Genomic DNA, 57671 nt, shown 5'->3' with positions numbered 1-57671 from the left:
AACAAAAGAGAGAAGGAAATCGGTTAGCCGGACTCCTTCTCTTTTTTTTTATATTCCTTACTTATTGTTCTTTCTCTGGGCTTTCAACGCAACCTTCTCAAACCCATTCCCTCTTTCTTCTGCAAACTCAACATCCGCTTTTGGAAGGGATTTATCATGCTTTGGTTTTTTCTTTGCCATATGATCACCTCCTTCATCATTTTCATGCTTTTCGTGTTTCTTCATTCTCTTTGGGACCTTTTACGCATTTCCTCACCATTTCCGAATTATTCTACAAGAACTTTTTTTGAGTTCTACCCCGTTTAGAGCAAATGATGAATTGTTATAAAGGACCTTTTTGCTGCCGATTTTGTCCCGTTATGGGCTCATAGAATTCTTTTCTGGCTTTATTTTTTGTTCTTTTCTTTCAGCTATTCTTTATTTTTGAAGAAAATGATTTAACGTTTATAAGGATTATGACTGGGTATGTTTTAGATAATAATAATCCTATCCGAACAAGAGTGTTTGGAAGAGAGGAGCCTGATTGTGAAAAAGAAGCTTTTCTATGGAATCCCATTGTCGCTTGCGATTTTCATTGGTGGTTGTTCTGCAGAGACGGACCAGGAAAATGAACCGCCTGTCGAGGATACGGAAAATGATGTGGAAGATGAAGATTTCAAACTAGATGATGATAAATCAGATAGTGATGGGAAATAAAACATCATGACTATTCAATGGTAAAAAAACCTTAGTACCAAAACGGTTCTAAGGTTCTTACTTCGTTATTCTTCAGTAGACTCCTCGATGATACGCTGTTCTTCTTCGGTTAATTCCTCGTCATTCTCGGTGGTACCTTCCCTTGGTTCATCAGGTAATTCGTGTGTTCCATCTGGTTCAGGAGGAGCTTGTTCATCCTGTTCCATCACCGGTTCCTCTTCCGGCGGTGGATCTTCATCGGCTCCGCAACCGGCAAGCAAAAGACCTGTCCCCAATGTGAATGAAAGAATTAAGTTTCTGTTCTTCATGTTGCCACTCCTTCCTTTTGAACTCTTATTTGCTTATAGCCTAACTGAAAACTGGTAAACATTATCCCAATGGATATAGAATGTAAAATATTGGAACTTAATCTGCGACAAAAAAATATAAAACTGCTAGCCACTAGACCTTCAGTTTTTCATTCATGTTTGTCACCCCGAGCTAAAAGGTGCTCAATTTGTTAAAATAAATAAAAGAATTCAATTCTATTATCATTGCAAATTGTATCTGTTATGCAATATAATTTAATTAAATAATCTGTTATATAACAATAACTAGGAGTGAGGGAGAAGGATGACTAAAACAGATGCGATTGCGCGGAGAATTCTAGGATGGAAGCTGAACAGATGGGACCGCTGGTTCGATTATGAAAAAGGCGTCTTCATCAATGACTCCGAATTCCAGCCGGAAAGGAATCTTTTACATGCGATGCTGGTTGTCGAGAGACTGGAGAAATTAGGTTACAGCTTCTCTTCTAACGGAGTCTCCGAGGCTTCTTTTAATCAATTTAAAGGTACTGGTGAAAATTTACCTGAAGCAATCACAAATGCTGCTTATGCTATCATTGAGAATGATTCAGTAGTGACAAGTACATCATTGTGGCGCAAACTTTCTTAGAACAAACAGCGCAACCGCCCTGCTCGAGCACTATTTCACAACAAAATATTCCCGAAACAACAAATAGAGCTGCCATCCAGACAAAGGATGACAGCTCTTTAAATTTATTCCACCTTTTCGTCCTTCCCTGCCAGCCAAAATGATGCAGCAATCGATGCAACAATGACAATGAAAGGGGCGTAAAACATCGTGAATTCAGCCATTTTCAAACCTCCTATGCGTGGTCGTTCCTTTTCCCCTGGACATAGTCTTTATTAAATAAAAACAGTCTTAGCAGCAAGTACAGTGATGGAAGCAGAAGTCCCAGTCCAGCGATGAACGCGATGATGAGAGCAATTGCCATCGCATCATTTGTAAAGCTGTCGTATATGCTGAGGAACGGATACAACAGATACGGGTAATGAGAAGCTCCATAGGCAAAAAATGCGATAAGGAACTGGCCAGTCAATAGCCCGAACGCCACACCGTATGCCTTGCGATTACCAATCAGGTACACTGTTCCCACAAACAGGATGAGAGATATGGCAAACAGCCACCATAAATCAACTAATCTGCTGTAATGCTCAGGGTTATGGCCCCTCAGTTCAACGATGATGCCTGTTGCGGTAACAATCGTCGGCACACTCCAAATCAAAGCATATTTCCTTAGGAGTTCCGTTGCCGGTTCATCCTGTGCCTTGTTCGCATACCAGGTCAAAAAAACGGCGGATATATATAGAACAGCGGTCAGACTCAGGACAACTATGCTCCATGTCAAAGGACTGGTAAAAAGAGTCCAGTAGTCCAATTCAATTCCTGATGGAGTCTCTTCCACAAACCCTCCTTCTGAAATCGTGAGCACGATTGATAATGAGGCAGGAATGAATAAGCCGGTAAGTCCGTACAAGTACGTATACCTCTTGTGCTTCAATCCGCCGTAAGTGGTGAACGCATAATAAGCGCCGCGGATTGCTAGCAACACCACTCCGATGCTGGCCGGAACGAGCAGGATAGTTCCGTAATAATATGCTGTTTTAGGAAAGAAACCGACAATTCCCACGAAGAAAAATACAAGGAATACATTCGTGACTTCCCATACAGGAGATAAATAACGCTGGATAATCCCTGTCAGGATATGCTGCTTTCCTCTGAAAAGACTATATGCATTGAAAAAACCTGCCCCGAAATCGATGGAGGCGACGATGACATATCCAAAGAGAAAAATCCAGAGGACCGATATCCCGATTAGTTCAAGTGTCATCGAAACTCACCTTCCTTCTCCAGTTCCCTGTCTGCCAGTTCCTGCTCAACTGTGTTTTTCCGGAACATCCTTGTTAATACAACAGTACTTCCGATTGCCAGTATCATGTATAAACCGGCAAACAAGATCAGCATCAAATCGACCTGCCCGCTCGTCGTTGCTGCATCCTCAACCTTCATGATTCCTCGAAGGATCCAAGGCTGCCTCCCGACTTCAGCGAACCACCAGCCAAGCTCAATCGCCACCATCGATAGCGGACCGCCGAAAACGATCAGCCAGCGATACCATCTTGACCGGATAAAATTCCATTTCAGCCACACACCCACAACATAGACGAGCGAAAGGGCCATCATCCACATCCCAATCGTTACCATTCCATCAAATAAATAATGGATATACAGTGGAGGGATTTCATCTTCAGGGAATTCATTAAGTCCAATGACCTCTGCATTCGGATCGCTGTGAGCCAAAATACTTAACGCATAAGGAATTTCTAGCGCATATTTTACTTCGCCGTCATCAAGAACACCATACAACATCAACGGCGCACCCTCATCAGTCTCGAAGTGCCACTCTGCAGCCGCTAGTTTCTCCGGCTGGTATTCAGCTAGGTATTTTCCGGAAAAATCTCCGATGACCGCAGCAGCAATCGAAAAGATAAGACCGATTTTCATAGTTAAAAATAACGCTTTTTTATGGTATATATGATTCGAACCTTTTAAAAGCCTGAAGGCGCCAATCGAAGCGAGTACAAATGCCGAAGTCATATAAGCTGTCGCCAGCACATGGGCGACCTTTGTCGGCATCGCTGGATTGAACATCGCCAGAACCGGATTGATATTGACCAGTTGTCCGTTCACTAGATCAAATCCTTGCGGTGCATTCATGAACGCGTTCACGATTGTGATGAACACAGCTGAAAAAGAGGCTCCAACCGCAACCGGAATCAATAGCAGCAAATGTTTCTTCTGATTTTCAAAACGGTCCCAAGTATAGAGATAAATCCCAAGGAAAATTGCTTCAAAGAAAAACGCGAATGTTTCCATGAACAGCGGAAGAGCGATGACATTGCCTGCCAATTCCATAAAATTAGGCCAAAGCAATGACAACTGCAATCCAATTGCCGTCCCGGTCACAACTCCGACCGCAACGGTGATGACAAAGCCGCGTGTCCATCTCCTTGCGAGCAGGATATAATGTTCATCCTGTTTCTTGATTCCAAGCCACTGAGCAATCATAATCATTAACGGAATTCCTACTCCAATAGTTGCATAAATAATATGGAAGGATAATGTAAGCTCCGTTAAGACCCGGCTGAAAAAAACTGATTCTTCATTCCCCATTCTTCAATACCCCTTTTCTATCCAGCAAAAATTCTTCCGATAAAAGACAGGCCCATTATAGCAGCCACTAAAAAAGCAAGCCACATAAGCATTTTTTCTTGTTTTTTATACATAAAGTCACCTCGACAGTTTGTTCACTAAATCACATTTTTGTGCAGGCACGCGGACAATTCTTTTATACAATATAAATGTGAGAGAAATATGATATGTAACCCATGTTCGCTTCTTTCATTCCATTCCCATTCTCAGGGCGGTTAAAACGAAAAAAAGGAATAAGAAAATTGGACTGGTCAGGATGACGATAAATTTTAAGGAGCCAATAAAGGTAAATAATTTCTTGTCCTCTGTCAGGCCATCTGCTTCGATTCCCTGTATCAATTCAATAACACCCACAAAAAAAGGAATGAACTCATTCATTCCCAATAAGAAAAGCGCAAGCGCCTTGGTTAGCCCCGACAAGCGCTGGAGGGCCGACCTGTGAAGTCGTTCTTTGACTTCACCTGAGCGAACCGAAGCTGAAATGTATAGCCGACTGTCCAGAAACGGAGAAACTGGAGACTCCGACAAAGAAGCGCTTTTTGCTTCTGCCGGCGGAGTTGAAGTTTCGGAGTTTCTAGGAGGCGAAACGGGACAAGCGACTCGAGGGGCTAGGCGCTGGGGCTGGACAAAGAAAAGCGCAAGCGCCTTGGTCAGCCCCGACAAGCGCTGGAGGGCCGACCTGTGAAGTCGTTCTTTGACTTCACCTGAGCGGACCGAAGCGACTCGAGGGGCTAGGCGCTGGAGCTGGACATTTCTCGAAGTGAAATTTATGCTCTCTTATCTCTTAAAATAACCTCCGGCCTCCCGACTGGATAATATTCAACTGGCCCGCACGCTTTGAGGGCCGTTTCATCTAAGCAGTTCCTGCCGTCAAAGATGATCCGCTGGTTCATGACATTCAATACAGCTCCCAATTCTAGCTGACTGAACTCTTCCCATTCTGTGACAATAAACAGGGCATCTGCTCCTTTTGCGGCTTCTACTGCTGAGTCCACATAGGCAATGACATCGCCAATGACCTTCCTTGCGTTGCAGGCTGCAACTGGGTCGTATGCTGCAACCTTAGCGCCAGCTGCAGTTAAAGAACGTGCAATTTTTACCGATGGTGCTTCCCTGATGTCATCTGTTTCCGGCTTGAATGACAGGCCGAGCATGGCTATTTTCTTATCCTTTAATGCACTGAATCTTTTTAGTGCTTTTCCTACAAGCAGCTCTTGCTGATGGTCATTGATGGCGATCGTCTCTTCTAATAATGAAAAAGGAACCCCTAGCTCCCTGGAGGTGTGCAGCAGTGCTTTTACATCCTTTGGAAAACAGGACCCGCCATACCCTATTCCGGCATTTAAAAAGGCTGCTCCGATTCGCTTGTCAAAGCCCATTCCCTTCGCTACATCCCTGACATCAGCTCCGGCGGCTTCGCATAGATTGGCGATTGCATTGATAAAACTGATTTTCGTCGCTAAAAATGCATTGGAGGCGTATTTAATCATTTCCGCGCTTTTGACATCCGTCAACAGAAACGGAACGTTCAGCGGACGATACATCTCCTGGATTTTTTCAGATGCACTCTCATCGTCAGAGCCTATGATAATCCTGTCTGCTTTCAAGGTATCCTCGATGGCTGTTCCCTGTCGGAGAAATTCCGGATTGGAGACCATTTTGATCTCAACATTATTTTTCAGCTGCTCTAATAATAATTGTTTCACATATTGATTCGTACCCACCGGCACCGTGCTTTTCACCACAACCACACAATCACGGACGATATGCTCAGCAAGATCTTTTGCGGCCTGCTCAAGATAGCTCAAGTCCGCCTGGCCGTGGTCGCTCTGAGGTGTTCCGACAGCAATGATAATGATGTCCGCTTGGCTTAATCCTTGCTGATGAGACGTAGTGAAAGCCAGTCTTCCCGCGGAGGAGTTTTTAATAAGGAGCTCTTCAAGTCCTGGTTCATAAATCGGAGACTTTCCTTGTTTGAGGGTATCTATCTTTCTTTCATCAACGTCAATACAAACTGCTTCGTGGCCGATTCTGCCAGGCAGACTCCGGTGGATAATCCTACATAACCTGTTCCAAGTACAGCGACCTTCATATCAGTCACACTCTCTCTTCAAGACCGTCATCTCATACACATTTTTTACATACTCAATGACGTCTTCCCTGGTATCTTCCCTTTGTAATGCGAAATCCACCGTTGCCTTGATGAAACCGATTTTATCCCCGATATCATATCTCTTGCCCTCGAAGTTATATGCCAGTACTGCCTGCCGTCTATTAAGCTCATTGATGGCATCGGTCAGCTGCAGCTCTCCACTGTGGCCCCGCTGGAAGATTAGCCAGTACATCAAATATTTCCGGCCTTAGTACATAACGTCCCATAATTGCATAATTTGAAGGAGCCTCTTCTTTCGGCGGCTTTTCTATCAGCGCATCGATATAGAATAAATTCGGCTCCAGATTCGCACCCCTTTGGCTTGATGATCCCATATTTGCTGACATCACAATCATCAACTTTTTGAATGGCTACGACTGAGCTATTGCAGTATTCAAATACATTGATGATCTGTTTCATGCATGGGACTTCGGACATCACAATGTCATCGCCAAGCAAAACGGCGAACGGTTCATTGCCGATGAAGCTTCGGGCACAAAGGATGGCGTGTCCCAGGCCCAGCGCTTCCTTTTGCCTGACAAAATAGATATTAGCCAGGCTTGATATATTTTGGACCTCTTCTAAAAGATCAAGCTTATGCTTTTTTAATAAAGCATCTTCCAGTTCATAGGATTTATCAAAATGATCCTCTATCGATCTTTTTCCCCTGCCGATGATGATGATGATTTCCTCTATTCCTGAGGCTACCGCTTCTTCAACAATATATTGGATTGTCGGCTTATCAACAATCGGCAGCATTTCCTTAGGCTGTGCTTTTGTTGCCGGTAAAAATCTTGTCCCCAGCCCGGCTGCCGGGATAATCGCTTTCCGGATTTTCATATGCTGCCTCCCTTTCCATAGTCTTTTATATTCCAAGGGTCAAGATTTCGACACGTTAACGGCCTATCAAATCGAAAACTTCAATGAATAAAATTTACCGATTTCCCACTATCAGTGAAGAGGCCTGTAAACATTTTTTATAAATCGCGGCAGCAGCTTCGGAAGAACCTTCTTTCTTCGCTTCAACAGCATAGTCACCATCGCTTTTTTCTCTTCATCCGTAACCATCCAGTCATCAGGGATAGTTGAGACAATTTCCTCTATTAAAAAAATCGGGATTGTTTGAATCGACTCCAGGTGTTCGAAGAATGCATCTTCATTTTCAACAAATACTGCCATCAACTTTTGAGCTGCGCTCTTCCTTAATCCGATAGGCAGTTTTTCAAGGCCGGATATCTCCCAATTATATGACCCAAGAATCTCCGCGTGGTCGATGATCCATAAATAATAGCTATCCTTTGTATCTTCCTGTAAAAGAATATTCTTGCGTGTGCGATCCCTGTTGCCAAGCCAATAATCAAGGAGGATAATTCCTGCCAGCATTTCTGCATTCACAATCCCGGCAACATTCTTTACCTGGTGACCGTCAAGGCAGTCGGGCACATAAAGAGATGCAAATTGAAACTGCGTAAGAGTAAATTGATTGGAATCAGGAATCATTGCAGCAAAATTCTCGGGAATTTCGACCAGCCTGGCAAACGGAACCGGCAAACCGAGGTATCTTGCCAGGCAATAGGCCACCCATTCATTCGGCAACGACTTTTCAAACCCGGTCTGTAAAAATTTGACCACATAATCTCTGCCATCATCAAAAGCGATGAGATGGGCATTCGATTTCCCTGCTAATTTCCTTCGGTATGATACAGGTTTAATCACGACTGATTCCCTCCGTTCCCGCGTTCATGAACAATCTCATACAATAAATCAATATACTGGTCCGCTACGACTTCGATTGCAAAATGCTGCCGGACATGCTGGATGGCTGTCTTTGACATCTGCTTCTGCCTATCAGGGAAATCAATGATGGAGTATAGCTTATTAACAGCATCCTCGACATTTTGTCCGTAATAGAGCATTCCGGTCTTCTCCTGGAGGACCAGCTCCGTGACCGGCATCATGTTCGACGCTACTACCGGTACACCACATGCCATCGATTCAATAAAGGTGTTGCCGAAGGATTCAGACTTTGTCGTTGCCAGCGTGCAGCCTCCTGATTTACGGATTTTCGCGTAGACATGCGGCATTTGCTGATAAGGAATGACAGGGTGCCATTTGACAATGTCTGTCAGGTCTTCCTCGTGCCATTTCGCTGCGAATTCTTCCCTCTGGACGCTTTGAGCACCGCCAATCACCCAAATTTCGATATCATCTCTTTCAGCATTAATTCTTTTGGCTATTTCCAGGAGCATCAGCCAATTTTTCCGTTTATCCAATCGGCCAATCCAACCGATGATTTTCTTGCCCTCCGGCAACACCGGCGCTTGATGATAATCAATTTCCCTTTCCCTTAAAAGGCGGAAGAAAGATGTATCCACTCCGTTATAAATCACCTGGACTCGCTCAATTTCCGTTAATATGGAAACGACTTGCTTTTGATAATTGGAAGGGACAATGATGGTTTCAGGTACAATTTCCCTGAAGTTTTTTAAATGAGGATGTAGCTTGATAATTTCAGGGGTACGTGCTTCTATAATCACTGGACCAGTGTATTTCGCTTTTCGAATCCATTTATACGCATCCTTCGTATCGACTACGATAATGGCATCATAGTTACTGGATTGAATGATCCCAACAATTTCGTGTTCATCTTTCGTAAGGTAAACAGGAGCAATATCCTCCATGATATGAAGCCCGCCATGATCAGTCGTATACAAAAATTCAGTATCGATTCCATGCTTTTTAAAATAGAGCGCACGATTCCTCCACCCGGCGTTCACTCCACCAACGGTCAGCAGGCGCCAGATTACTAATACTTTCATTTTGAAATCTCCTCTCTATAGATTGGGCATCCACCAGTTGTGCATTACTTTTTCTTCTTACTTTTCTTGTTTCTCTTCTTTTTCTTATTCAGGCTCTTTATGATTTTGTCCCATGACGGATTTCCTTCAAGGCTGCTCGTTTTTTCAGCATTTTTATTAAAAAAAGAAGATAAATCTACATTTTGCATTTTCTTGGATTTCCCTTTAAGCTTTCTGGCTTTTTTAGAATCCAATCCCATTTCTCGTCCCTCCCAGTATTCATCGATTTTATCCATGACCGCATCAGGGTCTTCACCGCGGGCAAGCATCGTTTTCACCCATTCCTCCTTGAACACCTTCTGCATTATGTTTTCTAGCTGGCTCAAATGAATTTTTTTATCAGTAGTGGTTAACAGCTGGTCACTCACCTCGCGTAACTTTTCCTTATCCGTCTCTTCTTCAAGCAATAAATAATAGATTTCGCGGGAGATGTTCTCCATCTCGATATAGTACTTCCATTCTTTGTAAAGTTCCGGCTTCAGGGATTGGACATGATCTAAAAAGATTTTCTTATTCTTTTCACCAAGAGACGTCATCAGCTTCCTTGGGTAAGGATATACCCTGTCACGCCAAACGGCCCTGGCAACGTCAATCACCTTCAGACTGCCATCAGGCTGAAGATAAATTTGCCTTTTATGGTGGTCAATCCGGTCATAGCCAATCTCCTTAAAAGTGACCAGCATATTGATCAATTTCAGCGACAGCTCCTCACTCAAAGGCTGAGACTGCAAGTACTCCCGCACATCCACCCCCTTGATGATTTCCATAGCGATATATAAATCACCCTTCGCATACAGGCGCGGAAAAAGATCCGATTGCTGTCCAAGAGAAAGAGCGTAATATTCCCGCTCACAGTCCTCTTTATTTCCGAACACCTTTACACATATATTTTCCGTTACTTTAAAAACAGCCCCCTGTCAGCCTTTTCCGATCATCTCCAAAGGGGAATCATTCACAACGTCAACATCCTCATTCTCAAGATTCGCAACCTTGATTTCCTTCATGTATTTTTTTAAATACTTCGTATCCACAATGCTCCTCCTTGCTATCCTCAAGTTCCACTTCTTAATTAATAAATTCGAGGTTGGTCAAAAACGTAAGGGCATGAATCTATTAACAGGAAAATGTGTGCAAGTAGATATATGTGGAGTGATGTGTGACGGACGAAAATTGACTGTTTGTCTCGTTTCTGTCCGTCATTCCCTTGATGACGGACACTTTTTCATCCCTTTTGCTTCTTTTCTGTCCGTCATATCTTTGATGACAGACAGTATTTACATTTGGCTCTTATTCATTATCCGCCGCTAACAAATGGCTAGCGCTTTTTTTCTTTCTCCTGTAAAGGTAAAATAAGTGTGAAAGGAAGTGGACAGATGGCAAACTCAGTTGCAGGAACTAGTCAGTCACATTTGACTCAATATATCCCGCCTAAAGGCATGTACGAAGAATTTGAGGATGAAGCTCATTATCTCGAAAAAGTGAAAGAATGGGGTTTGAGCACGAAGAAGGAATTCTGGTATAAAGACAGATACCAGCATTGTCTTGTTTCGATAAAGGGGTATGAAATCTTTGGCGAAACAGCTGAATTCAACACTCTTGTAATTGAATTTCCAGATGGGAACTTAACTTGTATCCACCCTGCGTACCTGAAGGAGATGCAGTCTTCCAGCTTCGGTAAGGAAATCATTGCTCAAGCTTCCGGTGATGAAGTTGTGGAGGTAAAGAAAGAGATGCCTAAAGCAGCGGCTCCAGCTGAAGCTAAAGCAGAAAAACCTGCAAAAAAAGAAAAAGTGAAAAAGGAAAAGGCTCCAAAATTAGTGTTGCCAGAGGTAAAGGTTCATTTTACCGCGACGGTGAAGCAATTTGCGTTAAGCTGGAATCATTTCAATGAGGATAATGACGAAGTAGTTGTGTTCGAGAATATCCGAATAGAACAGGACGAACCAATTGAGGTTGGCCTGGCATGGGGCTCACACAGCAAAACGCTGAAAAAGCATGAACTGGAGCCTGGACAGCAGCTTGAATTCGACGGCAAAATTGTCAAAAAAAGTCTTCCAAAAGGTAAGGACGTGGAAGATGAATCAATGCTTCTCGATGTATCAGTTGCTTATAAAATCAATAACCCTTCAAAAATCGTAAAAAAATAAGAACGGACTGGCCTCAAATGCCAGTCCATTCTTTATTGTAAGAATTGTATCAACCCTGGTCCAAGCAAGATATGAGCAAGCGTGAATTGCTAAATTTTCATAATAAGAATAGATCATAAAACGTCGCTTTCCTAGATGAAACCCAGAATTTATAATAAATTTGCATTTCTTTTAAAAAACCGTCATGCTAAAAAGGGTAAAGAACAACAAAGTAATAGAGTGAGCAGGTGAAAAAAATGATTGAAATAAAAACTTCTGAAATAAGCGATGGGGAATTCAATAGAGGAGTATTTGCCACACGTGATATTGAAAAAGGCGAACTTATCCATGAGGCGCCCGTCCTTTCTTATCCGAACGACCAGCATGTCCACATCGAAAAAACAGCTTTAGCCGATTATGCGTTTGAATACGGAATTAACCATTCTGCACTTCTCCTCGGGTATGGGATGTTATTCAACCACTCATATGAGCCTAATACAACCTATGAAATCAATTTTGATAATCACACATTTGATTTCTATGCCTACCGTGATATAAGCGCTGGCGAGGAACTTTTCATTAACTATAATGGTGAAGAGGATAATAACGATCCACTCTGGTTTAACGAAGAAAACTAACTACGATGAGTAAGGATATGCTGTTCCGATAAGGTAGAGAACATGTAAAAAATACTTTAATAGGATACTAAAACACAGTATGCTTTGCTTCATGACTACCAGTATAATAAAGCAAAACAGAACGCTTGAACATATCCAAGCGTTCTGTTTTTTTTGTCTTATTAATTTTTGAGCAGCACCAATCGTTTAATATAACGACGGAGGACTATCTGCCATCGTATTTACAAGAATTAAATATAATAAAATATTAGCACCAGGTAGTAAAATGAATATTAGTCTTACCGCGAAAGAAGATATACCAAAATATTCAGCTATTCCTCCACAAACACCTGCTATGGACTTGTCCTTAGACGATTTTCTCCATACACTCTTCATTTTTAATCTCCCTTTGGTCAAAACAATCCGTTTGTGGATTTTTTTCTTATTGTAAATTATGCTTCGTTTGTCTAGTAATTAATTCAACAAAAGAGGTCGTCAATCCTTCCTGGGTCAACGCCCACTACTAGTATATCTTTTTTATCATTCCTATTGGTAATAGGTCTTTAAACAAGACAAGTAAATAAATTCATAGTAAATTATTAGTATTCGCAGAGGGGAACTTATTGATATGAATATTTTAATTTTAGGTGCGACTGGACGAGTTGGAAGTCAAATAGTGGCTTATGCCATTCGTGACAGACATCATGTTACTGCATTCGTCCGCACTCCTGAGAAGATTCAAATAAATAATGAAAACTTAACAAGTATACACGGGAATGTTTTAAATAAGGATGATATAGTGCGTTCAATGGATGGGATAGATGTAGTTATTAGTGCACTAAATACAGATGGCACATCCACTCTATCAGAAGGTATGCCACTTATTATCGAAGCAATGGAAAACGAAGGTATAAAACGAATAATAACTGTAGGAACTGCAGGTATTCTGCAAAGTAGAATCACGCCCATTTCTCTGCGTTATCAATCAAGTGAATCAAAGCAGCGATCAACTCGTGCTGCGAAAGAACATCATAAAGTTTACGATATGCTTAAACAATCGAGCCTCGAATGGACGATTGTTTGTCCTACTTACTTGCCGGATGGAGAAAGGGTAGGCAAATATCGAATAGAACGAAATTTTTTGCCGGAGGGTGGAACTAAGATATCCGTACCGGATACAGCAGAATTTACTTTTAAACAGCTAAAATCAAGTGATTATATAAATTCGCGTGTAGGTATCGCCTATTAATAATTCCTATCCCACTTAAAAACTAAAGTGGGGTTTTGGAATATCTGAACTGACGTTTGAGTTGAAAAAACTCCGTGAAGTAGTAACGTAAACTTCCTTGCCCCGGTTGTACACTTAATAGGCGGTTAATCCGATCACCACACCCTTGTAGTTTAAGAAGAAGTCTTTAATGTTGGAAATCTAAATCATTTAATGTCTGATTTTCTCAGCCAACTCTAAAATAATTCCCTCTGGACCACGAACGTAGCATAACTTGTAACTTTCTTCATATTGCTGTATCTCGCTGAAGATTTCGACGCCGCTCTTTTTCAATTTCGCAATAATAGCTTCGATATTTTCAACAGCGAAGCAAATATGTCGGATACCCAGCGTATTTGCCAAAGGTTGCTGAATACCTTTTTCATCTGGTGGCGTTTCAAATTTGACTAGCTCTATCCATGCTTGACCATCTGGCATCCCCATACCTACACATGCCGTTTTAACATCTTTAAGCCCAACTATTCGGTCCAACTGTTCTCCATTCATTTCCCATTCCGCTTGCACTTCAAGTCCTAAATCAAGAAAAAACGCTTTAGCCTCTGAAAGATCATTTACGTTTATACTCACATGATCTATTCTATTAATCCTCATATCTCGTACCTCCTATATTCCTCTAGTTGTTTTGAAGAAATCCATTCATAACTCCCCTCGAAATGTTCTAACACCTTATCATTCAACAAAGGTTAAGTTGATCCTATAATCTTACTTAAACTCACCTGCTTTGTTAGTCGTAATAAGAATATATCTATAATAAGAGCGTTAATCCTCCTGGATCAACGCATCCGGTTGAAAACAACTAACATTGACAAATCATTAAATGATTACCGTCTAAATCTCTAAAATTAAACCAATGATTATTTTCAATTTTCGTTGTAATTTCGACATTTTTTCTTTTCATGTGTTGAAAAGCTTGTTGTATATTATTTGTGTTTAAATGAAAAGGTGGAGCTTTATAGATATTTTCCTCTGAAAATATTTTGCTGTCTAATACGATACCTGTTCCGTCCATAGGTATTATGTATAGATGACCAAATAAAATCTCACCGTCTGATGGTAATTCTAATATGTCACAATACCAGTCGCGTGCTCTTTCAATGTCACTAACAGGAATAAATGTAGTTCCGATTTGATTTAATATTGGTGTTGACTTCATAATTCCCCTCCTATTTACAGATATTTTGCTAATTCCCTTGTTGAATTAAACTGCGCCGTTCGTACACAAAGAGAATACGATTCTATGGATGAAAACGCATTGTTTATAAGCATTTTTAATATATATTAATCATTTTTTATTGAATAATAGGAGGTTTGAGTAACCAAGAGAAAGCCGTTTTTTTATTTGGATGCGCTGACATCACAATCCAACTCAACAATCACTGTCGTCCCTTGCCCTTTTTCACTGACAATCTTCATTGTGCCATTATGCTCCTGAATGATTTTATTGCTGACGGTGAGTCCTAGTCCGATTCCTTTATCTTTTGTTGTATAAAAAGGGGTTCCAAGGTATCGAAGACGGTTTGATTCGATTCCAGCACCTTCATCAGAAATGCTCGCCGTTACCTTGCCCGGAGCATGCATCTGAAGTTCAATAAGTATTTTGCCGCCATCATTCATGGATTCAATTGCATTTTTCAAGAAGTTTAAAAACACCTGCTTAAGCTGATGCGGGTTGCAGGAAAGCATAATATTTTCTTCTGCATAATCAGTGATGATTTGGACATTGTTCATCAAGGCTTGTGGATGGATGATATTGATTGTACTGTCCAGAATCGACTTCAGGTCTACTTTTACATACTGGACGGCCTGCGGCTTTGCCAGTGACATGAACTCATTGACAATCGAATCGATCCTGTCAAGTTCATTCATCATGATGGCGAGGTAATCCGCTTGTTTCTCCTTATCCAGACAGGTCTGCAATAATTTTGAAAAACCTTTCAATGAAGTCAGTGGATTGCGGATTTCATGAGCCACTCCCGCTGCAAGCTGGCCGGTGACAGAAAGCCTGTCCAGATTCCGGATGGTGGTATCCTGCTTGACTCGGTCCGTAATATTCCTGCCGACACTGACAAAGGACTCTATCTCTTTTTTTTCATTGTATATCGGTGAAAAGTTATACTCTGTATAAACCGAATTTTGATCACAAGGCGTGAATTTCTTCCGTAAAATCTGCGGCTCACCAGTCTCGATAATTTCCTCGAGCTTTTTATCCAGAATGGTATTTTCCTCAGGCGACAGATATTCACTCAAGCTTTTGCCCACAATTTGTTCCGGCTTCAGACTGATTACTTTTTCATGTGACGGTGAAGCATAAACGATTACTTTGTCCTTATTAATAACCTTGATCATGTCAGTCGTATTTTCAGTGATTAATTCATACAATTCCCGGGTTCTATTTAACTCACGTTCCATGCTCACAATTTTTGTGATGTCACGATATATCGCAATGATGGCGATGATTTTCCCATGCTTATTCCGGAACGGTGAATAAGAGACTGCAATATCCAGCATGGAACCATCTTTATGGAATCGCTTCGTTATCATATTGGTATACGCTTTTCCATTTTGGACTTCAGAAATGATTCCCGGTACGAAATCGGGATTAGAAAACTCATAAAAAGTTCTCCCGATCAAGTCTTCTTCTGTATAGCCGAAAATTTCGGTGTACTTATGGTTGATTCTTAAAAAACGATTCTCCATATCGACAATAGCAAATCCGTCAGCCGTGCAATCCAAAAATAAACTCAGCAGTTCATCAGGATTATAGGTCGTTTCATCATCTGTCCCAAAAATAGGAAAACTATTTCGCATAGAGATCTCTCCAAACTTTTTTAACCTTATGTCTCTATTTTACAGAAGATTTCGATATTAAAAAAGAAGTATTTGGCTATCTTCCTATTAAAAGTAAAAACCGCTATCTTTTTGAAAGATAGCGGCAGGAATTATGCTTATTCTTGAGTCAGATGGCTGATTACTTTTTCCACCGCAGCTTCAGCCTGGTCAATACAGCCCGGTATGCCAACACCTTCAAACGATCCCCCGGCAAGGAAAACACCAGGGAGTTCTTGATTGAGTTGTTTTTTGACAGAGGCAATCTTTTCAAGATGCCCCACCGTATATTGCGGCATCGCTTTTCTCCATCTCGTTACAATATGGAAGATTGGTTTTTCAGTAATATTCATTGTCTTGTTCAAATCTTTTAAAACCAGTTGGACGATTTCTTCATCCGACAGTTCGACGGCTTCCTGGTCATCCGGTTTGCCGACATAGCAACGGAGCAAAGCCATATGATCAGGAGATGTTCCGGGCCATTTCTTGTGTGTCCACGTACATGCGGTAATCCGGAAATCGCTGTTTCTCGATACAAGGAAGCCTGTTCCTTCAATATCTTTTTCAATAGCCGATTTTGGAAATGCCATCGCGACATTTGCTACAGAATTGGATGGCATATCTTTGAATTGTTCCATGAATGCATACTCAGAAAGCATGCGTTGCGCATGGAAATGGTCAGTCGTGATGACGACGCTGTCCGCTGTTTCGACCTCTCCAGTTTCAAAGTGGACTTGATAGGTACTTCCTGTTTTCACTACCTTTTTTACAGCTGTGCCTTTCACGACTGTTCCTTCTTCTAGTCTGCTTTCAACCTGGTAGACCAACTCCTCAAGCCCTGTCGACAATGAGATGAACATTCCTTTTTTGGAACCAGGCTTTTTAGCAGCTTTCGGCGGCTTTGGCATCGATTTATTCAATCCAACCACAAGGCTTCGATACTTCTGTTCGATTTCATAAAAGTTCGGGAACAAGGTCATCAAACTGAGTTCATCAATATCGCCTGCGTAAATACCTGACAGTAGTGGATCAATCAGGTTGTCGACCACCTCATCGCCAAGCCGGTAGCGGAAAAAAGCCCCTAGCGACTGATCTGCTTTCGGCTCCCCTTTTGGTAAAATGAAATCCCCCGCAGCACGCAATTTCCCAAGTGGTGAAAATAATCCTGATAATGCAAATGGCGTCACCTTTGTGGGAATGCCCATGAAAGAGCCCTCAGGCATTGTATGAAGCTTGCCTCTCGCGTAAATATAGGATTTCCCTGCAGTATTAGTTATAATTTTATCTTTAAGGTCGACTTCTTCTATCAATCTCATCGCACTCTTTTTTCTCGCAATGATAGAATCCGGTCCTCTTTCAATGACGAACCCGTCCCGTTTCTCAGTACTGATGACACCGCCAAGACGTTGGCTTGCCTCAAATAACTTCACCCTGATGGGAAGCTGATTCTCCCTTGCTTTCTTTTGGAGATAATATGCTGTCGATAGTCCTGTAATACCGCCGCCAACAACAATGACCTTCATTTCGTCCATTCCGCTCACCTATTCTTTAGTAATGTATTGATTATCCTATAAATTAATTAACTAGGTATGTGCAGTATTTAACATATTTAAAGTATAGCACTCGAAATTCATAGGAAGATGGGTGTTTTTTTACTAAAATGTGAACGAGGGATTTGGAAAAAATAACAGGTGATCTCCTGTTTGCGAAATTTGCATAAACAGGTGCGAATTGGAGGGGGTTCTGCCGAAAACAAGTATGTTTTCTTCGCTGGAACTAGATGTCTAATATTGAAATGGACCCTTAGGGAATGCCGAGCTAGTGCATAAGGGTACGATTTGCCCTTTACCGTACCCTTATAGCAGACGATTGCCTCACATAAGGGTACGTTTTTCTCTTTATCGTACCCTTATAGCAGACGATTGCCTCACATAAGGGTACGTTTTTCCACTTTATCGTACCCTTATAGCAGATGAATGCCTCACATAAGGGTACGATTTGCCCTTTATCGTACCCTTATGGCAGATGAATGCCTCACATAAGGTGACGATTTTCTCTTTATCGTACCCTTATAGCAGATGAATGCCTCACATAAGGGTACGATTTGCCCTTTATCGTACCCTTATGGCAGATGAATGCCTCACATAAGGGTACGATTTGCCCTTTATCGTACCCTTATGGCAGATGAATGCCTCACATAAGGTGACGATTTTCTCTTTATCGTACCCTTATGGCAGATGAATGCCTCACATAAGGGTACGATTTGCCCTTTATCGTACCCTTATAGCAGATGAAAATCTTGCATAAGGATACGATTCCACCCTCATCAATAGTGTAACCCTCGCATAAGGGTGTGTTTAGCTAAGGAATCATATATTCATATCTCTTTTTCGATAAAAAACAAAGGTTACGATTGTGAACCCGATCAGCAGCAGAAAGGAAAATGCAAGATACAGTGGCTCGAATCCGCCTTCCAGCAAAACAAGCTTTGCGTCATAATATTTGAATGGAGTCAGGAACTTCAATCCATCCAGCTTTTCATTCATATCAATAGCTATCGATAAAATGAAAAGGATAAGCAAGATTCCTGTTGACAGGGATGTGGCTTTTTTCGCGTTTTTGTAGCTAGCAGCAATTGCGCTTCCGATAACCAGGAAGATCAGCTGTAGAATGAACATCCCGATCATCAGCAAGGTAATATCTCCGGTCATATTCTCACCTTCCGCATATTTCTGCACCATACCCACAGAGGAAGTAAAGGTCACAATATTGAAAATCAGAATGTTGACCAATGCTGCTATTAGTTTGGATGTTATCATTCTTGTTCTTGAAACTGGTTTGACCAGCAAGAACTCGACCGTCTTGTCACGCTCTTCCTTGGCAATGATGTTCGAGCCGAGCATCGCTGCATGGATAGCTCCCATCACAGCAAGGTATAAAAATAACACTCCGTAATAACCAATCGGTGTTGACAGATCGAGTGAACCCGTTCCCATGATAGCCTGCATCGATTTAGGCATATCAGCCATCAGCGCATTCATCGATTGACCCGTCCCTTCAAGACTTGCGTATTTGCCCATGCCCGCGGCGACCATGAAAATGACACCGATACTCCAGATGATGAGCGACTTGCGATTTGCTTTCATTTCCCTTTTAAAAAGATTCATGACTTTCCCTCCTCCCTAAACGGAATGGACATCCTTTTTTGCGTAAAAATAATAGCTGGCCGAAACCGTTGCGATGATAAACACTATCCCGGCTATGATAAATGAAGTTTCGTAGCTTGAATGTTGTGTGATGTATGTTGAGTCAAAGTAATTGAACGGCGTCAAATAACGTAAAGCTTCATCATCCGTCGTCGAACTGATCATCCCGAGCATAAAGAATCCAAAAACAGTACCGAGCGATACTGATATCACCGACTTAATTCTTGGGGCAATCACAGAAACGATGATTCCTAATGCCATAAACATTAGCTGGATGAAGAACAGGGAAACAGCAATCAAGAACAAGGCTTCCTTGTTAAAATCGTCCCCTTCAACAATAGCTGCCATCACGAAAGTCGCTCCGATAAAAATGATGTTGGTAATAATCAGGGAAACCAGCGCTGCCAACAGCTTGGAAGTCACTATCTGCGTCCTTGTCACTGGCTTAGTAAGCAGGAAGTCGGCTGTCTTTTCCCGCGTTTCCTTTGAAAGGATCGAGGTTCCAAGATTCATAGCCTGGATGGCGCCCGCTAGCTTCAGATAGAGAAATGCGTATGAGAAAAATCCAATCAATGTCGCGATGCTGTCCACGGACAAGCCAATCGCTTTCCTCAATTCAACCGGGAAGCCTTCAAGCAATTTCTTGAACTCTTCCGCATCCTTTGAAAAGGAAGGAAACATTGCTAAAAACAAGACAACCATCGCCACCAGCGACAAGGTCCATATAATAGTAGACTTCCGGTATGCCTTCAGTTCATGAAGGAATATATTCATTTTCTATTCCTCCTTTTCATAATAATGCATGAAAATCTCTTCCAAGTCGGGCTCCTCGACCCAGAGGTTCGAAATCTCGATTTCGGCGATTTTTTTCATGACAGAGTTGATGTTACCCCTGAAGAGGAAGCTGACCGTTCCACCGTCCAGCTCAAGCTGGTTCACACCGTCAATATTGAAAATGTTTTTATCGATTACGGAATTGGATTCGATTTTGAATTTCTTATATGTGTTTTCTTTTAGCGTGCTGATTTTCTCGACGGTGACAATCCGGCCGTCCTTGATGATCGCAACCCTGTCGCACAGCCTCTGAACCTCGCTGAGAATATGGGAAGAAAACAGAATGGTCGCACCTTTTTTGTTTTCTTTTTCTAGAAGGTCAAAGAACTTTTGCTGCATGAGCGGGTCCAGCCCGCTAGTCGGTTCATCTAAAATGATTAGCTTCGGTTCGTGGAGCAGCCCCTGGACGATGCCAACCTTCTTTTTGTTGCCTAGCGACAGGTCATCGATTTTCTTCGTAAGATCGAGCTCCATGACGTCAGCAAGCTCTTTAATCCGCTTGGTACAGTCCTTTTTGTAAAAGCTTGCGGAATACTTAAGCAGGTCCATGACCTTCATATTGTCATAATAGAACACTTCGGAAGGCAGGTAGCCGATATCTTTTTTGATTTCCGGAGAAGCAGTGATAATATCTTTTCCAAAAATCGTCGCGCTGCCGCTCGTAGGGTAAATCAATGATAGTAAAGTCCGGATCGTCGTCGATTTCCCTGCTCCATTCGGACCAATGAACCCGAAAATTTCCCCTTCCTTCACATTGAAACTAACATCCTCAATTCCCCTGGCCTTGCCGTACATTTTCGTCAGATTCTTTAGCTCAATCACGTTCATGCCAGACCCTCCCAGATTCGTTTTTTTCTATTTAATAACGGTTGAAGCCGGTTTAATATCAGTTGGTTCTCTTTTAATACCAGTTGAAGCTGTTTTAATACCAGTTGGTTTTCTTTTAATACCAGTTGAAGCTGTTTTAATGCCGGTTGGTTCTCTTTTAATACCAGTTGAAGCTGATTTAATACCAGTTGGTTTTCTTTTAATACCAGTTGAAGCTGTTTTAATGCCGGTTGGTTCTCTTTTAATACCAGTTGAAGCTGTTTTAATACCAACCGGTTGAGCCATTTTTCAAAACAGATATGGTTCAATTTCCAACTTTCTAACTGGTGGAGCACTTTTATCTACGGTTGGACTCTTTTTATAAACGGTTAATGAAATTTTATCTACGGTTGGACTCTTTTGATCGACGGTTGTGACCATTTCCGTCTATGTTGCTGCCTGTTAGAAATTCGGATTACTCACTTTTATAAAATGACTTCTTCATCATATCGATATACACTTCGACTTCTTTAAAAGCTTCATTAAAATTAAGAAACTCTTTGTTCAGTTTTTTCGCTTTTTCGAGTTCCTGGTTGCTGAAGCCTTCGAGAGTCCACATGATGATGTTGATTGTTCTTGGAATATCCGTACCTTCACGGAACTTTGCAAGGTCGATATTTTCGAATAATCTGCCAAAGCTGTTGTTCATCAGTTCTGTGCTGGTGCTGTTCAATGCCTCTTTCACTTCTTCTGAAGTTTCCATTGAAGCTGACATCATAAAGTTGAATACTTCGGGATGTCTTGCCATCAGCTTATTTTTGAGGATCATCATGTTCTTCAGCCGCTCAAAAATATCACGTTCGCTGAAGTCTAATTCATTAAATAGTTCTTCCAATAACACATCAACAAAGTGGTTATAGAGAAACAAATAGAGTTCTTTTTTATTCGAGAAATAGTGGAATAGCAGCCCTTTTGAGATTCCTGCTGATTTGACGATTTCATTTGTGGATGCATTTTCGTATCCTTTCAGGGCAAACTCCTTTAGAGCTGCGTTCAGGATTCGTTCTTGCTTTTCAGGATTCAAACTTAAAAATTTTGAAGACATCATGACCTCCTTAAAAAACCGCATTGACCAACCTGGTCAATATCATTATATTCCCTATTGACCACTTTGGTCAACAACAATCTTAGTTCTCTTTTCGACATGATTTTCCTCAAAGAACAAAAAGCGCAAGCGCCTCGTTCAGCCCCAACAAGCGCTGGAGGGCCTGCCAGTGAAGTCGTTCTTTGACTTCATTGTCAGGACAGTAGCGTCTCGAGGGGCTAGGCGCTGGAGCTGGATTAAGAAAACTACATGTAGTTATACACACTTAATTAATTTTATAATTCCTGGTTAACAAACAAAAAAGGCTGCCCAATTGAAGGCAGCCTTCATCTTAATTCTTTTTTCGGATCACGGCACGAACAGGACTTCCATCCGCCTGTTCCAGCGGCAGAGGCAATGCAGCGAGCTCGTAATCTCCTGGTTCGATATTTTCAAGTACCAGTCCTTCAAGGATATGAATGTCCCGGTTGTTCAACTCATGATGGGCACTTAGTTCCTTGCTGTCCAATGGATCAACCGATGGTAAATCTAGCCCAAGCAAATGTACTCCTTGCTCAGCAAGATAAGCAGCCAATTCAGGCTCGATATGCGGAATTGATTCTGGGAACACCGTCTTATCCTGCCATGCGTCCGTACGGATCAACAGGCGCTTGACTCCGCGCAAATCCTCAGCTTCCACTTCCTTAATTCCGATACTTTCCGGCTTCTGTAAATGAATCACCTTTGCAGGACCGATATACAGGTTAAAGTCCAGATCGATTACTTTTTTTCCATCACTATCGAAATGAAAAGGCGCATCGATATGTGTGCCGGTATGCGTGCTCATCGTTACCTGTCCGACATTCACAGAGCCGCTTTCTTCCATCCCCCAGCTCACTTCATAATGAAATGGCGTATCGCCCGGCCAAACAGGAATTTTATCATGTAAAACCTGCGAAATATCAATCCAGTTTCCCATACTGTTACCTACTTTCTTATTATAGCTTCGTCCTCAGGCTCCATAGCTCTGGGAAAAATCGGTGGTCGACGACCTTTTTCAAATAGGATACACCGGCAGATCCGCCTGTTCCAGTTTTGTGGCCGATGATCCGTTCAACCGTGCTCATATGGTTGAAACGCCAAAGCTGCTGCTGGCTGCCGATATCGACAAGCTTCTCCGCAAGCTCATATAAATCCCAATATTGATCGACGTTTCGGTACACCGTGAGCCATGCTTCCTCGACACTGGCATGTGGTTCGTACGGAGCAGACCAATCACGATTTAAGGCTTCAACATCTATCGGCAGTCCGCGCATCGCCATCGCACTGATCGCCGCATCATAAATCGATCGTCCATGCAGCGCATCCTCCATTTGTTTATACAGTTGGGCATCATGTTTGTACACAGACAATACATGTTCGCTCTTTTAGCCAAGAGCAAATTCAATCAAACGGTTCTGATAGGATTGGAATCCTGACGAATGGCCAAGCTTGTCACGGAACTGCATATATTCAGCCGGAGTCAGCGTCGAAAGTACACTCCATGATTGGATCAGCTGCTGCTGGATCCTTGACACCCTTGAGAGCATCTTGAAGCTCGGCTCCAAATCATTTTTTCGTATGCAGTCAATCGCCGCGCTCACTTCATGTAAAATCAGCTTCATCCACAGCTCGCTAGCCTGGTGGATAATGATGAACAGCATTTCATCATGATGATCAGACAGGCGCTGCTGGCTCGATAAAATTTTATCCAGCTGCAGGTAACTGCCATAAGAAAGCTCTTTTGAAAAATCAGTGTGAATTTGATGTGTTTTTTGCTCTTCCTTCATTTCCGGACTCCTCCCCTACGCCACAACTCCGCGCTCATTGCTATATTTCTCGTATAATTTATTATCCATGATATCTTTTAAGATCTGGACAGCATTCCAGACGTCATTGTAAGAAGTGTAAAGGGCCACAGGGGCAAGGCGGACAATGTTCGGAGCGCGGAAATCAGGGATGATTCCTTTTTCCTTCAACGCCTTGCAAATCCTTGCAGCTTCCTTGTGCTCCAGACTGACATGGTCGCCTCGTTTGAAATCTTCTGTTGGGCTGCCGATAATGAAGCCTGCATCACCAAGCTCCTGCTGTATCAGATCCATGAGATAACGGTTGATCTTTAATGATTTTTCACGGATATTCTGAATTCCAGCCTCTGCGAACATTTCCAATGAGCCGAGTAAAGGCGCAAGGCTCAGAACATGTGGTGTACCAATTTGGTAAGCGCCGGCAGTCTCTGCAGGTGTCATGACATGCTTCATATCAAACTGTTTATCTTTTCTTGAACCGAACCAGCCGGCAAGACCAGGCTTCGTGCCTAAATGCTTCGAGTTCACATAAAGACCTGCTACCGCCCCCGGCCCGCCATTCAGGTGCTTATAATTGCACCAGTAGGCAAAGTCGACTCCCCAATCAGAAAAGGAATGAGGAATCGCGCCGATCGAATGGCAGCCATCGAAACCAATCAGGATTCCGCGGCTGTGTGCAGCTCTTGTCAGGCGCTCCATATCAAGAATTTGTCCGCTGCGGTACAGCACAGTCGGCAGCACGACAAGCGCAATTTCTTCGGTCATTGCCTCAATGATATCGTCCTCATCCAAGAACCTTCCGTCCCTGCTTTTCACACTGATCAGGTGCGTATCTGGATCATAGCCATGGATTCGCAGCTGGCTTTGAAGCGCATAGATATCCGACGGAAAATTCAATTCATCAGCAAGGATTTTGGTTTTTTTACCCTCAGGCTTGTAAAAAGTCGCCACCAACTGATGCAGGTTGACCGTTGTGGAGCCGCTTACAATTACCTCTTCAGAAGCAGCACCGATTAGCGGAGCAGTCAATTCTCCCAGTTTTTCAGATAAATAGAACCACGGATGGTTGCCATCCATCCAGCCATCAATGCCAAGCTCGCGCCAGTCGGTCAATGACTCTAGCAATGTTTTTTCAGCACGCTTTGAAAGGAGACCAAGCGAGTTTCCATCAAGATAGATTGAATCAGGTATCAGGTAAAACTCATCCCGGTAACGGGCTAACAGATCTTCACCGTCAAGCTGTGCGGCAAGTTCCGCATCAGGTTCAAAAGAATAAGGCTTCATCATCATCTCTCCCATTCCATTTGCAACTAGAGAAATCGTAACAAAGAACAGAAGCAAGCGTCAACAAAAGGTCTGAGTATTCCAAAAAGAAAAACAGCCTCCATAAAAGGCTGCTTAAGCAAAACGATAATAAATTAACACAAAGGTCGATAAGACAAAGATGAAATTCAAAAATATAAAGATGAATTGGTCTACTCTTGTTTTGTGCATTTTAATTGGCGGATTATAGAAGGATACTCCTTCGATGATGAAGATGATCAGGACAATATGGATCATGAAGTGGTCGATGATCTCTGTAAATCCGAAAAGCATTGTCGTTAAAATAAAGATGGTTGTGACAACAACTCCCAGTACTCGATTCAAGATACCGACTACCAGCAAATAGCCAACAACAAATTCGATGAAAGCGGCCATGACGATGAAGGATGCTGAGTCAAATCCGAAGGTAGGCACCTGGTGGTTTGCGACGATATCCAGCGACATGGTGGGGTATACCCATTTTTCAACGGCGACCCAGCATAATGAGAGTCCTGTCCCCAAATATAAGAACGGGAAGCCGACATTTTCAAGCTTAGTGCTGCCGATAAGCAGCACTCCGATGATCGCCACATAAAAACCGTAATCAAGCATATAGAAAATGCCATGGTTTACAGTGACCATGATGAATAATATCAGTAATATCGCCGCTCCCATTTTTGTCGCGATATGGTGCGGTACGAGGAGAAGGCCTATCGTTGCCCAAGCCAAGATCATCATCAAGGTGCTGTCGACCTGGAATTCCGGTGCGAATAAGGTACCGTTTGTTACCTGGATGATTAGAGCGACTGCTGTTCCGTATTTCAATAAATATCTAGAATATTTCCGGAATCCCGAAAGGAAATCATCCCATTTTTGAATGAGTGGTCATTGTGCCATCTTTGGGATTATTAGTGTCAGTGAGGCGAGGACTAATGCAGCCAGCAAGGCAAGCCCCATGAATAACGGAGACAAAATATTCTCGATACTTTCTTTCTTAGGCGCCACTTCAGTAAACCATTTTACATGAGCATTTGTATAAAAAGGTGTCAGAATAAGTCCGAACACAATGATGAGTTGCAGAATTTTTTTCACTAATCAGACCTCCTGGCAATATAATCACTATAGAGATAGTAATAATACTACTGATTCATACGAATTTAACAGCAGAATCACGAACATTTTGTGAAATGATTCACAATAAATTCACCTGTATTGTTTTTACATACAAAGTTTGCCCCGTTAACAAGCTAGTATGCTTTTTTAAACAAGTATTAATGGGTATATTGGTGATATGGAAGAAAGGATGGTGAATAATCTTTGGGACGTTTATTTTCAATCTTGATTTTTGGGGCCGGCCTTACTATATTTTGCATGGCCATTTTTAACGAATGAAAAAGAAATTCAAAATATAAATCAGGAAATAGATAAGTTAAAAGATAATCCAGAGCTAATCCAAGCAATGGAAACGGTCAACGATGGAATCAATCAGTTGTTATGGAAGCTTGATGAAAAGAAGGAAGAATTAACACAGGATGAACAAAATATTTTGCCAAAAGTGGCAAAACCTGAGTTGGAGACCCCTTCTGAAAAAACTTTCACGATTCATAATATCGGCATTGGGGATGGAAAAGCGGAAGTTGAAAAACAGCTTGGCGGACCTAAACGAGTATCCATTAATGAGTATGGAACCGAATGGCATGCTTATCACGAGAATTTCCAGAACTTCGTCATGGTTTCCTACAATAAAGATGGAATTGTGAATGCTTTGTATTCAAATCAGGATTTGATTGCTGCTAAAAATGGCATCAAGTACGGTGCTCCTAAAGAAACGGTGCGTCAAACGCTTGGTGAACCGCTTAGCGAGATCAGGAAAGGGCTTGTCTACTATCAATTCCAAAAGGATCAGGACTATGATGTCTACAATTTGGACGACAGCTATGTGACTGTTTTTTATGACAAACATAGAGATAATACCGTGACAGCCATCCAGATTGTCAGCGAAAAATTGGAGCAAAGCAAAGCAGGCTTTTATACAAAAGCAAGTGATGCATTGAAGGAAGGATTTGAATACCAGCTGTTCGACGTGACAAATGCTTCAAGGTTGATGCACCGCCTTGGCATACTTGAGTGGGATGATCAGGTTCGAATAACAGCCCGCAAGCACAGTGCAGATATGGCGGAAAACTCGTATTTCAGCCACACGAACTTTGAAGGGCAGTCACCTTTTGACAGAATGGAAGAGGATGATATTGCATTTTCCGTTGCCGGAGAGAATCTGGCGTATGGACAGTTCAGCAGCATTTTTGCTCACGAAGGTCTGATGAACTCACTCGGGCACCGCGAAAATATACTGAAGGCAGATTTTAAACTGCTCGGTGTCGGCGTCGCGTTCGGTCCGAAAGATGAGCCTTATTTTACTGAGAATTTTTATAGTAAGAGAAAATTTTAAGCCGGATCTCATTTCTTGAATTGGAAAAAATCGCGGATAATTTCCAGTTCGCTATAAAAACGAATTTTTCGCTATAAAAATGGAAAAATCGCTATAAAAAATGGATTTTCGCTATAAAAATCAGAAAGTCGCTATAAAATGAAGATTTTCGCTATAATATCATTTCTATTGTGTGAACAGGCATGTTCAAGACTAGTTTTCACACCAAGTTACTATCCTTTTAGATGCTTGAACTATTTTATTGTCGGTTTTCACAACTTTATTGGCGGTTTTCACAACTTTATTGGCGATTTTCACAACTTATCGGCGATTTTCACAACTTATCGGCGATTTTCACAACTTATTGGCGATTTTCACAACTTTATTTGTGATTTTCAATTTTTATTTGTGATTTTCAATTTTTATTAGTGATTTTCAATTTTTATTGGCTAAATCCACTTACTTATTGGCGAAAATCAAATTATATTGACGAACTGGAAATTCCGGGCGTTTTTTTCAAGCAGAGAACAAAAAAACCACTTAATCAGCTCTCGATTAAGTGGTTTTTCATTCAATATTTACTTCACTCGCGGGAATCCAAAGCCTGATGCATAGTCATCACCAGATGCTGCTCCTGATCCGCCAAGAATATCATTCGCTTTTGCGCGGTTCTGAAGTTCCGCACGAAGTTGCGTATGACTCATGTTTGGATTTTCAGCCCAAATCTTTGCAGCGAGTCCCGATACGTGCGGAGTCGCCATGGATGTTCCGCTGATTGTGTTATAGGTTCCATCGTACCATGTAGATTCGATCGCTCTTCCAGGTGCGGACAGTTCCACATCGAGCTCACCGATCACATAGTCACCGTCTGTCAGCGGATTGCCACGAGATGAGAAGTCTGCAACACGGTATGTACCGTTCTGCTGGACATCTTCTAAAGCCGCTACAGCCACTGCATTCGGAAGGGCACCCGGATAACCAATCGTATTGGCATTTGGTCCGCTGTTACCTGCCGCGGCGACAACTAGGACACCTTTTCCATATGCATAATTGACAGCATCAGCAATCATCGTGCTCTTGCTGCTGGATCCGAGTGACATGGAAATGACCACTTTTGAACCTGTACGTACTGCTTCATCCGCAGCATGCCTGATAGCTCCAGCAATATCATCCGAATAACCTGATCCTCTGTCATTCAATACTTTATAAGCCCAAAGGTCTGCATTCGGAGCCACTCCGTAAATGCCCAAACCTGTTCCGCCATGAGCCAGGACTGTTCCTGCAACATGAGTTCCATAGCCATTTTTATCCGAACATGAATTATTGACTAGAGGCGACTTACGCTGTGTAAAATCCTTACATTGTTCGTCGCTGCCAGCTAAGTCAGCATGATTTACGTTCACCCCGGTATCGAGTACGGCTACCTTTACTCCGTTACCTCCAGATGTTGCCTGAAGATTGCTATCATTATAGATTGCTTCCATTCCCCAAGGCGTTTGATCGGCTGGCGCAGACTGTGCTCCGGACCCCGGTTTTGCATTCAGCTGCACCTGGGAAACTGTTTCTATTTGTAGATTCTTATTTTTCAATAGTGCCTGGTATTGCTTCGCATTGACTTCTATTGTAAAACCTTTCGCACCAAAATCCCATCTTTTGCCGAACTGATCTTTTGCCTTAGCCTTTTCAGCTGCGGGACCCTGGACCAAAACCCGGTATGTATCCTGTGTCTCTGGTGCCTGGTCAAATGCCCCAGCCGTGAACATAGATAAACCCATTGTCATGCTTAATAGTGCGGCTCCTAATACTTTCTTCTTTTTCACCCAACCACTCCTCTGCATTTTTATGGTGTTGCCAGCTTACAGACTCTATTATATTTAAAATATTCAGAAAATATAAATATGCTAAACTGTTCATTTTTAAGTCTTTTGAATCAGGATGATTAGCACATTTACCAAATTTTCATATGCGTAAAGAACTGTTTTTGGATTTTCCCAATATCCGAAGAACCAAAAAGAGTGACCTTTTACAGGTCACTCTTTCATACAGGGTAGTAAACTTATATAAATAGCAGCAGACTGACGGCCATGACTGCCATTCCAGCAATTAAGCCGTAAATGGCTAGATGAGATTCATCATATTTTTTTGCAGCAGGTAACAATTCATCAAGTGAGATAAATACCATGATGCCAGCTACGGCCGCGAAAATGACACCAAACATTATGTCATTCAGGAATGGCATTAAGAAGAGGTACGCCACAAGAGCGCCGATCGGCTCGGCAAGACCCGACAGAAATGACAGTTTAAAGGCTTTCTTCTTATCGCCAGTGGCAAAATACACCGGGACAGAAACGGCAATTCCCTCAGGAATGTTGTGGATCGCAATCGCGATGGCTATCGCCACACCCAAAGCCGGGTCCTGGATGGCCGAAGTGAAGGTAGCGATTCCTTCCGGGAAGTTGTGAATCCCGATTGCCAGAGCTGTGAAGGTGCCCATCTTCAACAAGGCTGCATCGTGGGCAACATTAGACGGCGCGTTCATATCCTCGACCTTTTTTAGTTCATGAGGATTTCCCTGCTTGGGTATGAACTTATCGATCAAGGCAATTAACAGGATTCCAGCGAAAAAACCGCCTACTGTTGCCCAGTTGCCTAATTGTACACCCATTGCAGAAACCAGTGAATCCTTTGCTTTGACGAAAATCTCGATCATCGACACATAAATCATCACACCAGCAGAAAATCCAAGTGCGACCGAAAGGAATTTTGTATTCGTCCTTGATGTGAAAAAAGCTAAAATACTACCGATTCCGGTAGCTAGACCTGCAAATAAAGTTAAACCGAATGCAAATAGAATCTCCTGTGACATTTTTCATTCTCCTTTGACCATCATTATTTACCCTGCACCCTAGAATTTTCATAAAAAGTGAACAATAATCTTTAGTTTATGCCGCAACACGAAATTGTTACACTTGCTAAATTTTCAAGTCTAATATTTTCGCAAAGATGGACATGAACCAAAATGTTTCCTCAGGTAAACTTTCAGGGTGCAGAAATCCTTTTACTAAACACAATATATGCGTATGGATTAAAAAGTTTCCTTTGCTCAACATTTTAAAGCAAAGGAAACTTAGCCTGCAACTAAATTATTCTAAAAATTTATGATTTTTTCGATGGACTAACCTAAACACTAAAAAACCCCTGCAAAAAGCGCAGAGGTTTTACAACTTATTATAAATAGCTTTTAATATCGTATTCGGCTTTTTTCTCATCCAGCCAGTTTGGATATTGCGCCTGGATTTTCTGGTCAAATAACAGTTCTTTAATCTCTTCCTGGTGTTCATCAAATACTGCTTCCTTAGCAGCTTTTTTATCAACAAGCTTAATGATATGGAAGCCGAATTCTGTTTTGACCGGCTCACTGACCGCATTCACTTCCAAGGCAAATGCTGCATTCTCGAATTCCTCCGCCATTTCTTCTCTTCCAAAATAACCGAGATCCCCACCGTTATCTGCATTGCTAGCATCCGTTGAATAGGTCTTTGCAAGTTCTGCGAAATCTTTTCCATTATCAAGCTCTTCCTTGACCTTCTTGGCCGTTTCCTCATCTTCTACCAGTATATGGCTCGCCTTCACCTGTTCCTTCTGGTCAAAAGAATCTTTATTTTCCTCGAAATATGACTTCATTTCCTCTTCAGTCACGTCGATCGAAGGTCCGATTATTTTTTCCGCGAGCAGATATATTTCGATGTCCTTCCTGATTCTTTCCATGGATACCTGATTTTGTTCAAGCGCTGAAGCAAAAGCTTCTTCACCACCATATGATTCCTGTAGCTTCTTAAGCTCTTCATCTATCTCATTACCTGTCACCTTTACCTTTTCCTTTGAAGCTTCCATTTCGATCACTTTGTTCGTGATTAAGGAATCCAATATCTCAGCACCATACATTTCTGTTAATTTCGTGTTCAATTCATCCTTCGTGATTTTCTCTCCATCGATGCTCGCTGCAGTTTCTGTTTTGGCAAAAGCAGTCGCAAAGATTAAGAGCACTCCCAGAAAAATAGCGGTAAATATCATTAAGAGTTTATTATTTTTCATAAAAGCTATCATCATTTCCCTCCATTATTCTGGACTAGCAGCGGAAATTGCTACTTTTAAGGTTTGCTGTTTGCCGTCACGGTATATTTTCAATTCGACATTATCGCCCGTTTGAAGTTTCGTATACATGTATCTTCTTAGCTCGCTTGCATTCTCCACTTTTTCATCATTGATTCCAATGATGACGTCCTGCTTCTGAAGTCCAGCTGCAGCAGCCGCTGATTCAGGGTCCACATAGGTCACCATTGTTCCTGAATCAACACTGTCTGGCAGGTTTTCGAGGTACATATCTGGAATCTGCGCCAGATCGGCAAGGCTTACACCTAAATACGGACGTTCTACTTCCCCTTTTTCCATAAGCTGGTTGACGATTGGCAGAGCTTCATTGCTTGGTATTGCAAACCCCAGGCCTTCCACGCCATTTTGCGAGATTTTCAAGCTGTTGATCCCGATTACTTTTCCATCTGTATCGATTAACGCACCACCGCTGTTACCTGGATTGATAGCAGCGTCCGTTTGAATGACGTTCATTTCCCATTCCCCGGCAGAGGTTGGAACTGAAATTGAACGATCTATCGCACTGACGATTCCCTGAGTCACTGTCCGCGATAAATCGAGACCGAGCGGGTTGCCGATGGCAAGCACCTGATCACCAGCTCTTAATTCAGAAGAATCACCAAATTCAATGACATCCTCTGCTTTTGCTGCATCAATTTTAACAACCGCTAAATCTGTCAATGCGTCCGCACCGACAACTTCTGCATCAACTTTCTCTCCATTGTACAAGCTGACCTCAACCTTTGAAGCACCTTCAATGACATGGTTGTTCGTCACGATGAAAGCACTGTTTCCTTCCTTCTTAAAAATAACCCCGGAACCAGACCCACTCTCAACATTTCCCTGACTTTGGGAAAAAGGATTGCTTTGCGCCTGGATATTCGTGATACCGACAATGGATTTAGATGAAGTTTCAATGATATCAGCTATCGACCCAGAATCTTTTGTTGAAGTGGGTGTCGTAATGATATTAGAATCCGTTTCTGCGGCTGATTCAGTTTGAGGCTGGTGCTGACTCCCTGCGTTCACTTCTGTATAATTAACAGCTGCAAGTGTCATCGCCGAACCTACTACCCCAGCCATGACAGTCGACATGATGCTTTTTAATCTATATGATTTTTTGATTGGCTCCTGTTCTTCATAACGGGAACGCTGTTCAAATTCATTCATGTTTTTTCCTCCTCGCTTCTAACTTGTCTTCATCTTAACCAGAAATTATGAACAAATTATTAACAAACTGCGGCGAGGGTTTTAAAATTCGGGGAAGATTTTTGCGTTAAAAGGGGAATGTCTAAGTCCTCCTTTTCATAGAGGAAATCGAGGGGGCTATACGGAGGAGGATTGCCCACTCAAAAAATGACTGCAGGCTAATTTGCCTGCAGCTTCGTAAGAATATTACATTTCAATATTTTTCATCAGATTAGCCATTTCAATCGCGGACATTGCAGCGTCCCAGCCTTTGTTGCCGGCTTTTGTGCCAGCACGTTCGATTGCCTGTTCAATAGTATCGGTTGTCAGAACTCCGAAGATGACAGGGACCCCTGAATTCATCGCTGCGGCTGATACACCTTTTGCTGTTTCATTCGAGACATAATCGAAGTGTGGAGTGGAACCGCGAATGACTGTTCCTAATGTGATGACCGCGTCATATTTATTGCTTTTCGCCATTTTTTGCGCAACCAATGGGATTTCGAAGGCACCCGGTACCCATGCTACATCGACATTGCCTTCTTCGACACCATGTCTTTTCAATGCGTCCTGTGCGCCGCCCAGAAGTTTGCTTGTGATGAATTCATTGAAACGCCCTACTACGATTCCAACTTTAAGACCTGTTCCTACTAAATTACCTTCGAAAATTCTGTTCATGTTCTATTCCTCCAATTAGCCCGTTTAATTTGGATTAAAAATGTAGTAAATGTCCTAACTTGCTGTGCTTTGTTTTTAAATAATTTTCATTTTCTTCCCTTGTTGGCATCTGGATTGGCACTCGGTCGACCACTTCCAGGTCATATCCCTTAAGTCCTTTGATTTTCCTAGGATTATTGGTCAGCAATTTCATTTGCTTGATGCCAAGGTCTTTTAAAATCTGGGCGCCAATTCCGTATTCTCGCAGGTCTGCACTGAAGCCAAGCTTTTCATTGGCCTCTACGGTGTCATAGCCCTCTTCCTGAAGCTTATACGCGCGAAGCTTGTTCATCAGGCCGATGCCTCTTCCTTCCTGGCGCATGTACAGAAGGACACCGCGCCCTTCTTTGTTTATCTGGCTCAATGCTGCATGAAGCTGCGGGCCGCAATCACAACGGAAGGAGCCGAACACATCGCCAGTCAGGCATTCAGAGTGGACTCTTACAAGAACCGGTTCTTCCGGATCGATTTTTCCTTTTACAAGAGCAATATGTTCTTTGTCATCTACGATATTTGAATACCCAACTGCTTTAAAAATACCGAATTCAGTTGGAAGATCAATTTCAACTTCTCTTTTTATCAACTGGTCCTTGCGATTTCGATATTGAATGAGATCTTTTATCGTAATCATTTTCAAATCGAATTGGTCAGCAATTTTACGGAGTTCCGGAACTCGAGCCATTGTCCCATCTTCATTCATGATTTCACAGATGACTCCGGCAGGCTTCGCACCGCTCAATTTAGCCAGGTCCACAGCAGCCTCAGTATGGCCCGCTCTCCTTAATACTCCGCCCTTCTTTGCAACAAGCGGAAAGATGTGGCCTGGCCTTTTAAAATCAGCGGCCTTTGATTCTGGGTCCAGCATGCTTAATACAGTAGCCGAGCGTTCGAAAGCGGATATCCCGGTTGTTGAATATTTATGATCAATGCTGACGGTAAACGCTGTGCCGTGTGGATCTGTATTTCGGGAAACCATCGGCATTAAGTCCAGCTTCTGGGCTAATTCCTCTTCAATCGGTACGCAAATCAATCCCCGGCCATGTGTTGCCATAAAATTGATGACATCCGGTGTCGCCTTCTCTGCGAGGGCGATGAAGTCTCCTTCATTTTCCCGGTCTTCATCGTCACAAACGATGACCACATTCCCCTGCATAAGTTCGTATATAGCCTCTTCAATTGGATCAAACATTTACATCACCCTCACATAAACCCGTTATCCTCTAAGAACTGGGCTGTAATATTGTTGCCTCGTTTTATAGCTGCCGGAAACTGGTTACTCAAAAAGTGACCTACATACTTGCCGATCATGTCACATTCAATGTTGACAATATCACCTGTATCCTTGAAACCTAACACCGTATCTTGTAAAGTGAGCGGGATGAGCGATAGAGTCAAGCTGTCTTCTGATACTCCGAAAACAGTCAGGCTCGTCCCGTCAACAGCGACAGAGCCTTTCATGATGACATACTTCAGCAATTCGGGATCTACTTGAATTTCATAGTAAACGGCATTCTCTATTTGCTTTTTCCCTTTAATGGTTCCAACGCCATCCACATGGCCGGCGACAAAATGTCCGCCGAACCGGCCGCCCGCTGCCATCGCTCTCTCCAGGTTCAGCTTCGAACCTCTTTTGACAGCTTTTAAACTGGACGCTTTGACCGTTTCAGGCATGACATCAACTGTAAATCTGTTCTCTGTATAGGAGGTGACGGTCAGGCACACCCCGTTAACAGCGATGCTATCCCCAAGGCGGACATCTGTCAGGACTTTCCTTGCGTCAATCGTCAGGACAAATGACTCCCTTCCATGCTGGATATTCGCGACAGTCCCAATTTCTTCAATAATCCCCGTAAACATAATAACCTCCTTCTATAACGGCTCGGCAATGATCCGGATATCCTGGTCAATTTGTTTTACCTCTTTAATTTCTAAATGAACTGTATCCTCAAGCCGGGCAATGCCTTCGCCTCCGTAAGCAGTGGGAGCACGCTTCCCGCCGAGCAGCTTTGGAGCGATATATGTGATAACTTGCTGAAAGGCTTTCTCCTTTAAAAAGCTGCCATGGACCTCGGCTCCGCCTTCTACGTAGACAGAAGTAATGCCCCAGTCTCCAAGTTTTTTCAGCATGTCAGGAATTCCAACTTTTTCAGTTTCCAGCTTGATAATCTCAATGCCAAGCTCAGTAAATTGCTTTATCCCTTCAGGCTCTGCCCGTGCTCCGGTCACGATAATGGTTCGTGCAGCCCTGTCATTTATGATTCTTGAATCCAGAGGGGTGCGAAGTGTGCTGTCCAGAACGACCCTCACCGGATTTTTCCCGCCAGCTTCAAGCCTTGTCGTCAGGCTAGGATTGTCGTTGATGACGGTGTTGACGCCAACCAGTATCGCGTCATGTGTATGTCGAAACTGATGGACATCCTTCCTTGCCTCTTCTCCTGTAATCCACTGGCTCTCTCCTGTCACAGTAGCGATTTTCCCATCAAGGGTGGTGGCTGACTTCAAGGTAACATAGGGCAAACCTGTGCTTATGTAATGAAAAAATACTTTGTTCAGCGCTTTTGCTTCTTCCTCCATTAACCCAACTTGGACATCTAAGCCTGCTGCAAGCATCTTTTTCACTCCTTCTCCGCCAACAAGCGGATTCGGATCGACCATGGCGACAAACACTTTCTTGATTCCAGATTCTATCACCAGATTCGAGCATGGCGGCGTCTTTCCGAAATGACTGCACGGCTCTAAGCTCACGTACAATGTGGCGCCTTCAGCATTCTCACCAGCCATGGAGATCGCGTGTACTTCAGCGTGCGGCTCACCCGCCTTCAAATGGGCACCCATTCCAATAATCTGACCTTCTTTTACAAGGACAGCACCAACCTGGGGGTTCGGTGATGTCTGGCCTTCGGTCGCACTGGCGAGATTGATGGCCAATGCCATATAATCCCGGTCGTTCATCTTGGTCCCTCCTTTCAATAGGGTAATTTCACAACAAAAAGACCCCGAAACAAAATGGCTTCGGGGTCCTAAAAAAGGCAATGTCAAACTAGAGGGTTAAAAAAGGGCATACTGATCCCGATCTTTTAATCCTCGTTTTTTCCTTCTCCCATCCAGACTTTAACTGTCGGCCCTGGGAGTTTCACCAGATCCACCGTTTAACAAATGTTAACCGGGTCACGGACTAAGAAGCATCGCTTCATCACCGCCGGTTGGGAATTTCACCCGACCCCGAAGGAATATATTAAGTTAGTGACATTATACAGAACATTATGTTAAATGAAAAACAAAAAAGCTTTTTATTTTTTCATCAACTTCTCAATCGTAGTCAAAAGTTCATCAACTACCTCATTGTCGCCTTCCTGAATTCGTTCGACGATGCAAGATTTCATATGGCCTTCGAGGAGGAGTTTGGCTACGCTGTTCAAAGCAGCCTGCGTCGCTGAAATTTGTGTGATTACATCGTCACAGTACGTATCTCTCTCAATCAGGCCTTTAATGCCGCGAATCTGTCCTTCTATCCGGTTCAATCTCGTCACGAGATTCTTTTTCGTTTTTTCAGAGTGATGGCTTTTCCTTTCTGATGAGCAACAGCTGTCACCACATTCAGTTGGGTTCACTTCGGGCTCTAATATGTCCATCTAAAAACCCCCCTTTATCTTTTAAGCTTATTTTATCATACCCCCTGATAGTACCTATCATAAAACCTATTTATTCTTAAAAAACAAAAATACACCCCATGAATCAGGGTGTAGTACATTCTAGATTTGACTATTCTCTCTCCTAGTTTGCGAGAGTAACAGAAGCTCTCTTGAAATTCCAGCAGTAAAGAGGCTGCCTGCCAGAAGCGCCAGTGTTCCGTACAGAGGGTCTGACACCTTTGAAAAAATCAGATGGGCATAGAAGTAAAATCCTGCTCCGATGGCTAGAATGAGTAAGGTATTCCAAAAGTATCGGTACATTTTTTTCCCTCCTGAACCTTATATTAATTAAAACTTTATCATAGACTCTACTAGTTGGTTATTGGGAAATTTCCTGTCGAATTCAGTTGAGATGTGAAAGGGATGAACCAAAAGATGAAACAAAAAACTACAGCAATCACCATATTCTCATTAGTTATCATGTTAGCCATCATTCCGTTTTTTCATACTGAAGAACCGCCAGCCAGTGCCGTGGAGCCTGGCGGGGACCTAGCGGAAAAAATCAGCAACATTTTAACAAGCGAACCAGTTCTTGATGGGGCTTTGGCTGGTATCAGCATCAGGTCTGCGGAAGATGGAGTGCTTTTGTACGAGCATATTGGGGATACAAGGCTGCAGCCAGCCTCCGTGCTGAAATTGTTCACAGCAGCAGCCGCGCTTTCCGTTTTAGGAGATGAATACCGTTTTACAACTGAAGTTTGGTCGGATGGAAAAATCGACGGCGGTACGCTTGCAGGTGACCTTTTTCTAAAAGGAATGGGCGATCCAACCCTGCTTCCGGCAGACTTCGATGAAATGGCAAAAAAACTGAAGAGTAAAGGAATCAAGAAAATTACCGGCGCTATAGTAACTGATGACAGATGGTATGATAATGTCCGTTATTCAGAGGACCTAACCTGGAATGATGAGCATCAATATTTCGGAGCCCAGGTTTCCGCTCTGACTGCTTCACCAAATCAGGATTTTGATGCCGGCACTGTCATTGTCAATATTTTACCAGGCAAAATAGGAAAAGCAGCAAACATTTCACTAGAGCCCGAAACCGATTATGTAAATATTATCAATGAAACAAAAACAGTAGATTCTGAGGGAGAACATGACCTAATAATCGAACGTGAGCATGGGTCGAACAGCATTTTGGTGAGCGGAACGATTCCGGTCAACGCTCATAACGCAAGAGAATGGGTTGCCGTCTGGGAGCCTTCCTTGTTTGCAGGAAGTCTTTTTAAAAAGTCTCTAGAAGAACATGGGATAAAAGTAGTTGGGAAAATTAAAACGGGAGCTGCCACCGGCACAATGACCAATTTAATTTCTCATAAATCAATGCCTCTTGCTGATTTGATGATTCCATTCATGAAGCTAAGCAATAATGGGCACGCCGAAGTACTAGTAAAGGAAATGGGAAAGGTCATTCATGGGAAGGGAAGCTGGGATGACGGCCTTGAAGTCATGGGTGCAGAGCTTGGCAGCATTGGGATTGATACGAACCGTCTTGTGTTGCGGGACGGATCCGGAATCTCGCATGCCAATCTCGTACCAGCAAACGAAATCACAAAACTGCTGTTTCTTGCCCAAAGCGAGAAATGGTTTCCTGCTTTCAAGCGTTCACTTCCCGTTGCAGGTGAAAAGGACAGGATGATAGGCGGGACATTGCGAAACAGGCTGAAAGAAGAGGACCTGAAGCATCGTTTATCCGCTAAAACAGGGACACTGACCGGCGTGAGTACGCTAGCCGGATATGTAAAAACAAGCAGCGGAGAAAACCTTATTTTTTCCGTTTTGTTGAATAACCTCCTTGATGATCGAGAAGGCAGGAAGGTGGAGGATAGAATTGTTAGGATACTTGCGAGATAAATACCCTTATAAAAATTACGATGCTCTTATGGAGTTGGATTGGACTTCAAAAGAATCTGATTTGGGTTGAACGGTACCCTTATGTTGTTGAATTGGGCTTCATAAGGATACGATTTGGATTGAACCATACCCTTATGTTGCTGGATTGGACTTCATAAGGATACGATTTCGATTGAACCATACCCTTATGTTACTGAATTGAGCTTCATAAGGATACGATTGGGGTTGAACCATACCCTTATGTTGCTGGATTGGACTTCATAAGGATACGATTTCGATTGAACCATACCCTTATGTTACTGAATTGGACTTCATAAGGATACGATTTCGACTGAACGGTACCCTTATGTTGCTGGATTGGACTTCATAAGGATACGATTTGGGTTGAACCATACCCTTATGTTGCTGGATTGGGCTTCATAAGGATACGATTGGGGTTGAACCATACCCTTATGTTGCTGGATTGGACTTCATAAGGATACGATTTCGATTGAACCATACCCTTATGTTGCTGGATTGGACTTCATAAGGATACGATTTCGATTGAACCATACCCTTATGTTGCTGGATTGGACTTCATAAGGATACGATTTGGGTTGAACGGTACCCTTATATTGCTGAATTGGGCTTCATAAGGATACGATTTGGGTTGAACCATACCCTTATGTTGCTGGATTGGACTTCATAAGGATACGATTTCGATTGAACCATACCCTTATGTTACTGAATTGAGCTTCATAAGGATACGATTTCGACTGAACCATACCCTTATGTTGCTGGATTGGACTTCATAAGGATACGATTTCGATTGAACCATACCCTTATGTTGCTGGATTGGACTTCATAAGGATACGATTTCGATTGAACCATACCCTTATGTTACTGAATTGGACTTCATAAGGATACGATTTCGATTGAACGGTACCCTATTAGTCATGATCCTTTATTATTCATTTTTAGTTATATAGTGAGTAGAACGGCCAGACCCAATCAATGTATAGTTTTCTAAAAGCGTGTTTCTAATAGGCTTTTTTGTTTTGATAGAATTGCACCATTCATGAACCTTATTGACTGTTATTTCTTCTTCCGGTAAAAGTAATTGGAGCTCTTTAACACTTCTCAATACTGCTTCATGAATATTTTCCCGTTTCCCGCAACTATTGCATATTAATGTTTTCCTGTTAACGATAGTATTCACAGTATGACAATGAGAACAGGCTATTCCCTTCTTCAATTTCTCGAAACTATAATCAGGGAGCCTTTTATACGGCGAATCTTGGGAGTGCAGGGAAAGCAGCCTATCTGATAGATTTGTATGAGTATTTTTTATTGGGGTAATTTGTTTTTGCAGGTTATGAAGAAGTCTTGGAATCTGATTAGGAAAGATAATTGGTAAATTACGCGGAGTTTGATAGAGGTAAAAGTTCGGGTTTACAAAGACTAGAGTTGATTCAATATTAGTGTTGAATCCAAGGTCTCGTACCAATCTTCGAAGGAGAGACTCTGCTCTTTCCATTTGTTGTAGTGGATTCTTGATTTCTACTCCATTGTTTGTATACCACCTATCCCCTTCAGTATAATAATCGCCTTCGAAATACTTTATTTCAAACAAATGGATGATCTTGGAGATGAATAGGGAATCGATTTGAAATTTGGTATTTCCATGTTCAAGGAGCAGATCATTCATAACTAAGAAGCTTTTTCCAACCTCCTCCATCCTGCGATCAAAAATCACTTCTCCTTCATAACCTTTTTCAAGGTAGAGATAGTTACTGTATTCTTTCGGAGATAATTTCATTCGGGCATTCAGCATCCTCAGAATCTGCAGTTCAAGGGATTCAACACGTGATTTAACTATCAAAAAACATTCCTCCATTCATTATGTATTGCAATTAAATAGTAAGTTTTATTAGAATATTTTACAAGTTTTTCACTTCAAGTGCTATGCAGATTAATTTCCACATAACAAATTGAGAAAAAGCCGTGCAGATTGAGAATCCGCACGGCTTTTTCCGCCTTAGCTCATGAAAATTTGTTGACCTTTCGTTAAGGTTACTTAGCAAATCTATGATTTCCGATTGTCACGGTCACTTCTCTTGAGAATACCCACTTGCTCACCGCAGTCTTCGGGTTAAAGAAGAACAATGAGCCGCTTCCCTGCCCTCTGAATGCTAGAGCTTCTTTTACAGCTTTCTTTGCTTCTGCATCTGCAGGCTTATTGATCGCGCCATTTTTAACAGGTGTGAATGCATAGTATCCATTTGCCTTTTCATAGACGACACCCTTTACTGTGTTTGGGAATTTCGGGCTTGCTACTCTATTCAAGACAACAGTTGCTACTGCTACTTTCCCTGCATATGGCTCGCCTTTTGCTTCAGCTTGAACAAGCCTTGCAAGCAAGTCCTGATCTGCTGAAGATATAGCCACTGCCGGGATGGTCAACTTTTGTCCTGCATATAGTAGATTGCTAGTCGTATTGTTCGCTTTTTTCAACTCTGTCAGTTGTACACCATATTTGCTGGCGATTCCCCACATTGTATCTCCTGTTTTCACCTGGTAAGTTGCCGCTTCAGCAGCTGCCCCCGTTGAAAATAAAGATAAAGATACCACCGCTGTTAACGCTGCCAATGTTTTTTTCATTTTTCTCAATCTCCATACCTCCCAGTAGTGTTGCTCTCTTTCTCTCCTACTAAGGCTAGCAGTTGTAACATAGTTATTCACGGCCCAATAAGTACCAATCAGAAGAAAAATCTTCAATCCACTGAAAACGCTTGAATTTTATTAAACCTAGAAATTAATTCCTCTGACTCCCACTTTCCTTCAATAACCAGACTTGTAAGTTATCGGTTCATATTTTACATTGTGTTACATGTTTGTAACTTGTTTGTCTGCTATATTTTTAAACAATGAAACCATTTTTCTATCTTCTCCCAGGATTATCTCTGGAAACTATATCATTAGCCGAAGGATTTTCTTTTATTGTCGAAAAAATAAATATATCGACCACATTTAAAGATATTTAGACCCTCTCTCTAAATATATCGACCATGCATCAAATGATAAACCTAACTTTATATTCATTACTTATTTATATTAATTATAATTAAGTATTGATTTTTAATTGAAAAGTGTTATCATTTAGGTATAAATCAATACATGATAAAGGCGGGTTAAAAAAATGAGCAATTATCCTAAGAATCATTTAACTACAAGCTGGGGTGCGCCGGTTGGGGATAACCAGAACTCTATGACTGCAGGACAAAGAGGTCCTACTCTACTGCAAGACGTACACTTGCTGGAAAAATTAGCCCACTTTAACCGTGAGCGTGTGCCTGAACGTGTTGTGCATGCAAAAGGGGCCGGAGCACATGGCTATTTTAAAGTAACAAATGATGTGTCTAAATATACAAAAGCTGCTTTCCTATCAGAGGTTGGCAAGAAGACTCCTTTGTTCATCCGCTTCTCAACAGTAGCAGGTGAACTTGGATCAGCGGATACCGTCCGTGACCCACGTGGCTTCGCAGTGAAGTTTTATACGGAAGAAGGAAACTATGACATCGTTGGAAACAACACTCCGGTATTCTTCATCCGTGATGCGATCAAGTTCCCAGATTTTATCCATACACAAAAGAGAAACCCACAGACACACCTGAAGGATCCGAATGCCGTTTGGGATTTCTGGTCCCTTTCACCAGAGTCATTGCACCAGGTAACGATCCTGATGTCCGACCGCGGCATCCCGGCTACCCTTCGCCATATGCACGGTTTCGGCAGCCATACGTTCAAGTGGACAAATGCCGAGGGTGATGGCGTCTGGATTAAGTACCACTTCAAGACAGAACAAGGCGTGAAAAATCTGACAGCAGATGTAGCCGCTAAAATTGCAGGCGAAAATCCTGACTATCATACAGAAGATTTGTTCAATGCGATTGAAGCTGAAGACTTCCCTGCATGGAAGCTATATGTGCAGATTATGCCACTTGAGGATGCGAACACATATCGTTTCGATCCATTCGATGTCACAAAAGTATGGTCACAAAAAGACTATCCATTGATTGAAGTCGGACGCATGGTATTGAATCGCAATCCTGAAAACTACTTTGCGGAAGTTGAGCAGGCAACCTTCTCACCTGGAACACTTGTACCTGGTGTGGATGTATCTCCTGATAAAATGCTGCAGGGCCGCCTGTTTGCATATGCTGATGCGCACCGTTACCGTGTAGGCTCTAATCACCAGCACCTTCCAATCAACAGGTCAAAAACAGAAGTAAACTCCTACCAGCGTGACGGTCAAATGCGTTTTGACGACAATGGAGGCAAAACAGTAAACTACGAGCCAAATAGTTTCGGAGGGCCTACTGAAGTCAATGAACACAAGCAAGCAGCCTTACCTGTCAGCGGGGTAGCTGAAAACGTGGACTACGATCACCACGACCATTACACACAAGCAGGTGACCTGTACCGTCTGATGACCGAAGAAGAACGCGAGCGCCTTGTCGCTAACATTGTCGCTGCAATGAAGCCAGTTCAGCGAGACGATATCAAACTTCGCCAAATCAGCCACTTCTACAAGGCAGATCCTGAATACGGAACACGCATTGCTCAAGGCTTGGGACTGCAGGTGCCACAGGAAGTTTAATAATACGAGAAACGGATGCCTTTTATTAGGCATCCGTTTTTTATCATACAAAAGCTGATGGGCATTAGAATGATTCTATCGGAAAAGCTCAGTACCTTTTCCTGAAAAAAGTCCGGTAGACCTACTCCTTCAATTTATCCATAACAAGAGTGCCTTTTTTCAGGCATTATTTTTCCTGGAAAAAATTTAATTTTTCTCCAATAAATGATGACAGCAAATCGTTTACTATATAGAAGGAGGTGCAAGATGAGCCAAACAAATTTGCATCAGCAAAAAAATCCGGTGGATAGCAATCTGGAGTTCAAGCAGTTATTCGATTTACATAAAAAAAGTATCTTTGCGATGGCGCTATCAATTTTGAGGGACTCTGCCTTGGCAGAGGATGTCATGCAAGAAACTTTCATCAAACTTTATCAGCACCAAAAACATCAGGATATCTCTAATTTGAAGGGATGGCTGCTTAGTGTCTCGAGGAATATGGCTTTGGATCTCTATCGCAAGAAGAAGCGCGAAATCACTGGGTATGAAGAACAATATTTCGACCAGGAGCACCATAAAAGCACAGATCCGCTCGACCGAATGATTTTGAGGAAATACCTTGAATTGCTGGACAGCGAAGAAAGACAAATTGTTGTCTTAAAAGACATTTCAGGCATGAAGCACAGGGAAATTGCCAAAATCATTGAAATACCATTGGGGACAGTATTGTGGAAATACCAAATGGCCTTGAAAAAACTCAGGAAAAACATTGAATAGCAGGAGGCGCACTAATGGATAAAGAGAAGATGCTTAAGCACTTGGATCAAGCCATTGAAAAGCAAGTGCCGGATGTTTGGGATGAACTTAACAACAAACTGCATAATAAAGAGTCCCAAAATGTAATCGTCATGCCTGTGAGCAAGACTACTCCTAAAAAAGGAGTTGCATTTAGAAGGCTAGCTGTTGTTGCTGCTGTCTGTATAGTGGCGGCTTCCGCTCTGACATTTACTCCTGCACTTGCCGCAATACAGGAGATCTATGATCAGCTATTTTCCAGTGAACATATTGATGATAAAGGAGTCCGGATGGCCGTTAATTCAGGGCTGGGACAGGTACTGGACCAGACTTTCTATGACGAAAAAAATGATATAACCGTCCACTTTCAAAGCTTGATGACGGATGATAAGGAGACCAAGCTCCTCTTCACCTTCCAAAGTGAAAAAACAGATTTGGAAAATTATTATGTTGATATCTTTGAGGGCAAAAGCTCAATCTACCTTGTAGCAAACGGTCAAAAGGTGAAATTGGATAATGTGGGCTGGGGCAGCAGATATTACGATCAAAAAGAAAATAAAGTTGCAGAAGCCTTGTCCTTTGAGTCTGTCAAGAACTTCAAGGGTCAGGATATTCGATTGGAAATCGAAAATTTAACCATCTATACCGAAACAAAAACTGATAGTATAGCTACTATATGGCCTCTGGAATTCAAGCTGGACCAATCAGCTGTTTCTAACCGGGAAATTGTCGTGCTAAATAAGGAATTCACTTTTAACAATGAAGCTTACGTCATTAAACAAATAGAATTTTCCGAAACGGAAACAAGAGTCGTCGTCACAGGTTCCGACACAAAGTTAATCACCGAAAATGGCATGACCTATAGAGTGATGAGCCAATTGGAACATCAATACCTTAACGCCAGGAAAATAGATAAGGAGCGAGGCTACTATGTGGATTACACGAAGCCTGGTGTTTTCTTAACCTCTGCTGGAAAAAAAGCTGATCCAATCTTCAGTAAGGGCGAAGTCGAAAGCGGAAAAGATGAATATATCATGTCCTTCGCTCCAGTCAAGGATCGTGACAATTGTGTCCTTGAAGTTGGAAAAGACCTTACCATTACATTGAAATAGTGTAAAAGCAGGCCGGTAATAGAACCAGCCTGCTTTCCGTCTTTTATTCATTAGAATGTATGCGCCAAATCCTTGGCACGCGTGATTCCATTTTCTTTGATTTCTTGTGCTTTTTCTGGGTTTGCATTGTGACCTTCTAGGTATAGGCACTCAAATGAAGGTACACCGAAGAAATTCATGATTGTTTCGAAATAACGATTTCCCATCTCCATGTTTGCTGCCGGTCCTTCTGAGTAGTAACCGCCTCGCGCCTGGATATGCAGTGCTTTTTTGTCCGTCATCAAACCGACAGGACCTTCCTGTGTATATTTGAATGTTTTGCCTGCTACGGATACTGCGTCCAGATATGCCTTCATGACTGGAGGGAATGAGAAATTCCAAAGCGGAGTCACGAAAACAAATTTGTCTGCTGCTGTGAACTGGTCAACCAGATCAGCCAGACGGCCTACTTTGGATTGTTCGTCTGCTGTTAGCTCAGTGAACTCGGTGCCTTGTTGGAGTTTGCCCCAGCCGCCTAAAACGTCGGCATCAATGTGGGGGATGTTCTCCTTAAATAAATCCAGATGGATGATTTCATCATTCTGGTTCTGTTCTTTGTACGTATCAATGAATGCTTTTCCTGCTGCCAGGCTGAAGGATTGTTCTTCAGTAAGCGGGTGTGCTGTGATGTATAAAACTTTAGCCATGTTGTTATTCCACCTTTTCTTTCTTATTTGTAATATTATTTGGAGAAGAATAAATCTCGAATTTAAAATACCTTACTTCGAGATATTAATCCGTTTTTCATCAAAGGTCAAAAGAAATGCTCGTCTAAATCACTGAAATTTTCAATGCTCTGCGCCATAACTCCGCCTAACAGGCCACGCACTAACATTGGCTATGTTCAAGGCTTGCTGCTTACTCACATTTCGGGCTTTGATTAGGTTACATGTGAATCAGTAAAGTTAAGGACTGAGGCTTTCATTTTACGCTGTTTCTAGCCTGATCTGGTTTCCAGACGGGTCTGCAGTAATGAATGTACCATTTTCATCTGATACCTCCACCCCGATTTCTTTCAGGCGGGCAACTGTTTCCTTCAAGCTCACTTCATCCGGCAATACTATTGAAAAAGAGTCAAGACCAACGCTATTAGCAGGCGGTGTAGGTGCACCTACTCCATTCCAGGTGTTTAGCCCGATATGGTGATGGTACTTTCCTGAAGAAATGAAGAGAGCCTGTGGTCCGTAACGGCTTACCACTTCAAATCCAAGTCCCTTTGTATAAAACTCTTCTGTTTTTACTAGTTCTGCGACATGTAAATGGATATGTCCCATCACTGTTCCTGCAGGAAGCCCATTCCAAGTTTGCTCCTTTCCTTCTGCAAGAAGGTTTTCTGCATGGAGAGCCTCAGTAGCCATCACCACTTGCTGGTCATTCCATTCCCATTTAGACGCTGGTCTGTCTATATATATTTCTATTCCATTTCCATCCGGATCCGCTAAATAGAGGGCTTCGCTTACAAGATGGTCAGATGCTCCCTGCAATGGATATCCAGTCTGCAAGAAGTGCTTCAGTATTTTTGCCAGGTCAGTCCTGTCAGGCAGTAACAGGGCGAAATGATATAATCCAGTAGTTCTTCCCTTCTTCGGAATTATATTAGAGGGCTGCTCGATGCTTAATAACACTGTTTTTCCATCTGCGGTTAACTGAGCGGTTGTATCTGTTTTTTCATATACCTTAAAGCCAATTATTTCTTCATAAAAAGCCAGGGAACGCTCCAAATTTTCCACTTTTAAATTTACTTGCCTCACAAAAGTGACCGGCGGTTGATGAAAGGTCATATTCAATTCCTCCTTTTTGATTAAGAAATAGATATTAAGTTGGACATAGTCTGGATGGCTAGAACTTGTTGTGCTCATATTCTGCCATTTCAATCATCATAAACGGTTACTTTATGTAAGTAACTATATAATTGTATTCAAATTACGTCAAGTAACTTTTTTATAAAAAGTAATTTATTTTTCAGTTGTTATGTTTATAATGTTAGTAAGGAGTGATTGATATGGATAAGTCGATTTGTCCCAGATTTGAAAAAGCCATGACAATCCTAAGCCAGCGCTGGACTGGAATGATTATATATCAGCTGCTGTCCGGACCGCAGCGTTTCTGCACGATTGAATCATCTATAGGTGTTAGTGGAAGAGTGCTTTCAGAGCGATTGAAGGACTTGGAAAGCGAAGGAATTGTGAGACGCGAAGTCCATCCTGAAACTCCAGTCCGAATCGAGTATTCATTGACCGACAAAGGCAAGGCACTGGAACCTCTTATGAAGGAAATTGAAAGATGGTCACAGAGCTGGCTGGAAGTATAAATAATAGATCCAAAGTGAAATTTCCATCTTAAAAGCACCCATTGATTGGGTGCTTTTGCTGTTTTGCATATATAAAACCTAAAACACGACTCGATAAGAAACTTTTATTAGATATTTCACTATGGCATTCTTGCTTAAATGTCCTTTACCCCCTGTTCTTAAACATTTCGTCTTTGTATCTTTCTAGAAATGTCCATTAAGCCACTGTTATTAGACATTTCACTTCTGTAGCTTGCTTGAAATGTCCATTACACTCCTGTTTTTAGACCTTCCGCTCCCGCAACTTTCGTGAAATGTCCATTAATCCCATTACGGCTTGAATCGCAGATTTTTTCACAGGACTATCAAATTTTCAGACAAGTCATGTGCTGATACCGGATCAAAACCCAAATTTCTCCATAAACTATACATAATAAAGGAATTATTTCTCCAAACTATGCATAGATGGAGGTGTAAAGGAATGGGTTTATTTAATGCGCTTAACCAATGGAGAAATGCAAGATATGAAAACCACCTTACGACTATGAAGGACCAGAATAAATGTCCTGACTGCCATGGCAGAGGATATTATGCTTTTTCCGCGAATGAGTTTGTTTATTATGCTGCACCATACGAATGTCCTGGCTGCAGTGGCAGTGGATTATATACAGATTGGAGCAACAGTACGACCTAAAAATGGCCACTGCAAATGCAGCGGCCATTTTTTCTACAATTAATAGAGAAGGTACTTTTCCCTTACCTGCTTAAACTCTTTCAATTTAGCTTCCCACATGTTCTGGATTTCTTCCACGGATGTACCAGCTTCAATTTCTTCCCTGATCCAGCCGTTTCCTGTCAGAAGGTCGAAGAAGGAAATTCCCCTGCTGTCTTCAGCTCGAAACTCAAATTCTTCCGGATACATATCGTGAATCGTTTTTACAATATGAAGCCCTGTTACAATCGGATCAAACGCATCGTGGTCGCTAATATGGATCTGAATTCCATGTGAAAGTTTGCCGGTATGCTTTGAGAATGTCGGGGTGAATGATGCTGCCCGGAACTTAACCCCTGGAAGACCCAATGAGTTCAATTTTGCGGATAGATCATCTGAATTGATGAACGGTGCCCCGATCAGCTCAAACGGTCTTGTCGTGCCCCTTCCTTCTGATACATTCGTTCCTTCAATCAGTGCCGCTCCCGGATATACGAATGCTGTATCCAGAGTAGGCATGTTTGGTGAAGGCATGACAAACTCAAGCGGCGTTTCATCATAATTCATTGTGCGCTTCCAGCGATCCATCTCAACGACAGTCAGGTCTGCACCAATATCGAATTCTTCATTGAAGAGCTTGGCCAGCTCACCAACCGTCATGCCGTGGCGCAGCGGGATTTCATAGTTTCCAACAAAGGACTTATATTCAGTTTCCAGGACAGGTCCCTCTACCTTATCTCCGCCAAGCGGATTCGGGCGGTCAAGTACGATGAATGGGATATCATTTTCCTTTGCCGCTTCCATCGCATAAGCCATTGTGTAGATGTACGTATAGAATCTGGTACCTACATCCTGGATATCAAACAGCAGGACATCGATGTTTTCCAGCATTTCTGGTGTTGGCTTTTTCGTTTTACCGTAAAGGCTGTATACAGGGAGCTGCGTTCTTTCATCGATATAGTATTCGACATAAGCTCCAGCCTGTGCGCTTCCCCGGACGCCATGCTCGGGTCCGTAAAGTGCCGTCAACTCAACATCCGGATCGTTAAAAAGCAGGTCGACAACACTGTTCAGATTTTGGTCTACTCCAGTAGGATTCGTGATCAGCCCGACTCGCTTTCCTTTGATCAGATCCTTGTGGTCCTCGAGCAATGCTTCAGCACCAACCTTGAATTTCTTCAGGTCCTGGCTCTTGCCCTGTCCGCTATCATGGTTTGCCAATGCAATGGTCAATGAAGAGAGAATGAGGACGGTCGTCAATAATGCTGCCAGCCATTTTTTCAACATAATCACTCCTGTTTTAATAGATTTTGAGACTATTAATAAGCACAAATCACATATAAAAAAAACAAGGACGAGCCACTTTTACGAAGCCCGCCTATAAATTTTTAGTAAGTTACACCATGACCAAACTCGTACAGCACGCCGCCATTATAATCCGGAATCGTGATAGGCAGCTTCCCTGTAGGCGCAAATTCACCAAACACCGCACCAGCCGCTGCTTCAAAGCTTGCTGGACGGAAACCGTATTGGGTCAAATAAGCGTCTATTTCAGGGTAAGCCATGATGTCGTATGGATTTCGGATGCCAACCCCAACAACCGGAGCATCTGCAAGCTCAATGATCTGGTTGACCATGGTCATCTGAGCACTAGAAGGCGTACGGCCTGATACATTGTAAGTATAGGTCCCTACTACCACCGCGCTGGCGTTTTTAATAGCTTCCAGCTGAGCTTCTGTCAGCTTATAAGTAGAAGATGAGATGACGGTTGTATTTTCATGGCGCTTTTTAATCGCATCACCCAGGCTGCTGATGAAAGTATTGCCCACAACGACGATCTTCTCACTGCTTTCCAGCTTCAGAGGCAGTACTGCATCATTTTTAACCAAAGTGATTGATTTCTCAGCTGCTTCTTTTTCAATTTGCTTGTGCTCAGCAGAACCGACCACTTTCACTGCATTCGCTATTTTGTCTTCTATTGAAACAGGTGTTTCTTCCTTTACCACACCTCTTTTTACCTTCAAGGTTAAAATACGTCTAACAGATGCTTCTACTCGATCTTCGGAAATCTCGCCTGCTTTTACAGCTTCACGCAGACCTGTTGCAACTTCTTCAAGACCGACCGGCATCAACACGATATCCGTGCCTGCTTTTACTGCGCGGATGGCTGCATCAACAGGACCGAAATGGTCAGCGATGGCTTTCATGTTCATCGCGTCTGTTGTAATGACACCGTCATAGCCCATTTCTTCACGCATCAGCTCTGTCAGCACTTTGTATGAAAGGGTTGCCGGAATCGCGATTTCTTCCCCTGTTTTCTGGGAAACGGCTTTTGTTCCGTCGATTTTAGGGAAAGTGACATGTGCTGTCATAATCGCGTCCACGCCTGCTTCCATTCCCTTTTGGAACGGGTAAAGTTCAACTTGCTTCAAGCGTTCTTTATCATGTGGAACTTCAGGCAGTCCAAGGTGGGAATCGACTGCCGTGTCCCCATGTCCCGGGAAGTGCTTGGCTGTAGCGGCGACACCAGCGGTCTGGAGTCCTTTTGTATACGCTACACCCATGTCAGCAACAAGCTGTGGGTCTTCGCCAAATGAACGGACACCGATTACCGGATTGTCCGGGTTGTTATTCACGTCCATAACCGGCGCGAAATTCATGTTGATTCCCAAAGAAGCCAGTTCCTCGCCGATTGCTTTCCCTGCGTTATAAGCGATTTCCGGTGAACGTGTTGCGCCTAATGCCATATTTCCTGGCATATCCGTCCCAGATTGAAGCCTTGTGACAATTCCGCCTTCCTGGTCAATCGTCAGCAGCAGGCCGAATTTTTCAGCCGCAGCTTGATAATCAGAGACTAAGCGTGCAGTCTGTTCTGTGGTAACCACATTCTCACGGAAAAGGATGACCCCGCCCAAATGATATTTTTTCACGAGCTGCTCAATTTCCGGCAGCATTTTTGTTACATTTTCACCTTTCCAGGTCCTGAAATCAGGCATTAGCATTTGCCCTATTTTTTCCTCCAGGGTCATTTTGCTGATTGCATTTCCAATCAAGTCATATCGCTGACCTTCCTGCTTAATGACAAAAGCTGCTGATTCTGGCTTTCCTTTTTCACCTTCCGCTTTGGAGGATGATTTCACTTTATAATCGAGTGCGATCCGGTCCTTGAAATTACCGTCTGTCACGGTAATGAACGTCCGTCCATTCTGCCCTGTGAATTTCACCTTTCCATCCTGGCCAACTGTTGCGACATTTTTATTCGCCGACTCCCAGACCAGGTTTTCTGATGCCAGCATAAACTGTCCTGCTGAATACACATGCAGAGCTTTCAATTGTATGCTTCCCTCTTTCACTTCTGCTTCCGCTTCTGGAACGTTTTCGTAAATCACTAGATCCTCTACTGTGTTATTTTCCTCTGCACTAGCTTTTTTCAACGAAATACCAGGAAGCATTTTGTGAAAAAGCCAGCACGAACACTAGTGAATAGAGCATAAGCTTGCTGAGTTTCCTCATCTTATCTCCTCCGTTTTGCATATTTTATCCAATTTATTGAGAATTACTAAAGTTAGTAATTTCTTTGCTGCCAGCCTTCGCCTGTAAACTCTGGATCAACCTTTTTACTACCAGAGGTTATTAGACTGATATTGTCGACATACCAGCCGCGTCCATTGGTATAACTGTCCGTTTGGTAGCGGAAACGGATGTGCTTAGACGCTGCAGGTATTTCAACCTCCACTTTGTCCCATTCGACACTGCTGCCTGAAAAAACAGCTGATTGTTCCCAGTTTTCACCGTCTTCCGAGATTTCAAGATATCCATAATCTGCATCCGCTTCAATCCGATGCCATGTGTCGAATGATAGTTTTGCTGGCCTTTCAAGCTCCACTTTTGCCGTCATCGTGCGTTGGAGTTTGTCTCCATATCCTGAAAACCACGCAGACCCATCCGGAATGTCTACTGGAATAGAATCGGCAACCTGTCTTGCAAGCTGTCTCCGAGCGACGTTCGTAGAAACAGTGCTTCGGCTTGGATGGACCCTGTTGGTGAGCAGAATTGCGATCGTCCCATTGTTCCTGTTTACGACAATAGATGTTCCGGTATAACCTGTATGGCCAAGCGATGAACCCTCAGATAAAGCATCCATGAACCATCCCTGGGCAAGCTCCCAGCCTAATCCATGGTCATCACCAGGGAATTGCGGGATTTGATTTTCGATGATCATCTTCACTGTTTCAGGCTTTAAAATGACTTCGCTGCCATAACGGCCGTCATTCAAATACATATGGGCAAGCTTTGCCAGGTCGTCTGCTGTCGAGAACACTCCGGCATGGCCTGCAACTCCATCAAGCGACCAGGCGTTTTCGTCATGGACTTCTCCCCAAACGATTCCTCGGTTCGTCCATGGCTGGTATTCTGTCGCGGCAATCCGTTTTTTCAGTGATAACGGAGGATTGTACATAGTATCTGCCATCCCCAGCGGCTCTGATATATTCTCTTTGACAAACTGATCCTGGCGCTGGCCTGAGAGTCTTTCAATCAAAAGCCCGAGCGTGATCATGTTGAGGTCACTGTATGTATAAGTACTGCCCGGTTCATTTTTCAATGGATGTTCTAACACAATATTCATTCTGTTTTCGCGGCTGCTTCCTTTTGTATAAAGAGGCACCCAGGCAGTGAAACCAGAGGTGTGGGTAAGGAGCTGTCTGATGGTCACGTCTTCTTTTCCATTGGCGGCAAACTCGGGAATATGCTCAGAAACTTTGTCATCAAGCTCGAACCTTCCCTGATCATATAGAATCATCGCTGCAGTAGTCGTGAAAATTTTGCTGATAGAGGCAAGGTCGAAAATAGTGTCCTCCTCCATCTTGATCGGATTACTGGATTCAGTGAACTGATCATCTTCATATTTGTAGGCAAATCCATAGGCTTCCTGCTTCACGATATGGCCGCGTCGAGCAACGAATGCGACAGCACCAGGCATCACTCCGTCAGCAATCATCTTTTCCATATGCGCGTCAATCTCATCCAGCGGCTGCTGTACCATGCCCGCTCCCCGCACCGATCCTTTATGAAGGACTGGTGATAAAGGGCCTGGCTTGTCCCAGGAAAATACAGGATGCACTTCCTTACCCCCTGCTTTTCCCTCCCGCTGTTCAATCGAGGCTCCAGGCACTTGATTGCCTTCTGCAAATGACACTGGAATCATCACTCCTGTACCGAGAACCGCTGACGCTAAGGCAACATACAATCGTTTGTTCTTCATGCTTCCTCCTTTTCCGAGCTATTGCTCCATTTAATCTAGTAAACTTTGAAAAGGCTTTCATGTTGTAACCTTAGACTATCTAATTAACAGTATAGATGTCTATACCACTATAGACCCAACCCTCTTTAAAAATAGAAAAATCCCGTGACTGCTCACCCGGGATTTTAGAATCATTTTTGTTAAAATATTCAAATGATTTGTTAGAAATTTTCCCAACAAGAACTACGTGAATTATGTTCGCTTATTCTCCATTTGTTTAATCCAATACCTGATTCCCTTGCCTGCAAGCGGTTCATCCTTGAATCGCTTGCAGGCAAATGGGCATGAAAAATCGATTGTCCGCCAGCCCTTCCGGTATTCCAGCCAACACTGTAACCATCTGGGGAAAACTTTTGATCCAGTATCTTCTTTGCACCAAGTAGCAAATCCCGGGAATCCCTCCACTCCTGGTCTGTTAACTCAAAGACATCTTGCTTATGAAGCTTCGGAATAATCAGCCCGCTCCCCTGAAGGACCTGCTGTTCCGACTCCTTTTGAATGAAATAACATGTTTCATTCTCCAATACGATTTCCTGCTCTACATCTGTATTTACATTGCAATATGGGCAATTCTCCCGGTACATTTTTAGTGCCTCCATTCCTACTACAGTCCTAATAACCTCGCTTACTTGACAACTTTGGGTCCTATACCTTGAACCCTGACATAATGCCCCCGTTTTTTAACAGCTTTGCGCTCTACGGCTTGAAACCTGTCATAATAACCTTATTTCCTTATATGTAATAATGGATTTCAGGTTTCAAAAAAAAAAAGCCCAAATTAGGACCCTGCTATATTATGACTTTATCATTTTTCGCATCGAATGGATTTGGCCAAGATGATAGGCTTCATGAAATAGTGCCATGTTCGCCAGCTCTCCAAAAGTCTCGAGACCCTTAAAAGGTTTCTTAAGCTTTTCTTCCAGCATTGAAGCCGGTACTTGTTTGATCCTTCCTAGCTGGGCTTTCATTTGGTCCCTCAAAACATCTACAGAAGGAACAGTTTCGGTCCATTCCGATGGCTGGGTACCGTTTCCGAATAATTCTATGTAGTTTGCAGGAAGGTGATTGGATTTTTTCGGAAACCCCATCATAAATTGCTCAGTAACTGTCAGCACATGTCCGATGTGCCAGTGGATGTTATTATTGAAGCCTTCGGGCTGAACACTTGCCTGTTCAGGAGTGATTGCTTCAATGGTTTTCAAAAAAGAACTTCTTGTTAATCCAAACTGCTTGAATAAAAGCTCGCTCATATATCCCTTCCCCTTTTCAGCTTGTACTCGATACTATATATACTATATTCTATATTTTTCCAACATATACCGCAAGGAAAAAGGAATAACTCCTTCTATACCCATACAGGTATAATATTCCATTAAAGGAAATCATCTGACAAAATTTGTTCAAAACATTGTGGATGATATGTGTCTTCACACTTTTTTCACAGATTTCTATAAATTGCTTTGATATCTTAAGAGTGTAATCATTATATATTTTGAAGGGAAGCGATTTAGATGTTCGCTAAATGGTTAAGAGAAAACAATCTTGCTGCTGGCCTTTTGACTGTGATTCGTGTTTGGCTGGGATACAACTGGATGACTGCAGGATGGGGAAAATTGACTGGCGATGGATTTGACGCAACTGGATATTTGAAAAATGCAGTAGCGAATCCAGTAAAGGGTCCAGACGGAAATGCGGTTTATGGATGGTATGCGAATTTCCTTGAAAGCTTTGCGATCCCGAACGTCGAACTCTTCAACTTCATTGTTCCTCTTGGAGAATTCCTTGTTGGTCTTGGTTTGATCCTGGGAACACTGACAACTGCAGCAATGTTCTTTGGCCTGGTAATGAACTTCAGCTTTTTCCTTGCCGGAACAGTATCTCACAACCCAACTGACATCTTCTTCGGCTTCATCATCCTTTTCGCAGGCTACAACGCTGGTAAATACGGTTTAGACCGCTGGGTGGTTCCGTTCATCCGCAAAACAGTTTTCAAACAAACACCAGAAGCTGCACATAAATCTGCTTAACGATATAGCAAATGCCCTCCGCCAATAGGCAGAGGGCATTTTTTACATGGATTTTTCTTCAATTGTTTTAAGCATGATTTTCTTCCGGAAGCCACCATTGCGAGTCTTTTTTAGCTGGCGCATGAAGTCCACTTCAGATTCTGTTATGCCGCGATGCTCGGCAATCGCATAGACCACTTCAAGCAAGTCAACTATTTCACTCAGCAGCCTGTCAGTTCCAGCATGACGGAACTTTACGACTTCCTCATTGAACTTTTCCATCAGTTTTTCACTATATTGACTTCCATCCAAGATTTCAAATTCCACATTCTTGCCTTTTCCCTTCATCAAATCCGGAAAATAGTCTCTTACAAGCTTGTTATATTCCTTTTTCTCCATGTCGATTCCCCTTTAGCTGTCCTATTGGTAAACATAACCTTAAATACATGTGTTCAAACTCCTTTGTATTAAATCTCGCTTTACAACAGCTTTTAATCTTTGACGGATGCTTTTGGACATCATCTCGCGTCCTCACTGTCAAAGGGCTAAATAGCATGATTTTTCATAGACCTGTTTGTGATACAATATTTAGATTGATGGATAAAAGACGGAGGAATAAATATGGATACTCGACAGTTAATGTACTTTGTCCAGGTTGCAAAGGATAACAGTTTTACGATTGCAGCGAAGAATCTCCACCTCTCCCAGCCTGCTCTGAGCAAGATGATCAAAAAGCTGGAAGAAGATCTTGGTGTCCAGCTTTTTGACAGGTCTGAATATAAAATGAATTTGACTGATGCTGGTGAGAGACTGTTTGAAGAGGGACAAAGGCTTCTATCTGAAATGGACTCTATTACAGAGGCGATACAAGATACAAAAAATCTGAAAACAGGGAATGTGAGCGTTGGAATCCCGCCAGTTATTGGGACAAGCTATTTTCCACCGCTGATTGCAAACTTCCGTCATGATTATCCGGGAATCAATCTTTCAATCATTGAAAATGGGGCTGTCACTGTTTATGAGATGGTTGAAAAGGGATTAGTCGACCTTGGACTTGTCATAATGCCTGAGCTTTCTGATCAGATTGAGTATATACCAGTTACGAATGACGAGGTTGTCCTGATTGTCCATAAAGATCATCCACTAGCAAACCAGGAAAAAGTCATATTTGAGGATCTAAAGGATGAATCCTTCGCACTCCTTAATGAGACCTTCCTGCTTCACCACCATGTTGTCAAAGCTTGCCGTGAAGCTGGCTTCGAACCAAATATCTATTTCAAAAGTTCGCAATGGGATTTTCTTACCGAACTGGTCTGCCTCAATCAGGGCGTTTCGATTTTACCGCGCCCCATTCTTGCAAGATTCAACAGCAGGAACATTAAGCAAATTCCGATTGAGCACCCGGAAATGAAATGGCGGATTGCCATCATCTTAAAGAAAAACAGGTATGTCTCATTCGCTGCCAAAAAATTTATCGAATATATAAAGGAACACATAAAATAAATACTTTAGGGCGGGAGTGCAAGGCTTAAGTGCCTTGCACTTCCGTTTTTTGTCTCTATAAC

59 protein-coding genes, 2 pseudogenes and 1 riboswitch are annotated in these 57671 nt (G+C 42.6%); of the genes and pseudogenes, 16 read left to right on the top strand and 45 right to left on the bottom strand.

Annotated elements, in window-relative coordinates; all coding sequences use genetic code 11:
• Positions 1-57: 57 nt before the first annotated feature.
• Positions 58-180 carry a hypothetical protein gene (locus tag LC048_RS02565; protein WP_264188347.1) on the bottom strand — a complete coding sequence of 41 codons (123 nt, stop codon included), beginning with the start codon at positions 178-180 and terminating at the stop codon, positions 58-60.
• 345 nt (positions 181-525) lie between these two features.
• Between LC048_RS02565 and LC048_RS02560 the strand changes: the two genes are divergently transcribed.
• The gene (locus LC048_RS02560) at positions 526-696 is read left to right on the top strand and encodes a hypothetical protein (protein WP_226601943.1); all 171 of its coding nucleotides are present in this window, start codon (positions 526-528) and stop codon (positions 694-696) included.
• Positions 697-761: 65 nt separating this feature from the next.
• Here LC048_RS02560 and LC048_RS02555 read toward each other — a convergent pair whose 3' ends face one another.
• Positions 762-1004 (bottom strand): hypothetical protein, encoded by a 243-nt coding sequence (locus LC048_RS02555; protein ID WP_226601942.1) that lies wholly within the window; start codon positions 1002-1004, stop codon positions 762-764.
• A 304-nt stretch (positions 1005-1308) separates the two neighbouring features.
• Between LC048_RS02555 and LC048_RS02550 the strand changes: the two genes are divergently transcribed.
• The gene (locus tag LC048_RS02550) at positions 1309-1632 is read left to right on the top strand and encodes a BC1872 family protein (RefSeq protein WP_226601941.1); all 324 of its coding nucleotides are present in this window, start codon (positions 1309-1311) and stop codon (positions 1630-1632) included.
• Between the two features lie 104 nt (positions 1633-1736).
• Here the strand turns inward: LC048_RS02550 and cydS are convergent, their stop codons facing one another.
• Genes cydS through LC048_RS02540 form a run of 3 tightly spaced genes read right to left on the bottom strand, consistent with a single transcriptional unit; the run spans position 1737 to position 4215 of the window.
• Positions 1737-1835 (bottom strand): cytochrome bd oxidase small subunit CydS family protein, encoded by a 99-nt coding sequence (gene cydS, locus LC048_RS24895; protein WP_371931982.1) that lies wholly within the window; start codon positions 1833-1835, stop codon positions 1737-1739.
• A gap of 11 nt (positions 1836-1846) precedes the next feature.
• A complete protein-coding gene (locus LC048_RS02545) occupies positions 1847-2872 on the bottom strand; it encodes a cytochrome d ubiquinol oxidase subunit II (protein ID WP_306049363.1) in 1026 nt (341 codons plus the stop codon).
• Positions 2869-4215: a cytochrome ubiquinol oxidase subunit I gene (locus LC048_RS02540; RefSeq protein ID WP_226601939.1), complete on the bottom strand. Its 1347-nt coding sequence runs from the start codon at positions 4213-4215 to the stop codon at positions 2869-2871. The genes LC048_RS02545 and LC048_RS02540 overlap by 4 nt, the downstream gene beginning before the upstream one ends.
• Positions 4216-4705: 490 nt before the next feature.
• On the opposite strand from LC048_RS02540, the gene LC048_RS02535 reads away from it, so the two are divergent.
• Positions 4706-4939 carry a hypothetical protein gene (locus LC048_RS02535; protein ID WP_226601938.1) on the top strand — a complete coding sequence of 78 codons (234 nt, stop codon included), beginning with the start codon at positions 4706-4708 and terminating at the stop codon, positions 4937-4939.
• Between the two features lie 82 nt (positions 4940-5021).
• Here the strand turns inward: LC048_RS02535 and LC048_RS02530 are convergent, their stop codons facing one another.
• The 5 genes and pseudogenes from LC048_RS02530 to LC048_RS02510 all read right to left on the bottom strand — a co-directional run bounded on the left by LC048_RS02530 (position 5022) and on the right by LC048_RS02510 (position 10139).
• On the bottom strand, positions 5022-6242 hold the full coding sequence (locus LC048_RS02530; protein WP_371932037.1) for a UDP-glucose dehydrogenase family protein: 1221 nt from the start codon (positions 6240-6242) through the stop codon (positions 5022-5024).
• A 105-nt stretch (positions 6243-6347) separates the two neighbouring features.
• Positions 6348-7246, bottom strand: a pseudogene (gene galU, locus LC048_RS02525) (UTP--glucose-1-phosphate uridylyltransferase GalU).
• Between the two features lie 111 nt (positions 7247-7357).
• Complete coding sequence (locus LC048_RS02520; RefSeq protein WP_226601936.1) at positions 7358-8122, bottom strand: HipA domain-containing protein; 765 nt, start codon at positions 8120-8122, stop codon at positions 7358-7360.
• Positions 8119-9225 carry a glycosyltransferase family 4 protein gene (locus tag LC048_RS02515; protein WP_306049360.1) on the bottom strand — a complete coding sequence of 369 codons (1107 nt, stop codon included), beginning with the start codon at positions 9223-9225 and terminating at the stop codon, positions 8119-8121. The genes LC048_RS02520 and LC048_RS02515 overlap by 4 nt, the downstream gene beginning before the upstream one ends.
• Positions 9226-9269: 44 nt before the next feature.
• The gene (locus LC048_RS02510) at positions 9270-10139 is read right to left on the bottom strand and encodes an RIO2 family protein (RefSeq protein ID WP_306049358.1); all 870 of its coding nucleotides are present in this window, start codon (positions 10137-10139) and stop codon (positions 9270-9272) included.
• Between the two features lie 498 nt (positions 10140-10637).
• Here LC048_RS02510 and LC048_RS02505 point away from each other — a divergent pair, with 498 nt between their 5' ends.
• Positions 10638-11411, top strand: coding sequence for a hypothetical protein (locus tag LC048_RS02505; protein WP_226601933.1), 774 nt, complete (start codon positions 10638-10640; stop codon positions 11409-11411).
• A gap of 236 nt (positions 11412-11647) precedes the next feature.
• On the top strand, positions 11648-12028 hold the full coding sequence (locus LC048_RS02500; RefSeq protein WP_226601932.1) for an SET domain-containing protein: 381 nt from the start codon (positions 11648-11650) through the stop codon (positions 12026-12028).
• Between the two features lie 186 nt (positions 12029-12214).
• Here the strand turns inward: LC048_RS02500 and LC048_RS02495 are convergent, their stop codons facing one another.
• Positions 12215-12403: a PspC domain-containing protein gene (locus tag LC048_RS02495; protein WP_226601931.1), complete on the bottom strand. Its 189-nt coding sequence runs from the start codon at positions 12401-12403 to the stop codon at positions 12215-12217.
• A 232-nt stretch (positions 12404-12635) separates the two neighbouring features.
• Here LC048_RS02495 and LC048_RS02490 point away from each other — a divergent pair, with 232 nt between their 5' ends.
• Complete coding sequence (locus LC048_RS02490; RefSeq protein ID WP_226601930.1) at positions 12636-13256, top strand: NAD(P)-dependent oxidoreductase; 621 nt, start codon at positions 12636-12638, stop codon at positions 13254-13256.
• A 189-nt stretch (positions 13257-13445) separates the two neighbouring features.
• On the opposite strand, the gene LC048_RS02485 is transcribed toward LC048_RS02490, so the two are convergent.
• From LC048_RS02485 to LC048_RS02445, 9 genes are all read right to left on the bottom strand, one after another.
• Complete coding sequence (locus LC048_RS02485) at positions 13446-13886, bottom strand: VOC family protein (protein ID WP_226601929.1); 441 nt, start codon at positions 13884-13886, stop codon at positions 13446-13448.
• Positions 13887-14091: 205 nt separating this feature from the next.
• A complete protein-coding gene (locus LC048_RS02480; RefSeq protein WP_226601928.1) occupies positions 14092-14448 on the bottom strand; it encodes a VOC family protein in 357 nt (118 codons plus the stop codon).
• Between the two features lie 182 nt (positions 14449-14630).
• Positions 14631-16103: a PAS domain-containing sensor histidine kinase gene (locus LC048_RS02475; protein ID WP_226601927.1), complete on the bottom strand. Its 1473-nt coding sequence runs from the start codon at positions 16101-16103 to the stop codon at positions 14631-14633.
• Positions 16104-16240: 137 nt separating this feature from the next.
• On the bottom strand, positions 16241-17653 hold the full coding sequence (gene hemY, locus LC048_RS02470) for a protoporphyrinogen oxidase (protein WP_306049356.1): 1413 nt from the start codon (positions 17651-17653) through the stop codon (positions 16241-16243).
• Positions 17654-18490: 837 nt separating this feature from the next.
• Positions 18491-19288, bottom strand: coding sequence for an ABC transporter permease subunit (locus LC048_RS02465; RefSeq protein WP_226601925.1), 798 nt, complete (start codon positions 19286-19288; stop codon positions 18491-18493).
• Between the two features lie 15 nt (positions 19289-19303).
• Positions 19304-20101: an ABC transporter permease subunit gene (locus tag LC048_RS02460; RefSeq protein ID WP_226601924.1), complete on the bottom strand. Its 798-nt coding sequence runs from the start codon at positions 20099-20101 to the stop codon at positions 19304-19306.
• Between the two features lie 3 nt (positions 20102-20104).
• Positions 20105-20989 (bottom strand): ABC transporter ATP-binding protein, encoded by an 885-nt coding sequence (locus LC048_RS02455; RefSeq protein ID WP_226601923.1) that lies wholly within the window; start codon positions 20987-20989, stop codon positions 20105-20107.
• Positions 20990-21016: 27 nt separating this feature from the next.
• The gene (locus tag LC048_RS02450; protein ID WP_226601922.1) at positions 21017-21274 is read right to left on the bottom strand and encodes a hypothetical protein; all 258 of its coding nucleotides are present in this window, start codon (positions 21272-21274) and stop codon (positions 21017-21019) included.
• Between the two features lie 169 nt (positions 21275-21443).
• Positions 21444-22076, bottom strand: a complete 633-nt coding sequence (locus LC048_RS02445) for a TetR/AcrR family transcriptional regulator (RefSeq protein WP_306049354.1) — start codon at positions 22074-22076, stop codon at positions 21444-21446.
• A gap of 166 nt (positions 22077-22242) precedes the next feature.
• On the opposite strand from LC048_RS02445, the gene LC048_RS02440 reads away from it, so the two are divergent.
• Positions 22243-22365 carry a hypothetical protein gene (locus tag LC048_RS02440; protein WP_264188345.1) on the top strand — a complete coding sequence of 41 codons (123 nt, stop codon included), beginning with the start codon at positions 22243-22245 and terminating at the stop codon, positions 22363-22365.
• A 39-nt stretch (positions 22366-22404) separates the two neighbouring features.
• Here the strand turns inward: LC048_RS02440 and kynB are convergent, their stop codons facing one another.
• The 5 genes and pseudogenes from kynB to LC048_RS02415 all read right to left on the bottom strand — a co-directional run bounded on the left by kynB (position 22405) and on the right by LC048_RS02415 (position 26293).
• On the bottom strand, positions 22405-23031 hold the full coding sequence (gene kynB / locus LC048_RS02435) for an arylformamidase (protein ID WP_226601920.1): 627 nt from the start codon (positions 23029-23031) through the stop codon (positions 22405-22407).
• A gap of 19 nt (positions 23032-23050) precedes the next feature.
• Positions 23051-23881, bottom strand: a pseudogene (gene kynA / locus LC048_RS02430) (tryptophan 2,3-dioxygenase).
• A 15-nt stretch (positions 23882-23896) separates the two neighbouring features.
• A complete protein-coding gene (gene kynU / locus LC048_RS02425) occupies positions 23897-25183 on the bottom strand; it encodes a kynureninase (protein WP_306050413.1) in 1287 nt (428 codons plus the stop codon).
• A 114-nt stretch (positions 25184-25297) separates the two neighbouring features.
• A complete protein-coding gene (locus LC048_RS02420; protein ID WP_306049351.1) occupies positions 25298-26026 on the bottom strand; it encodes a hypothetical protein in 729 nt (242 codons plus the stop codon).
• 60 nt (positions 26027-26086) lie between these two features.
• On the bottom strand, positions 26087-26293 hold the full coding sequence (locus LC048_RS02415) for a hypothetical protein (protein WP_306049349.1): 207 nt from the start codon (positions 26291-26293) through the stop codon (positions 26087-26089).
• 253 nt (positions 26294-26546) lie between these two features.
• On the opposite strand from LC048_RS02415, the gene LC048_RS02410 reads away from it, so the two are divergent.
• A complete protein-coding gene (locus LC048_RS02410; protein ID WP_306049347.1) occupies positions 26547-27650 on the top strand; it encodes a CAP domain-containing protein in 1104 nt (367 codons plus the stop codon).
• A 557-nt stretch (positions 27651-28207) separates the two neighbouring features.
• Here LC048_RS02410 and LC048_RS02405 read toward each other — a convergent pair.
• The 10 genes from LC048_RS02405 to LC048_RS02360 form a co-directional block, all read right to left on the bottom strand.
• Positions 28208-29449 (bottom strand): S8 family peptidase, encoded by a 1242-nt coding sequence (locus LC048_RS02405; RefSeq protein ID WP_306049345.1) that lies wholly within the window; start codon positions 29447-29449, stop codon positions 28208-28210.
• Between the two features lie 236 nt (positions 29450-29685).
• Positions 29686-30495, bottom strand: a complete 810-nt coding sequence (zupT, locus tag LC048_RS02400; protein ID WP_226601914.1) for a zinc transporter ZupT — start codon at positions 30493-30495, stop codon at positions 29686-29688.
• 362 nt (positions 30496-30857) lie between these two features.
• Positions 30858-31739, bottom strand: coding sequence for a peptidylprolyl isomerase (locus LC048_RS02395; protein ID WP_306049342.1), 882 nt, complete (start codon positions 31737-31739; stop codon positions 30858-30860).
• 9 nt (positions 31740-31748) lie between these two features.
• Positions 31749-32951 (bottom strand): S1C family serine protease, encoded by a 1203-nt coding sequence (locus tag LC048_RS02390; protein WP_226601912.1) that lies wholly within the window; start codon positions 32949-32951, stop codon positions 31749-31751.
• Between the two features lie 225 nt (positions 32952-33176).
• Entirely contained in the window at positions 33177-33647 is a 471-nt protein-coding gene (ribH, locus tag LC048_RS02385) for a 6,7-dimethyl-8-ribityllumazine synthase (RefSeq protein ID WP_226601911.1), read from the bottom strand.
• A gap of 34 nt (positions 33648-33681) precedes the next feature.
• Entirely contained in the window at positions 33682-34875 is a 1194-nt protein-coding gene (locus LC048_RS02380) for a bifunctional 3,4-dihydroxy-2-butanone-4-phosphate synthase/GTP cyclohydrolase II (RefSeq protein WP_226601910.1), read from the bottom strand.
• Positions 34876-34886: 11 nt separating this feature from the next.
• Positions 34887-35543 (bottom strand): riboflavin synthase, encoded by a 657-nt coding sequence (gene ribE, locus LC048_RS02375; RefSeq protein WP_226601909.1) that lies wholly within the window; start codon positions 35541-35543, stop codon positions 34887-34889.
• Positions 35544-35555: 12 nt separating this feature from the next.
• On the bottom strand, positions 35556-36638 hold the full coding sequence (gene ribD, locus LC048_RS02370) for a bifunctional diaminohydroxyphosphoribosylaminopyrimidine deaminase/5-amino-6-(5-phosphoribosylamino)uracil reductase RibD (protein ID WP_306049340.1): 1083 nt from the start codon (positions 36636-36638) through the stop codon (positions 35556-35558).
• A gap of 136 nt (positions 36639-36774) precedes the next feature.
• Positions 36775-36920, bottom strand: a riboswitch (FMN riboswitch).
• 56 nt (positions 36921-36976) lie between these two features.
• Positions 36977-37318 carry a metal-sensitive transcriptional regulator gene (locus tag LC048_RS02365; RefSeq protein ID WP_226601907.1) on the bottom strand — a complete coding sequence of 114 codons (342 nt, stop codon included), beginning with the start codon at positions 37316-37318 and terminating at the stop codon, positions 36977-36979.
• A 120-nt stretch (positions 37319-37438) separates the two neighbouring features.
• Entirely contained in the window at positions 37439-37639 is a 201-nt protein-coding gene (locus tag LC048_RS02360; RefSeq protein ID WP_226601906.1) for a hypothetical protein, read from the bottom strand.
• A gap of 114 nt (positions 37640-37753) precedes the next feature.
• On the opposite strand from LC048_RS02360, the gene dacB reads away from it, so the two are divergent.
• The gene (gene dacB, locus LC048_RS02355; protein WP_226601905.1) at positions 37754-39232 is read left to right on the top strand and encodes a D-alanyl-D-alanine carboxypeptidase/D-alanyl-D-alanine endopeptidase; all 1479 of its coding nucleotides are present in this window, start codon (positions 37754-37756) and stop codon (positions 39230-39232) included.
• A gap of 946 nt (positions 39233-40178) precedes the next feature.
• On the opposite strand, the gene LC048_RS02350 is transcribed toward dacB, so the two are convergent.
• Entirely contained in the window at positions 40179-41093 is a 915-nt protein-coding gene (locus tag LC048_RS02350; protein WP_226601904.1) for an NERD domain-containing protein, read from the bottom strand.
• 191 nt (positions 41094-41284) lie between these two features.
• Positions 41285-41872 carry a cell wall hydrolase gene (locus tag LC048_RS02345; protein WP_226601998.1) on the bottom strand — a complete coding sequence of 196 codons (588 nt, stop codon included), beginning with the start codon at positions 41870-41872 and terminating at the stop codon, positions 41285-41287.
• A 538-nt stretch (positions 41873-42410) separates the two neighbouring features.
• Here LC048_RS02345 and katA point away from each other — a divergent pair.
• The 3 genes from katA (at position 42411) to LC048_RS02330 (ending at position 45757) form a co-directional block, all read left to right on the top strand.
• A complete protein-coding gene (gene katA / locus LC048_RS02340) occupies positions 42411-43871 on the top strand; it encodes a catalase KatA (protein ID WP_306049338.1) in 1461 nt (486 codons plus the stop codon).
• Positions 43872-44117: 246 nt separating this feature from the next.
• Positions 44118-44627: an RNA polymerase sigma factor gene (locus LC048_RS02335; protein WP_226601902.1), complete on the top strand. Its 510-nt coding sequence runs from the start codon at positions 44118-44120 to the stop codon at positions 44625-44627.
• A gap of 14 nt (positions 44628-44641) precedes the next feature.
• Positions 44642-45757 (top strand): DUF4179 domain-containing protein, encoded by a 1116-nt coding sequence (locus LC048_RS02330; RefSeq protein WP_226601901.1) that lies wholly within the window; start codon positions 44642-44644, stop codon positions 45755-45757.
• 50 nt (positions 45758-45807) lie between these two features.
• On the opposite strand, the gene LC048_RS02325 is transcribed toward LC048_RS02330, so the two are convergent.
• A complete protein-coding gene (locus LC048_RS02325; RefSeq protein ID WP_226601900.1) occupies positions 45808-46443 on the bottom strand; it encodes an FMN-dependent NADH-azoreductase in 636 nt (211 codons plus the stop codon).
• Positions 46444-46722: 279 nt separating this feature from the next.
• Positions 46723-47577, bottom strand: a complete 855-nt coding sequence (locus LC048_RS02320) for a VOC family protein (protein WP_226601899.1) — start codon at positions 47575-47577, stop codon at positions 46723-46725.
• Positions 47578-47798: 221 nt separating this feature from the next.
• Between LC048_RS02320 and LC048_RS02315 the strand changes: the two genes are divergently transcribed.
• Both LC048_RS02315 and LC048_RS02310 read left to right on the top strand, forming a co-directional pair.
• The gene (locus LC048_RS02315; RefSeq protein ID WP_226601898.1) at positions 47799-48107 is read left to right on the top strand and encodes a winged helix-turn-helix transcriptional regulator; all 309 of its coding nucleotides are present in this window, start codon (positions 47799-47801) and stop codon (positions 48105-48107) included.
• Positions 48108-48567: 460 nt separating this feature from the next.
• On the top strand, positions 48568-48780 hold the full coding sequence (locus LC048_RS02310) for a methionine aminopeptidase (RefSeq protein WP_215033755.1): 213 nt from the start codon (positions 48568-48570) through the stop codon (positions 48778-48780).
• 39 nt (positions 48781-48819) lie between these two features.
• On the opposite strand, the gene LC048_RS02305 is transcribed toward LC048_RS02310, so the two are convergent.
• The 5 genes from LC048_RS02305 to LC048_RS02285 form a co-directional block, all read right to left on the bottom strand.
• Positions 48820-50082 carry an exo-beta-N-acetylmuramidase NamZ family protein gene (locus LC048_RS02305; RefSeq protein WP_226601997.1) on the bottom strand — a complete coding sequence of 421 codons (1263 nt, stop codon included), beginning with the start codon at positions 50080-50082 and terminating at the stop codon, positions 48820-48822.
• 104 nt (positions 50083-50186) lie between these two features.
• Complete coding sequence (locus LC048_RS02300) at positions 50187-52250, bottom strand: glycoside hydrolase family 3 protein (RefSeq protein ID WP_226601996.1); 2064 nt, start codon at positions 52248-52250, stop codon at positions 50187-50189.
• Between the two features lie 113 nt (positions 52251-52363).
• The gene (locus tag LC048_RS02295; protein ID WP_226601897.1) at positions 52364-54061 is read right to left on the bottom strand and encodes a serine hydrolase domain-containing protein; all 1698 of its coding nucleotides are present in this window, start codon (positions 54059-54061) and stop codon (positions 52364-52366) included.
• A gap of 200 nt (positions 54062-54261) precedes the next feature.
• Entirely contained in the window at positions 54262-54684 is a 423-nt protein-coding gene (locus tag LC048_RS02290) for an HIT family protein (protein ID WP_371931981.1), read from the bottom strand.
• Between the two features lie 210 nt (positions 54685-54894).
• Positions 54895-55350 carry a DinB family protein gene (locus LC048_RS02285; protein WP_226601896.1) on the bottom strand — a complete coding sequence of 152 codons (456 nt, stop codon included), beginning with the start codon at positions 55348-55350 and terminating at the stop codon, positions 54895-54897.
• 261 nt (positions 55351-55611) lie between these two features.
• Between LC048_RS02285 and LC048_RS02280 the strand changes: the two genes are divergently transcribed.
• Positions 55612-56127, top strand: coding sequence for a DoxX family protein (locus tag LC048_RS02280; protein WP_226601895.1), 516 nt, complete (start codon positions 55612-55614; stop codon positions 56125-56127).
• A gap of 42 nt (positions 56128-56169) precedes the next feature.
• Here the strand turns inward: LC048_RS02280 and LC048_RS02275 are convergent, their stop codons facing one another.
• Entirely contained in the window at positions 56170-56505 is a 336-nt protein-coding gene (locus LC048_RS02275) for a nucleoside triphosphate pyrophosphohydrolase (RefSeq protein ID WP_226601894.1), read from the bottom strand.
• A gap of 222 nt (positions 56506-56727) precedes the next feature.
• Here LC048_RS02275 and LC048_RS02270 point away from each other — a divergent pair, with 222 nt between their 5' ends.
• A complete protein-coding gene (locus LC048_RS02270) occupies positions 56728-57609 on the top strand; it encodes a LysR family transcriptional regulator (protein WP_226601893.1) in 882 nt (293 codons plus the stop codon).
• The last annotated feature ends 62 nt before the right edge of the window (positions 57610-57671 follow it).

The sequence above is a fragment of the Mesobacillus subterraneus genome (genome assembly GCF_020524355.2).
GTDB lineage: Bacteria > Bacillota > Bacilli > Bacillales > Cytobacillaceae > Mesobacillus > Mesobacillus subterraneus_C.
This window is presented reverse-complemented; position numbering and strand designations above follow the sequence as displayed.

Coding starts and splice junctions, on each gene's coding strand:
- LC048_RS02565 (WP_264188347.1), bottom strand. CDS start 180: ATGGCAAAGAAAAAACCAAAGCATGATAAATCCCTTCCAAAAGCGGAT.
- LC048_RS02555 (WP_226601942.1), bottom strand. CDS start 1,004: ATGAAGAACAGAAACTTAATTCTTTCATTCACATTGGGGACAGGTCTT.
- LC048_RS02550 (WP_226601941.1), top strand. CDS start 1,309: ATGACTAAAACAGATGCGATTGCGCGGAGAATTCTAGGATGGAAGCTG.
- cydS (WP_371931982.1), bottom strand. CDS start 1,835: ATGGCTGAATTCACGATGTTTTACGCCCCTTTCATTGTCATTGTTGCA.
- LC048_RS02545 (WP_306049363.1), bottom strand. CDS start 2,872: ATGACACTTGAACTAATCGGGATATCGGTCCTCTGGATTTTTCTCTTT.
- LC048_RS02540 (WP_226601939.1), bottom strand. CDS start 4,215: ATGGGGAATGAAGAATCAGTTTTTTTCAGCCGGGTCTTAACGGAGCTT.
- LC048_RS02515 (WP_306049360.1), bottom strand. CDS start 9,225: ATGAAAGTATTAGTAATCTGGCGCCTGCTGACCGTTGGTGGAGTGAAC.
- LC048_RS02505 (WP_226601933.1), top strand. CDS start 10,638: ATGGCAAACTCAGTTGCAGGAACTAGTCAGTCACATTTGACTCAATAT.
- LC048_RS02500 (WP_226601932.1), top strand. CDS start 11,648: ATGATTGAAATAAAAACTTCTGAAATAAGCGATGGGGAATTCAATAGA.
- LC048_RS02495 (WP_226601931.1), bottom strand. CDS start 12,403: ATGAAGAGTGTATGGAGAAAATCGTCTAAGGACAAGTCCATAGCAGGT.
- LC048_RS02490 (WP_226601930.1), top strand. CDS start 12,636: ATGAATATTTTAATTTTAGGTGCGACTGGACGAGTTGGAAGTCAAATA.
- LC048_RS02485 (WP_226601929.1), bottom strand. CDS start 13,886: ATGAGGATTAATAGAATAGATCATGTGAGTATAAACGTAAATGATCTT.
- LC048_RS02480 (WP_226601928.1), bottom strand. CDS start 14,448: ATGAAGTCAACACCAATATTAAATCAAATCGGAACTACATTTATTCCT.
- LC048_RS02475 (WP_226601927.1), bottom strand. CDS start 16,103: ATGCGAAATAGTTTTCCTATTTTTGGGACAGATGATGAAACGACCTAT.
- hemY (WP_306049356.1), bottom strand. CDS start 17,653: ATGGACGAAATGAAGGTCATTGTTGTTGGCGGCGGTATTACAGGACTA.
- LC048_RS02465 (WP_226601925.1), bottom strand. CDS start 19,288: ATGAATCTTTTTAAAAGGGAAATGAAAGCAAATCGCAAGTCGCTCATC.
- LC048_RS02460 (WP_226601924.1), bottom strand. CDS start 20,101: ATGAATATATTCCTTCATGAACTGAAGGCATACCGGAAGTCTACTATT.
- LC048_RS02455 (WP_226601923.1), bottom strand. CDS start 20,989: ATGAACGTGATTGAGCTAAAGAATCTGACGAAAATGTACGGCAAGGCC.
- LC048_RS02450 (WP_226601922.1), bottom strand. CDS start 21,274: ATGGCTCAACCGGTTGGTATTAAAACAGCTTCAACTGGTATTAAAAGA.
- LC048_RS02445 (WP_306049354.1), bottom strand. CDS start 22,076: ATGATGTCTTCAAAATTTTTAAGTTTGAATCCTGAAAAGCAAGAACGA.
- kynB (WP_226601920.1), bottom strand. CDS start 23,031: ATGGGAAACTGGATTGATATTTCGCAGGTTTTACATGATAAAATTCCT.
- kynU (WP_306050413.1), bottom strand. CDS start 25,183: ATGAAGCCTTATTCTTTTGAACCTGATGCGGAACTTGCCGCACAGCTT.
- zupT (WP_226601914.1), bottom strand. CDS start 30,495: ATGTCACAGGAGATTCTATTTGCATTCGGTTTAACTTTATTTGCAGGT.
- LC048_RS02395 (WP_306049342.1), bottom strand. CDS start 31,739: ATGATGATAGCTTTTATGAAAAATAATAAACTCTTAATGATATTTACC.
- LC048_RS02390 (WP_226601912.1), bottom strand. CDS start 32,951: ATGAATGAATTTGAACAGCGTTCCCGTTATGAAGAACAGGAGCCAATC.
- ribH (WP_226601911.1), bottom strand. CDS start 33,647: ATGAACAGAATTTTCGAAGGTAATTTAGTAGGAACAGGTCTTAAAGTT.
- LC048_RS02380 (WP_226601910.1), bottom strand. CDS start 34,875: ATGTTTGATCCAATTGAAGAGGCTATATACGAACTTATGCAGGGGAAT.
- ribE (WP_226601909.1), bottom strand. CDS start 35,543: ATGTTTACGGGGATTATTGAAGAAATTGGGACTGTCGCGAATATCCAG.
- ribD (WP_306049340.1), bottom strand. CDS start 36,638: ATGAACGACCGGGATTATATGGCATTGGCCATCAATCTCGCCAGTGCG.
- LC048_RS02365 (WP_226601907.1), bottom strand. CDS start 37,318: ATGGACATATTAGAGCCCGAAGTGAACCCAACTGAATGTGGTGACAGC.
- LC048_RS02360 (WP_226601906.1), bottom strand. CDS start 37,639: ATGTACCGATACTTTTGGAATACCTTACTCATTCTAGCCATCGGAGCA.
- dacB (WP_226601905.1), top strand. CDS start 37,754: ATGAAACAAAAAACTACAGCAATCACCATATTCTCATTAGTTATCATG.
- LC048_RS02345 (WP_226601998.1), bottom strand. CDS start 41,872: ATGAAAAAAACATTGGCAGCGTTAACAGCGGTGGTATCTTTATCTTTA.
- katA (WP_306049338.1), top strand. CDS start 42,411: ATGAGCAATTATCCTAAGAATCATTTAACTACAAGCTGGGGTGCGCCG.
- LC048_RS02335 (WP_226601902.1), top strand. CDS start 44,118: ATGAGCCAAACAAATTTGCATCAGCAAAAAAATCCGGTGGATAGCAAT.
- LC048_RS02330 (WP_226601901.1), top strand. CDS start 44,642: ATGGATAAAGAGAAGATGCTTAAGCACTTGGATCAAGCCATTGAAAAG.
- LC048_RS02325 (WP_226601900.1), bottom strand. CDS start 46,443: ATGGCTAAAGTTTTATACATCACAGCACACCCGCTTACTGAAGAACAA.
- LC048_RS02320 (WP_226601899.1), bottom strand. CDS start 47,577: ATGACCTTTCATCAACCGCCGGTCACTTTTGTGAGGCAAGTAAATTTA.
- LC048_RS02315 (WP_226601898.1), top strand. CDS start 47,799: ATGGATAAGTCGATTTGTCCCAGATTTGAAAAAGCCATGACAATCCTA.
- LC048_RS02310 (WP_215033755.1), top strand. CDS start 48,568: ATGGGTTTATTTAATGCGCTTAACCAATGGAGAAATGCAAGATATGAA.
- LC048_RS02300 (WP_226601996.1), bottom strand. CDS start 52,250: ATGCTTCCTGGTATTTCGTTGAAAAAAGCTAGTGCAGAGGAAAATAAC.
- LC048_RS02295 (WP_226601897.1), bottom strand. CDS start 54,061: ATGAAGAACAAACGATTGTATGTTGCCTTAGCGTCAGCGGTTCTCGGT.
- LC048_RS02290 (WP_371931981.1), bottom strand. CDS start 54,684: ATGTACCGGGAGAATTGCCCATATTGCAATGTAAATACAGATGTAGAG.
- LC048_RS02285 (WP_226601896.1), bottom strand. CDS start 55,350: ATGAGCGAGCTTTTATTCAAGCAGTTTGGATTAACAAGAAGTTCTTTT.
- LC048_RS02280 (WP_226601895.1), top strand. CDS start 55,612: ATGTTCGCTAAATGGTTAAGAGAAAACAATCTTGCTGCTGGCCTTTTG.
- LC048_RS02275 (WP_226601894.1), bottom strand. CDS start 56,505: ATGGAGAAAAAGGAATATAACAAGCTTGTAAGAGACTATTTTCCGGAT.
- LC048_RS02270 (WP_226601893.1), top strand. CDS start 56,728: ATGGATACTCGACAGTTAATGTACTTTGTCCAGGTTGCAAAGGATAAC.